General features: G+C 34.7%; 51 protein-coding genes and 1 pseudogene (2 of these 52 running past the window's edge). 39 read left to right on the top strand and 13 right to left on the bottom strand.

Translation table 11 applies throughout. The features are described 5' to 3' along the window. Together AC22L0_RS26095 and AC22L0_RS26090 are read left to right on the top strand one after the other, a co-directional pair. On the top strand, positions 1-1011 hold the 3' portion of the coding sequence (locus tag AC22L0_RS26095; protein WP_080024498.1) for an ATP-binding protein. It extends 597 nt beyond the left edge of the window; 1011 of the gene's 1608 nt are visible here — the last part of the coding sequence; its start codon lies beyond the left edge, outside the window; the stop codon is at positions 1009-1011. A gap of 2 nt (positions 1012-1013) precedes the next feature. Next, positions 1014-1706 (top strand): response regulator, encoded by a 693-nt coding sequence (locus tag AC22L0_RS26090; RefSeq protein WP_000503463.1) that lies wholly within the window; start codon positions 1014-1016, stop codon positions 1704-1706. Between the two features lie 44 nt (positions 1707-1750). On the opposite strand, the gene AC22L0_RS26085 is transcribed toward AC22L0_RS26090, so the two are convergent. After that, complete coding sequence (locus AC22L0_RS26085) at positions 1751-3055, bottom strand: CitMHS family transporter (protein WP_000880474.1); 1305 nt, start codon at positions 3053-3055, stop codon at positions 1751-1753. Between the two features lie 254 nt (positions 3056-3309). Here AC22L0_RS26085 and AC22L0_RS26080 point away from each other — a divergent pair, with 254 nt between their 5' ends. The 20 genes and pseudogenes from AC22L0_RS26080 to AC22L0_RS25985 all read left to right on the top strand — a co-directional run bounded on the left by AC22L0_RS26080 (position 3310) and on the right by AC22L0_RS25985 (position 23933). Next, positions 3310-3564, top strand: coding sequence for a hypothetical protein (locus AC22L0_RS26080; protein ID WP_000857377.1), 255 nt, complete (start codon positions 3310-3312; stop codon positions 3562-3564). A gap of 135 nt (positions 3565-3699) precedes the next feature. Next, complete coding sequence (locus tag AC22L0_RS26075) at positions 3700-4203, top strand: nitrous oxide reductase accessory protein NosL (RefSeq protein ID WP_000865666.1); 504 nt, start codon at positions 3700-3702, stop codon at positions 4201-4203. Between the two features lie 441 nt (positions 4204-4644). Further along, positions 4645-5514 (top strand): ankyrin repeat domain-containing protein, encoded by an 870-nt coding sequence (locus AC22L0_RS26070; protein ID WP_000287336.1) that lies wholly within the window; start codon positions 4645-4647, stop codon positions 5512-5514. A gap of 152 nt (positions 5515-5666) precedes the next feature. Beyond that, entirely contained in the window at positions 5667-6347 is a 681-nt protein-coding gene (locus AC22L0_RS26065) for a GNAT family N-acetyltransferase (RefSeq protein ID WP_001239778.1), read from the top strand. A gap of 308 nt (positions 6348-6655) precedes the next feature. Beyond that, positions 6656-7222 (top strand): glycerol-3-phosphate responsive antiterminator, encoded by a 567-nt coding sequence (locus tag AC22L0_RS26060; protein WP_000472001.1) that lies wholly within the window; start codon positions 6656-6658, stop codon positions 7220-7222. Further along, the gene (locus AC22L0_RS26055) at positions 7219-8316 is read left to right on the top strand and encodes an ABC transporter ATP-binding protein (protein WP_000571380.1); all 1098 of its coding nucleotides are present in this window, start codon (positions 7219-7221) and stop codon (positions 8314-8316) included. Before AC22L0_RS26060 ends, AC22L0_RS26055 begins: the two co-directional genes overlap by 4 nt. Then, positions 8316-9248, top strand: coding sequence for a carbohydrate ABC transporter permease (locus AC22L0_RS26050; RefSeq protein WP_000573803.1), 933 nt, complete (start codon positions 8316-8318; stop codon positions 9246-9248). Before AC22L0_RS26055 ends, AC22L0_RS26050 begins: the two co-directional genes overlap by 1 nt. Beyond that, on the top strand, positions 9245-10066 hold the full coding sequence (locus tag AC22L0_RS26045; protein ID WP_000635956.1) for a carbohydrate ABC transporter permease: 822 nt from the start codon (positions 9245-9247) through the stop codon (positions 10064-10066). The genes AC22L0_RS26050 and AC22L0_RS26045 overlap by 4 nt, the downstream gene beginning before the upstream one ends. A 21-nt stretch (positions 10067-10087) precedes the next feature. Then, entirely contained in the window at positions 10088-11464 is a 1377-nt protein-coding gene (locus tag AC22L0_RS26040; protein WP_087964824.1) for an ABC transporter substrate-binding protein, read from the top strand. 455 nt (positions 11465-11919) lie between these two features. After that, positions 11920-12624, top strand: a complete 705-nt coding sequence (locus tag AC22L0_RS26035; protein ID WP_048568054.1) for a metallophosphoesterase family protein — start codon at positions 11920-11922, stop codon at positions 12622-12624. A 195-nt stretch (positions 12625-12819) separates the two neighbouring features. Continuing rightward, positions 12820-13491: a response regulator transcription factor gene (locus tag AC22L0_RS26030; RefSeq protein ID WP_002102717.1), complete on the top strand. Its 672-nt coding sequence runs from the start codon at positions 12820-12822 to the stop codon at positions 13489-13491. Next, complete coding sequence (locus AC22L0_RS26025) at positions 13488-14738, top strand: sensor histidine kinase (protein ID WP_087964826.1); 1251 nt, start codon at positions 13488-13490, stop codon at positions 14736-14738. The genes AC22L0_RS26030 and AC22L0_RS26025 overlap by 4 nt, the downstream gene beginning before the upstream one ends. A 231-nt stretch (positions 14739-14969) precedes the next feature. Beyond that, positions 14970-15791, top strand: coding sequence for a hypothetical protein (locus AC22L0_RS26020; protein ID WP_000728596.1), 822 nt, complete (start codon positions 14970-14972; stop codon positions 15789-15791). A gap of 13 nt (positions 15792-15804) precedes the next feature. Next, positions 15805-16554, top strand: coding sequence for a C39 family peptidase (locus tag AC22L0_RS26015; protein WP_000621163.1), 750 nt, complete (start codon positions 15805-15807; stop codon positions 16552-16554). Between the two features lie 281 nt (positions 16555-16835). After that, positions 16836-17879 (top strand): annotated as a pseudogene (locus tag AC22L0_RS26010) (HAMP domain-containing protein); the annotation flags it as partial. Beyond that, positions 17871-18818, top strand: coding sequence for a methyl-accepting chemotaxis protein (locus AC22L0_RS26005; protein WP_434787947.1), 948 nt, complete (start codon positions 17871-17873; stop codon positions 18816-18818). The pseudogene AC22L0_RS26010 and the gene AC22L0_RS26005, both read left to right, overlap by 9 nt. 78 nt (positions 18819-18896) lie before the next feature. Then, positions 18897-20501 carry a sensor histidine kinase gene (locus AC22L0_RS26000; RefSeq protein ID WP_087964830.1) on the top strand — a complete coding sequence of 535 codons (1605 nt, stop codon included), beginning with the start codon at positions 18897-18899 and terminating at the stop codon, positions 20499-20501. Further along, a complete protein-coding gene (locus tag AC22L0_RS25995) occupies positions 20498-21205 on the top strand; it encodes a response regulator (RefSeq protein ID WP_000598668.1) in 708 nt (235 codons plus the stop codon). Before AC22L0_RS26000 ends, AC22L0_RS25995 begins: the two co-directional genes overlap by 4 nt. Positions 21206-21327: 122 nt before the next feature. Beyond that, entirely contained in the window at positions 21328-22674 is a 1347-nt protein-coding gene (locus AC22L0_RS25990; protein ID WP_087964831.1) for a 2-hydroxycarboxylate transporter family protein, read from the top strand. Between the two features lie 59 nt (positions 22675-22733). Beyond that, on the top strand, positions 22734-23933 hold the full coding sequence (locus tag AC22L0_RS25985; RefSeq protein WP_087964833.1) for an NAD(P)-dependent malic enzyme: 1200 nt from the start codon (positions 22734-22736) through the stop codon (positions 23931-23933). A gap of 292 nt (positions 23934-24225) precedes the next feature. Here AC22L0_RS25985 and AC22L0_RS25980 read toward each other — a convergent pair whose 3' ends face one another. Together AC22L0_RS25980 and AC22L0_RS25975 are read right to left on the bottom strand one after the other, a co-directional pair. Beyond that, a complete protein-coding gene (locus AC22L0_RS25980) occupies positions 24226-24750 on the bottom strand; it encodes a DUF4871 domain-containing protein (protein WP_000719695.1) in 525 nt (174 codons plus the stop codon). Positions 24751-24936: 186 nt separating this feature from the next. Further along, on the bottom strand, positions 24937-25863 hold the full coding sequence (locus AC22L0_RS25975; protein WP_001059059.1) for a DMT family transporter: 927 nt from the start codon (positions 25861-25863) through the stop codon (positions 24937-24939). 120 nt (positions 25864-25983) lie between these two features. On the opposite strand from AC22L0_RS25975, the gene pdxR reads away from it, so the two are divergent. After that, complete coding sequence (pdxR, locus tag AC22L0_RS25970; RefSeq protein WP_087964834.1) at positions 25984-27384, top strand: MocR-like pyridoxine biosynthesis transcription factor PdxR; 1401 nt, start codon at positions 25984-25986, stop codon at positions 27382-27384. A gap of 32 nt (positions 27385-27416) precedes the next feature. On the opposite strand, the gene AC22L0_RS25965 is transcribed toward pdxR, so the two are convergent. From AC22L0_RS25965 to AC22L0_RS25955, 3 genes are all read right to left on the bottom strand, one after another. Beyond that, positions 27417-27929: a GNAT family N-acetyltransferase gene (locus AC22L0_RS25965; protein ID WP_000351212.1), complete on the bottom strand. Its 513-nt coding sequence runs from the start codon at positions 27927-27929 to the stop codon at positions 27417-27419. A gap of 145 nt (positions 27930-28074) precedes the next feature. Continuing rightward, entirely contained in the window at positions 28075-29520 is a 1446-nt protein-coding gene (locus AC22L0_RS25960) for a HAMP domain-containing sensor histidine kinase (RefSeq protein ID WP_000041028.1), read from the bottom strand. 65 nt (positions 29521-29585) lie between these two features. Next, the gene (locus AC22L0_RS25955) at positions 29586-30257 is read right to left on the bottom strand and encodes a response regulator transcription factor (RefSeq protein ID WP_000238956.1); all 672 of its coding nucleotides are present in this window, start codon (positions 30255-30257) and stop codon (positions 29586-29588) included. Between the two features lie 330 nt (positions 30258-30587). Between AC22L0_RS25955 and AC22L0_RS25950 the strand changes: the two genes are divergently transcribed. Then, complete coding sequence (locus AC22L0_RS25950; RefSeq protein ID WP_001085006.1) at positions 30588-30710, top strand: hypothetical protein; 123 nt, start codon at positions 30588-30590, stop codon at positions 30708-30710. A 436-nt stretch (positions 30711-31146) separates the two neighbouring features. Here the strand turns inward: AC22L0_RS25950 and AC22L0_RS25945 are convergent, their stop codons facing one another. Further along, positions 31147-31653, bottom strand: a complete 507-nt coding sequence (locus tag AC22L0_RS25945) for a GNAT family N-acetyltransferase (protein WP_087964836.1) — start codon at positions 31651-31653, stop codon at positions 31147-31149. 227 nt (positions 31654-31880) lie between these two features. Further along, entirely contained in the window at positions 31881-32687 is an 807-nt protein-coding gene (gene fdhD / locus AC22L0_RS25940) for a formate dehydrogenase accessory sulfurtransferase FdhD (protein WP_087964838.1), read from the bottom strand. A 300-nt stretch (positions 32688-32987) separates the two neighbouring features. Here fdhD and fdhF point away from each other — a divergent pair, with 300 nt between their 5' ends. The 8 genes from fdhF (at position 32988) to AC22L0_RS25900 (ending at position 45127) form a co-directional block, all read left to right on the top strand. Then, entirely contained in the window at positions 32988-35924 is a 2937-nt protein-coding gene (gene fdhF / locus AC22L0_RS25935; RefSeq protein ID WP_000840676.1) for a formate dehydrogenase subunit alpha, read from the top strand. A 12-nt stretch (positions 35925-35936) separates the two neighbouring features. Continuing rightward, positions 35937-36419: a helical membrane plugin domain-containing protein gene (locus AC22L0_RS25930; RefSeq protein WP_001040507.1), complete on the top strand. Its 483-nt coding sequence runs from the start codon at positions 35937-35939 to the stop codon at positions 36417-36419. Between the two features lie 155 nt (positions 36420-36574). After that, complete coding sequence (locus AC22L0_RS25925) at positions 36575-38446, top strand: glycerophosphoryl diester phosphodiesterase membrane domain-containing protein (protein WP_098023259.1); 1872 nt, start codon at positions 36575-36577, stop codon at positions 38444-38446. Between the two features lie 369 nt (positions 38447-38815). Beyond that, entirely contained in the window at positions 38816-39949 is a 1134-nt protein-coding gene (gene ald, locus AC22L0_RS25920) for an alanine dehydrogenase (protein WP_001219744.1), read from the top strand. A 103-nt stretch (positions 39950-40052) separates the two neighbouring features. Continuing rightward, positions 40053-41468, top strand: a complete 1416-nt coding sequence (locus AC22L0_RS25915; RefSeq protein WP_001284887.1) for an amino acid permease — start codon at positions 40053-40055, stop codon at positions 41466-41468. A gap of 130 nt (positions 41469-41598) precedes the next feature. Then, positions 41599-42153 (top strand): class I SAM-dependent methyltransferase, encoded by a 555-nt coding sequence (locus AC22L0_RS25910; protein WP_000390572.1) that lies wholly within the window; start codon positions 41599-41601, stop codon positions 42151-42153. Positions 42154-42360: 207 nt separating this feature from the next. Then, on the top strand, positions 42361-42738 hold the full coding sequence (locus tag AC22L0_RS25905) for an ArsR/SmtB family transcription factor (RefSeq protein WP_000918378.1): 378 nt from the start codon (positions 42361-42363) through the stop codon (positions 42736-42738). Between the two features lie 22 nt (positions 42739-42760). Next, complete coding sequence (locus AC22L0_RS25900) at positions 42761-45127, top strand: heavy metal translocating P-type ATPase (protein ID WP_000796560.1); 2367 nt, start codon at positions 42761-42763, stop codon at positions 45125-45127. Between the two features lie 203 nt (positions 45128-45330). On the opposite strand, the gene AC22L0_RS25895 is transcribed toward AC22L0_RS25900, so the two are convergent. After that, positions 45331-46794, bottom strand: coding sequence for a nicotinate phosphoribosyltransferase (locus AC22L0_RS25895; RefSeq protein WP_000150184.1), 1464 nt, complete (start codon positions 46792-46794; stop codon positions 45331-45333). Positions 46795-46993: 199 nt separating this feature from the next. Between AC22L0_RS25895 and AC22L0_RS25890 the strand changes: the two genes are divergently transcribed. From AC22L0_RS25890 to AC22L0_RS25880, 3 genes are all read left to right on the top strand, one after another. Continuing rightward, complete coding sequence (locus tag AC22L0_RS25890; RefSeq protein ID WP_001187937.1) at positions 46994-48265, top strand: helix-turn-helix domain-containing protein; 1272 nt, start codon at positions 46994-46996, stop codon at positions 48263-48265. Between the two features lies 1 nt (position 48266). Then, the gene (locus tag AC22L0_RS25885; RefSeq protein WP_000720172.1) at positions 48267-48392 is read left to right on the top strand and encodes an NprX family peptide pheromone; all 126 of its coding nucleotides are present in this window, start codon (positions 48267-48269) and stop codon (positions 48390-48392) included. A gap of 167 nt (positions 48393-48559) precedes the next feature. Continuing rightward, positions 48560-50260, top strand: coding sequence for a M4 family metallopeptidase (locus tag AC22L0_RS25880; protein ID WP_000730369.1), 1701 nt, complete (start codon positions 48560-48562; stop codon positions 50258-50260). A gap of 63 nt (positions 50261-50323) precedes the next feature. On the opposite strand, the gene AC22L0_RS25875 is transcribed toward AC22L0_RS25880, so the two are convergent. Continuing rightward, on the bottom strand, positions 50324-50872 hold the full coding sequence (locus AC22L0_RS25875) for a TVP38/TMEM64 family protein (RefSeq protein WP_044584122.1): 549 nt from the start codon (positions 50870-50872) through the stop codon (positions 50324-50326). A gap of 398 nt (positions 50873-51270) precedes the next feature. On the opposite strand from AC22L0_RS25875, the gene AC22L0_RS25870 reads away from it, so the two are divergent. Both AC22L0_RS25870 and AC22L0_RS25865 read left to right on the top strand, forming a co-directional pair. Continuing rightward, a complete protein-coding gene (locus tag AC22L0_RS25870; protein WP_000822695.1) occupies positions 51271-51789 on the top strand; it encodes an RNase A-like domain-containing lipoprotein in 519 nt (172 codons plus the stop codon). Positions 51790-51805: 16 nt separating this feature from the next. Beyond that, positions 51806-52078 (top strand): hypothetical protein, encoded by a 273-nt coding sequence (locus AC22L0_RS25865; RefSeq protein ID WP_087964842.1) that lies wholly within the window; start codon positions 51806-51808, stop codon positions 52076-52078. A gap of 42 nt (positions 52079-52120) precedes the next feature. Here AC22L0_RS25865 and AC22L0_RS25860 read toward each other — a convergent pair whose 3' ends face one another. From AC22L0_RS25860 to AC22L0_RS25850, 3 genes are all read right to left on the bottom strand, one after another. Continuing rightward, a complete protein-coding gene (locus tag AC22L0_RS25860) occupies positions 52121-53383 on the bottom strand; it encodes a VanW family protein (protein WP_087964844.1) in 1263 nt (420 codons plus the stop codon). Positions 53384-53617: 234 nt separating this feature from the next. Continuing rightward, complete coding sequence (locus AC22L0_RS25855; protein ID WP_001986019.1) at positions 53618-54634, bottom strand: LCP family protein; 1017 nt, start codon at positions 54632-54634, stop codon at positions 53618-53620. A 334-nt stretch (positions 54635-54968) separates the two neighbouring features. After that, positions 54969-56147, bottom strand: coding sequence for a NupC/NupG family nucleoside CNT transporter (locus tag AC22L0_RS25850; RefSeq protein ID WP_000668870.1), 1179 nt, complete (start codon positions 56145-56147; stop codon positions 54969-54971). 91 nt (positions 56148-56238) lie between these two features. Between AC22L0_RS25850 and gloA2 the strand changes: the two genes are divergently transcribed. Then, positions 56239-56625 carry an SMU1112c/YaeR family gloxylase I-like metalloprotein gene (gloA2, locus tag AC22L0_RS25845; RefSeq protein WP_001017679.1) on the top strand — a complete coding sequence of 129 codons (387 nt, stop codon included), beginning with the start codon at positions 56239-56241 and terminating at the stop codon, positions 56623-56625. A 108-nt stretch (positions 56626-56733) separates the two neighbouring features. Beyond that, positions 56734-57671: the 5' portion of a hemolysin family protein gene (locus tag AC22L0_RS25840; protein ID WP_061655584.1), read on the top strand. The gene runs 361 nt beyond the window's last position; the window shows 938 of its 1299 coding nt (coding positions 1-938); it begins with the start codon at positions 56734-56736; its stop codon lies beyond the right edge, outside the window.

Raw genomic sequence — 57671 nt, 5'->3', positions numbered from 1 at the left:
AAAAGAATGATGTTCGGTATGGAACCAGAAGAAATTTCATCTTTATATGAAGAGCATAGTACAGTGATTCAATCTGTACGTGAAGGGATTATTGTAATCGATAAAAATGGCATGATTAGTTTAGTCAATCAAGCAGCTTATGATATTCTTTCGCTAGATAAACAACAAAATATTATTGGGGAATTTATTTTAAATGTAATTCCTAATTCAACGATACTAGATGTACTTCAAACTGGTGAAGAACAGTTTGATCGCCAATTAAATATAAAAGGACAGGCTGTTATTGCGAACCGTCTACCTATTAAAGTAAAGAATAAAGTAACTGGCGTTGTATCGAGCTTACGTTTGAAATCTGAAATGGATCAGTTAACAGCAGAATTATCTCAGACGAAGCAATATACAGAGGCATTACGAGCGCAAGCGCACGAATATAACAATTTATTGTATACGCTTTCAGGTCTTATCCAATTAGAATCATACGAAGATGCTTTAGAGCTTATTCATAAGGAAACAGCGGTATATCAAGATTTTGTTCAATTTATTATGAAGCGGATTCAAAATCCATGGCTAGGTGGAATTTTAATTGGATTTTATAATAGAGCACGAGAGTTGAAGATTGATTTTATGCTAGATAGAGAAAGTGGTTTACACAAATTAAGTCCACATATTGAGAGTAATTATGTCGTTTCTATTTTAGGAAATTTAATTACGAATGCATTTGAAGCAATTGAAAAAAATGAAGAGAATGATAAGAGAGTAAGGATGTTTGTAACTGATATTGGAGAAGAAATATTAATTGAAGTGGAAGATTCAGGGCAAGGGATTCATGATGAAATAATTACTAGCATATTCTATAAAGGCTTTTCGACGAAAGAAGGAGGAGAGCGAGGATATGGATTAGCAAAAGTGAAAGAGTTAGTAGAAGATTTAAATGGAAGTATTGCAATCGAAAAAGGGGATTTAGGTGGTGCGTTATTTATTATTGCACTACCGAAAGAGAGAGGCGAATAGTAATGGGTGAGGAGATTGAAGTATTAATTGTAGAAGATGATATTCGGATTGCTGACATTCATCGTCGTTTTACTGAAAAAATTGAGGGATTTAAAGTAATTGGAACGGCAACGACTGGAGAACAAGCGAAAGAATGGCTAGAGCTTGTGAAGCCACAGCTTGTGTTATTAGATGTGTACTTACCTGATATGCAAGGAACGGAACTTGTCACATATATTAGGCATCATTTGCACGATACAGATATTATTATGATTACAGCGGCATCGGAAACAGATGTAGTGAGGCACGCCCTGCGGGGCGGAGTAACAGATTATATTGTAAAGCCACTAATGTTTGATCGATTTAAGGCGAGTTTGGAAAGTTATCAAAAAAAGATTGTGCAGCTGAAGAAAAATAATCAATTATCTACAGAACAAATAGAACATTTATGGTCTCAAAGAGGCGTAAAGGGAAATGAAATGGAATATGCCCCGAAAGGGATAGACCCCTTAACTTTAGCAAAAATAAAAAAACATATGTTAACAGTTAATGAAGAAGGCATTACAGCAGAGGTACTAAGTTCAATGGTAGGCGTAAGTCGATCAACTGCAAGGCGCTATTTAGAGTATTTAATATCTGGGAAGAAAGTCCACGCAGAGCTAATATATGGGAGTGTGGGGAGACCGGAGAGACGGTATTTTCTTGTTTCTTCATAATAAAAAACAGTAGAGGATTTATTTCTTCTACTGTTTTTTGCGTCTTATATTGGAATAATCCCAATTACAATGCCAGTAATCAACATCACCATTGTCGTTCCAACTGCCCACAATAAAGTAAAACGTTGATGTTCACCAAAATCAACTTTTGCCATCCCAACTAATAAATAAGTGGATGCAACAAGAGGACTTAATAAGTGAACGGGTTGCCCAAGTAAGGAAGCACGTCCCATTTCAGCTGCACTAATTCCGTAAGTAGCAGCAGCCTTAGTTAAAATAGGTAATACCCCAAAGTAAAATGCATCATTGGACATGAAAAATGTGAATGGCATACTAAGAAGAGCTGTAATAATTGGCAATTGTGGTCCAAGTGCATCTGGTATAAGAGTTACTACACTGTTAGCCATGGCATCTACCATTTTTGTTCCAGATAAAATACCAGTGAAAATACCGGCAGCAAATACGAGAGAAACAACTGCTAATACATTCCCTGCATGAGAAGCAATACGTTCTTTCTGTTGCTCTAAGTTTGGATAGTTAATCATAACAGCGATAGCAAAAGCGACTGTAAATAAAACAGGTAACGGCATAACTTCTAGTATGAGACAGACAAGTAATGTAGCGGTTAATAAAAAGTTAATCCATAGAAGTTTAGGACGTTTATGCACTGCGGCTTCGACAGTTGCAGCTTGCTCATCCATTGTTTGCATTTGTTTTAAATACTGTACATCCATAATTCCTAAACGTTTTCTTTCTTTTTTTCCAAGATAGTAAGCAACGAAAACAACCCAAATTGCACCAGCAATCATTCCTGGAATAAGAGGTGTAAATAATTCAGAAGCCTCAAGTCCAAGTGCGCTCATAACACGAGCTGTGGGTCCACCCCAAGGTGTAAGATTTGTTACCCCCGCCCCTAACATAACAACTCCAGCTAATATGAGGGGGTTCATTCCAAGGCGCTTATATAGTGGATACATTGCGGAAACTGTAATCATGTATGTTGTTGTACCGTCACCATCTAGAGAAACGATAATAGTCAATATAGCCGTTCCGACAACGATTTTTAAAGGATCTCCTTTTACAAATTTTAAAATCTTACTAATGACAGGATCGAATAAACCGCTATCAATCATAATCCCAAAATATAAAATAGCGAACATAAGCATAATACCAGTAGGTGCTAATTTTTGAATTCCCTCTAACATCATAGGCCCCATATTGGCATAGAATCCGCCAATTAATGCAAAAACACTCGGAATTAATATTAATGCTACTAGCGCTGACATACGTTTCGTCATAATTAAAAACATAAAGACAAATACCATCGCAAATCCAAGTAGTGCTAACATGTAATTTCCCCCTCAAAAGAATGATTGCGCTTTCAAAATAGAATAAAAATTCAGAAAAAGGTTTTTTATTTATAATAAAAGCATCTATTCAAATGGTAAATAATTTGAAAAATAACATCATTAGAAGCATAATTTTTATTTTGTTCATTTTGTTCATGGTAGTTAATTTGAATTTTTAAAAAGTAAGCTGCTCCTCGTAAGAATGGTAGAATAAGATGAAAATAGTGAAGTGTGAAATAGGGAGTAGATGTTATATGAAAACGAGAATTGAAGAGATTTATAGCTCTTATGAAGGAAAAGTAGAGGAGATTTTTATTAATGAATCTTCTTACGTATATGAATGGGAGAAATTACTGATGATCCGAAAAAATGACGGTGAGCTTAAAAAAATTGCAGTCGGGATTAGTGGAAATATAAGATTGGTAAATGTAGAAGTTGGACAGGAAATTAGTGAGGATACATTATTAGTTAAATTAGAAGATGATTTATTAATTACAGGTTGTGAGTGATGAGAGATGTGTAGAAATAACTACACATCTTTTTTTGTTTCCTATATTACAAAAAGCACATTGTTTTTTCACAAATCTCACACAACCTTTTGGTATTCTTTTCGTGGAGTATACGGTTTCTAGGGAGGAATATTGATGAAAGTAAAATATGTCGTACTTGCTATATGTTTATGTTTCGTATTTACGGTAGTCGGGTGTGGGAAAAAGGAAACAGCAGCTGTTGCCATTGATGAGAAACATGATAAATGTGATATTTGTCAAATTGGGGTAACAGATAATCAATTTGCAACAGAAATTATTTTAGAAAATGGAAAAGCGTTAAAGTTTGATGATATCGGTTGTATGTATAAATGGATGGAGATCAACTCAGGTGAAAAGACGAAAGAGAAATTTGTTCGAGATTATGATTCGAAAGATTGGATTTCGTTAGAAGACGCTACTTACGTATATGATAAAACAATAACGACACCGATGGCTTATAATGTCATTTCATTTAAAAATAAAAAAGATGCAGAGAGCTTTGTATCTAACTATAAGGGGAAAGTTCTTTCATATAAAGAGCTAGCAGAGCATAAATGGGAAATGAATAAAGAGATGATGGGGAAACCGAAAGCAGGAAATCATGGTGGACATCATTAATGATAGAAAAAGACAACTATATAGTTGTCTTTTTCTATTATTACTCAGGTGCAAATATAGAAAAGGTGTAAAATTTTTAGAAGAACGGTTACAATGGAATATAGTAACCTAAAGCAATCATTTATCCCGCATTAACGGGCAATAAGATCCCCACCTCAAAATTTAGTGAAAGCAAAGAAGTTAGGTGGAGTCGGGCTGCCCGTAAAAGCCCGATTGGTGTGGGCTAATAATTAGTGGTGGATGAACAAAACCCCCACTAATTAAAGTTTCACTTTATGTACTTTTTAGAAATGTATACAAATGCGGTAAAAACGTGCTAAACTAATTGCTTCATAATGTTAATGATGGGGCCATCAGGCGTATCATTTCAATAGGTTGAGAAACATAGTATAAGCTTAAGATAATCCGATTAAAGAAGGAATATAAAGGGCTTATGGATAAATGTACTCAAGAAGAGTTATTGTATGTGATGGAGGAATGGTTAAGAAAACATTATCTTTCATAGGAGCTGTAGTTGTGAGAAAACAAAAAATTTTATTATGTATTTTATTAGGACTTTTAATGACGGTAGTGGCTTGCGATAAGCAAGAAGAACCAGAATCGAAACCGGTTCATGTGAAAAATGAAAAGAAAAAAGAGAAGCATAAAGAACAGGAAGAATCTAAAGAAGAGAAAAGTATAAATTTAATGGACAAACAGTTGTTACTTTCAGCTACCCTTGGAGACACAGAGACAGCTATGAAGTTGATTCAGGATGGAGCGAATATAAACGTAGAAGGTGACAACGGAGAAACGCCTGTCCTTGCAGCGACGTACCAAAATCATGTAGAGACAGTTAAAGCATTAATTGGTGCAGGTGCTAATATTGAAATTAAAGATGAGAAAAAAAGTAATCCACTTCTTTATGCAAGTAGAGAAGGATATACGGATATTGTAAAAGTATTAATTAATGCAGGAGTTAATACGAAAGAAACGACTAGGTCAGGTGGGACAGCACTTATTTCTGCATCTGAGCGTGGCCATGTAGAGGTTGTTAAAGAATTATTAGAGCATACAGATATTGATGTGAATTATAAAAATGAACGTGGTGGAACAGCGTTATTAGAAGCAATTGTATTAGGAAATGGTAGTGAAAACCATAAGAAAGTAATTCAATTGCTTATTGATCACGGTGCAGATGTAAACATGGCTAACAAGGAACATCTGACGCCACTGCAATACGCTGAAAAAAGAGGTTTTAAAGATATTGTAAATATGTTGAGGGTAGCTGGAGCGAATGAAGTAGTACAGCCACAACAACCAGTAGAGTAAAAAACGGAAAAATAATCCCATTTAGATAGACAGAATGAAGAAATCAGTTAGTATGATGGATTCAGTAATGTGTATTTGAATGGGATTTTTATTTTGAACATGAAAAATAGATTATGAATGGATGGTATATGGAGTAAATAAGGAGGATAAAAATGAGGCTCTCAAAACTTGATTTAATAGTAATTCAGGCAGAGGTTTTATTTGTTCATAATCAAGTAGGAAAAATGAAATATGTAAATGAACAAGGAAATCCGAAAGCACCACGTTTTTTTCTTGGCAGAACTCGTGAAGGGAGTATAACGAGATATCATTGTAATGTGGACGATGAAACGGTAAGTAAGATTGAGAAGTTAATTCGAGAACCTTCAAAGCATATAGAGATAGCAAAGATTATTAATATATTAAATGAAGAAAGAACAGTGGAAAATATTTGGATGGGTCCTGCTTTCATGTTTCATAGTAATTTACATAAGCCGACTAGAACAATACAAATAACTGAGAAGAATAGAGAGCTTTTGCGAGAAAATTTTCCTAATCTAATAGAACAGATGGAATGGAGGAAACCTTATTTTGCAATTGTAAAAAATGAAAAGGTAGTTTCCGTTTGTTGCAGTGCCAGAAGTACGCCCGTAGCTGCTGAGGCAAGTGTGGAAACTTTAGCGGAATTTCAAGGGAATGGATATGGTACTGATGTTGTTACAGCCTGGGCCTTATCAATACAAGAGGAAAAGCGCATTCCACTTTATAGTACTGCTTGGGATAACTTTGCTTCGCAAGCAGTGGCAAGCAAACTAAAACTTATTAACTATGGAATGAATTTACATATTGATTGAATTTTAAGTATTGTTTCGTTCTATTCGTTTGTATTCGAATATATGGATTAATGTAAATGATGATATGGTGAATATTAACATTCGGTTAACACCTAATTAACAATCTATCAAAACTGACTTAATAAATGCGTAATATAGTAAAGGTAACAAAATAAATAGGGTAGAGAACATTTGAGAACACCCACTTACATATAATGTGCCACTTTCTTAGGTGTGCTCTATTCCCTAGAGTTCAAATAAGGAGAAAGGCGTTCTATGTAAGTAGGTGTTTTTAGTTTGGATAAAAATAGAACAGTTAGGTGGAAAAAATGTTTAAAGAACCTTATATTGCGATGATAAAGGATTGGAAAGGATACAAAGCATACAAAAAATTGCCGAAAACAGTTTTTCTTATGACTGGTTCAATGCTGGAATTACCAGAGCGTGTATATGAATTGCAGAAACATGGACATGATGTATTTCTTCATTGTGATTTTATACAAGGCTTAAATACGAATACAGAGGAAGCGCTTTTGTATATTCAAGATGTTATCGGGGCACAAGGTATTATTTCAACAAAGGGTTCAACAATTCGAAATGCTAATAAAATTGGATTGAAAACAATTCAACGTATTTTTATTGTAGATACTTTATCCCTTACTAAATCAATTGAAAATTGTAAAACGACTAAACCAAATGCAGTAGAGATTATGCCGGGGATTATGCCTTCTATAATTAAACAGCTAGTAGAGGAAATAGAGTTTCCTATTATTGCAGGTGGGCTGATTCAAACGCGAGAAGATGCGGAAATTGCAATTCATGCAGGAGCAAGTGCGATTTCAACAAGTCATTATGAAGTATGGATACAAGAAGAAAAAAGGAGTGCAACCTTGTGATTGAATTGAAAAATGTTTCAAAGGTATATAAAAATGCAGAAGAGACAGCGGTTAAAGGCGTATCGGTTCATATTAAGAAGGGTGAATTTTTTGTTTTAGTTGGACCTTCGGGATGCGGGAAAAGCACATTATTACGAATGATCGCTGGCTTAGAAGAGATTTCTTCAGGAGATTTAATTATTAATGAACGTGTTGCAAATGATCTAGAGCCGAAAGACCGTAATCTATCAATGGTATTTCAAAATTATGCATTATATCCACACTTATCTGTAGAAGAAAATATTTTATTTGGACTTAAGGTAAGAAAAGTACAAAAAGAAGAGCGACAAAAGCGATTAATGGAAGCTATTGAAATGGTAGGACTGAAAGAGTATGTGAAAATGAAACCAGGCCAATTATCAGGCGGACAAAGACAGCGTGTTGCACTTGCCAGGGCAATTGTGAGTCAAGCGCCAATCTGTTTAATGGATGAACCACTTTCGAATTTGGATGCGAAATTACGTGCGCAAATGAGAATTGAAATTAGAGAAATTCAGCAGCGATTAGGAATTACGATGATTTACGTTACCCACGATCAAATAGAAGCGATGACTATGGGAGATCGTATCATGGTTTTAAATAAAGGAAGTATACAGCAAGTTGGAACACCACTTGACATATATAACGAACCAGCAAACGAATTTGTTGCAAACTTTATAGGTTCTCCTTCTATGAATATAAATGATGGGGAAGTAAATAAAGAAAAAGGTGTATTACATATAGGGCAATTGCAAATTCCATTATCTATTAGACAGTTAAAGCAATTACCAGAAGGAACAATTCGCATAGGCATGCGCCCTGAGCATATTGTACTGTCTGAGGAGGGACAAGAAGTGACGTTGCAATCTGTAGAAGTATTAGGGAATGAGTCTATATTGAACTTTGCGGTAAATGGAACAACTTGGAGTGCGAAAGTCATCGGACAGTTACTCTTGAACAAAGGTGACAAAGTAAAATTATTATTCTCGCAAGAAAAGTTATGCTTCTTTAATGAAAACACGAATGAACGCTTAAAAGTGGTAGCTGAAGAAGAGTTGAAAGTGGTGGCGAAATAATGATCGAAGTAAGTAAGTTACCAGTTCAAACAAAGGTGTCAAAAAAGAAAAAATTATGGGGGAGAACGAAAGATTTAAGAATAGGATTATTGTTTTTGGCGCCATCTATTTTGTTATTTTCGATTTTTTTGTTCTATCCATTGTTTAGGACAATTTACTATAGCTTTTATTTAACCGATATACATGGGGAAGCTAATCTTTTCGTTGGCTTAGAAAATTATCAATACTTATTCTCTGATCCAGCCTTCTACAAAAGTATAAAATCAACTTTATTATTTGTTTTATATACAGTGCCTACGAGTATTATATTTGCTTTGTTTCTTGCATTGATTGCAAATGGAAAAGTAAGAGGTATTGGGTTATTCCGAGTTCTGTTTTCTTCGACGATGGGAATATCAGTAGCTGCTAGTGCAGTGATTTGGCTATTTTTATTTCATCCAAGTGTAGGATTATTTAATAATATATTAGCTTCTATGAACCTTCCTGCAATCGCATGGTTAACGAGTCCGGACTGGGCACTATTCTCTGTATCAGTTACAACAGTTTGGGTGAATACAGGTTTTGCATTTTTAGTTATATTAGGTGGTTTACAAAATATCGATACGTCGTTATATGAGAGTGCATCTATAGATGGTGCTAGTTATTTATATAAACTTCGCCGTGTTACATTACCGATGCTATCACCAACTTTATTCTTTATTGTAACAGTAACATTAATTAGTGCGTTCCAAAGCTTTGGACAAATTGATATTTTAACGCACGGTGGACCAAATGATGCAACGAATTTGATTGTGTACTCGATTTACAAAGAGGCGTTTGTGAATCATCAATTTGGAACAGCAAGTGCACAAGCAATGGTATTATTTGTTTTCATTTTCCTTGCTACATTACTTCAATTTAAGTTTGCTGAGAGAAAGGTGCATTATAAATGATTGTTAAACAGTGGAAACAAAATTTCCTATTATACATGCTGCTCATTATTAGTGCAGTAATGGTATTTTTTCCTGTACTGTATGCATTTTTAATAAGTTTTATGACACCAGACGATGTTCAAATGAGAAGGTTATTTCCGACCCAGTTTACTTTTGATAATTTCATTAATATTTTTCAAAAAGTACCACTTTTTACATACTTATATAACAGTTTAATTGTATCGACAGTCGTTATGATTGGACAACTTATCGTATCAAGTTTAGCAGCTTATGCTTTTGTTTTTCTTCAGTTTAAAGGGAGAAACTTAATTTTCTTCCTGTTTATTTCAACGATGCTTATTCCGTGGGAAGCAACGATGGTGCCTAACTTTTTAACGATTCAAAACTTTGGTTGGATCAATAGTTTCGCCGGGATGACAGTGCCGTTTTTTGCAACAGCTTTCGGTATTTTCTTGTTACGTCAACATTTTATGACACTTCCGAATGAACTGAAAGAAGCTGCGTTTATTGAAGGGATTGGAAATATAAGATTTTTATTCAGCGTTGTAATTCCGTATTGTAAAACGAGTTTTATTACGCTTGGAGTATATAGCTTTTTAACAACATGGAATATGTATTTATGGCCACTTTTAGTGACCACTGATGAAAAAGTAAGAACAGTGCAAATCGGTGTGAAGCAGCTTCAGTCTCAAGAAGTTGCAACTGATTGGGGAAGCGTAATGGCCGGTGTTACGGTTATCGTTATTCCAACATTGATTTTACTATTTTTAGGGCAAAAGCAATTACAACAAGGATTAACAAAAGGTGCAATTAAATAATTAAGAGAAGGTGAGATTTAAATGAATCTAGTAAAAAAAGGTGCTGCTCTATTAATGGTAGCAACAATGGCATTATCTAGTGTCGCTTGTTCAAATAGTAAAACAGAGGGAAAACCTGAAGCACGGGCAAAAGTAGCACCAGTTGAAAAAAATGGTGATAAAACAGTAATTCGCTTCTGGCATGCGATGGGTGGAAAAACACAAGGAGTACTAGATGGTCTTGTTGCAGACTATAATAAGTCGCAAAATAAATATGAGATAAAGGCAGAGTTCCAAGGAACATATGAAGAGTCTTTAACGAAATTTAGAACGATGTCTGCAACGAAAGAAGCGCCAGCTCTTGTTCAATCGAGTGAAATTACAACGAAATATATGGTTGATAGTAAAAAAATCACACCAATTGATAGCTGGATAAAAAAAGATAAGTACGATACGTCAAAATTAGAAAAAGCAATTACAAATTATTATTCAGTTGATGGAAAAATGTATTCTATGCCATTTAATTCATCTACACCAGTATTAATTTATAATAAAGATGCTTTCGCAAAGGCGGGCTTAGATCCAGAGAAAGCTCCGAAAACATATGCGGAATTACAAGAAGCAGCGAAAAAGTTAACGATTAAAGAAGGCGGAAATGTAAAACAATATGGATTCTCCATGCTTAACTACGGTTGGTTCTTTGAAGAATTGTTAGCGACACAAGGTGCTTTATATGTAGATAACGAAAACGGTCGTAAGGATGCTGCAAAGAAGGCGGTATTTAACGGTAAAGAAGGACAGAAAGTATTTGGAATGTTAGATGATTTAAATAAAGCTGGCGCACTTGGAAAGTATGGAGCAAGTTGGGATGATATTCGTGCCGCGTTCCAGTCTGGACAAGTTGCTATGTATTTAGATTCTTCAGCAGGTGTTCGTGATTTAATTGATGCATCTAAGTTTAATGTAGGTGTTTCATATATTCCGTATCCAGAGGATTCGAAACAAAATGGTGTTGTTATTGGTGGAGCATCATTATGGATGACGAATATGGTTTCAGAAGAAACGCAACAAGGTGCTTGGGACTTTATGAAATATTTAACGAAGCCAGACGTACAAGCAAAATGGCATACTGCAACAGGTTATTTCTCAATTAATCCAGATGCATATAATGAGCCATTAGTAAAAGAGCAATATGAAAAATATCCACAGTTGAAAGTAACAGTAGATCAACTGCAAGCGACGAAGCAATCTCCAGCAACACAAGGGGCTTTAATTAGTGTATTCCCAGAATCACGAGATGCAGTTGTAAAAGCATTAGAAGCGATGTATGACGGGAAGAATAGTAAAGAAGCGTTAGATGAAGCTGCCAAAGCAACAGATAGAGCAATTAGCATTTCAGCTCGTACGAGTCAAAAATAAGAGAAAGCCGTATCCTTAAAAGGGATAAGGCTTTCTTTATAGGGAGATAAGGGATCAAAGAAATGATGAAGTCTTATCTCTTTTATATGAGTAAAGGGTCTAGAGTGAATGTTGTCCTTTTCATTATTTATTTAACTCCATTGCGACTTGTTTACCATTTACGAAAACCTCTACTACCGCTACTACAACTTCCATTACTTTTTTCATCTCTCATCTCTCCTTGTTTTTTGTTTCATTTCTTACTTTCAGTATAAGGAAATACAGTAATTACAACTATCGAATTGGATGACAAGAGACTTACATTGTTGTAAGGATAATAGTTTAGTTTGTAATAAAGTGAAACTGTAATCAGTTGGGGGGGGCGTACTGCCCGTTAATGCGGGATAAATTTGATTTAAGATTAAGATTCGGAAGTTTCTGTTGTTTTGAACTATAATTAGAAAGAGGGGGATAATATGAAAAGAATTCTTGTTATTAGTGATATTCATGGAGAGATAGAAAAGTTCGAACAGTTATTGGAAGAAGCACAATATGATGCGAAACAGGATCAATTAATCTTACTGGGAGATTATGTAGATCGTGGTCCAAATGCGCGTGCTGTAATTGAAAAGGTAAGAGAATTGAAAGAAGAGGGAGCACTCATTTTAAAGGGAAATCATGAAGATATGATGATTAAGGCGTTAACGACAAATGAGGAACGTTCATGGAACCATTGGGTAAAAAGAAATGGTGGAGATAAGACATTATATAGCTATGGATTTGTAGAAGAGGATATTGCGGTTAATGAGAAAGACTTCCAAAAACCGATTTTACACTCTCGTGTATTAGAGGAACATATAAAGTTTATTCAAGAATTAGATCATTACATTGAAACAGAAGAGTATATATTTGTACATGCTGGGGTTGAACCGATGAAACGAGTTTCTGAATCTGAACCATATACGTTAATGTGGATCCGTAATGAATTTCATAATGGATATAGCGGTGAAAAGGTTGTTGTATTTGGGCATACGGAAACAAAAACGCTTCATGGTAGTGAGGAGTGCGGAGTGTATTTTGGTAGTAATCGTATTATTGGAATTGATGGCGGGGCTGTGTACGGTGGTCAGCTAAATTGTTTGGAATTGCCGAGTAAAAAGGTATATGTAATAAAAAATTGAAAGAGATAAGAGGAATCTTATTTCTTTCAATTTTTTATTAAGCTAAATTTAAGACAAAGTTTTTATAATAAAACTTCAAAATTTTAGAAGGAAATAGTTAAAAATGAAAATACGTAATGTAACTACATTCTTTTGCTATGAAGAGAAGAAATGTAATAATAAATAGAATTGAACTATTTGATGGAAGGTGAGAGCATGCGCTTACTTGTAGTAGAAGATAATGCCTCGTTATTAGAGTCTATCGTACAAATTTTGCGTGATGAATTTGAAGTAGATACGGCAATAAATGGAGAAGATGGATTGTTTTTAGCGCTTCAAAATATATATGATGCAATTTTGCTGGATGTGATGATGCCAGGGATGGATGGATTTGAAGTAATTCAAAGAATACGTGATGAAAAGATTGAAACACCAGTCCTGTTTTTGACAGCGAGAGATTCTTTAGAAGATCGGGTGAAGGGATTGGATTTTGGTGGAGATGACTATATCGTTAAGCCATTCCAGGCCCCTGAATTAAAAGCGAGAATTCGCGCTTTACTACGCAGAAGTGGTAGTTTAACAACGCAGCAAACGATTCGTTATAAAGGGATTGAATTGTTCGGAAAAGATAAAGACGTTCAAGTAGATGGACAAAGTATTAAGTTGACATTGAAACAATATGAGCTACTAGAGTATCTCATTCAAAATAGCGGTAAGATTTTAATGCGTGAACAAATTTTTGATCGTGTTTGGGGATTTGATTCAGATACGACAGTAGCCATTGTGGAAGTGTATGTGCATCATTTGCGTAAAAAATTAGAACCATTCGGTTATCAGAAAGATATTCAAACTGTTCGAGGTATTGGATATATATTAAAAGAACAATGAAAAAAGGAAGTATGTTTCAAAAGACACGCATTCGTTTGACTATAGTGAATTCATTAGTATTTATCCTATTAATAGGTATATTAGGTAGTATTATTTATTCATACACATATAAGCGTATTTATAATGAAGTGGATCAATCTATAAAAATGATGGCTCAGTATAGAGAAAAATTAGATGTTAAAATACCACCAAGAAAACGTATGGAGAATATCCAAATTGGAGATCCGCGAGTAACTAGAATAACTTGGAATGGGAAAATAGTGAAAATAGAGGGCGATAATCGTAAATTCCGTTCAATTTTTGAAGAGAATTTGGAAAAGTTTTCTCCGGAAAAAATAGGGGAGTTACAAGATATCAAAGTACAAGGACGATATTTTAGAGTATTTTCGCTTCAAAAAGATGGAGAAATAGTTCAAATCGTGCGAGATATAACAGCGGAAGAAGGAATGTTAAATACTTTATTTTTAATCCTCGTTATAGGTTGTAGCATAGGAAGTTTATGTGCGATAGGTATCGGCTTTTTCCTAGCTGGCAGAGCACTCGTACCTATTCAAAATTCATGGGAGAAACAGCAGCAATTCGTTTCTGATGCATCACATGAATTAAGGACACCGCTTGCAGTTATTCAATCAAAAACGGATGTGTTATTTCAGTCACCATCCGCTACGATAGAAGAAAAAGCGATGGATATTTCTACAATTTCAAAAGAATGTAGGCGGTTATCAAAACTCGTTAGTAATTTATTATTACTAGCACGTTCTGATTCTAATCAAATTGAGATGGATAAAAAAACATTTGAACTTGATAAATTGTTAGAAGAAATAGTAGCTCCATATAAAGAGATTGCTTCTTATCAAGAAAAAGAAATGATACTAAAAGTAGAACGTGACGTATCTTTTATGGCTGATAGAGAGCGGATTCATCAAATGATGGTCATACTGTTAGATAATGCGATGAAGTATACAAACGAAGGCGGGCATATTCAAATTGATTGCACGCAAACGAGTAGTTCGATTCGCATACAGGTGAAAGATGACGGGATAGGAGTGAAAGAAGAAGATATTCCGAAATTATTTGATCGTTTTTATCAAGGGGATAGAGCAAGAAGTACGTCAGAAGGAGCTGGATTAGGTCTTTCAATCGCAAATTGGATTGTAGAAAAGCATTACGGAAAAATATCAGTAGAGAGCAAATGGGGAGATGGCACTTGTTTTGAAGTGATTTTCCCTAAAAACCAAAAAATATAAGTAAGAAGACGATCTTGTTTTTACAAGGTCGTCTTTTTTTAAGACAAAGTTAAGAAACTATTTATATTATATATGGCATGAAGAAAGTTCGTTACATGAAGAAGAGACTAGGTGTATGTGAGTGGGGTTTATCAATCATAATGTTATCTCAAGCAGCGATGAGATGTATGTATAGTATTAAAAAAACTAGGGGAATGATGGGAAAGAAAGTATAAGAGGGAGGAATTAATTTTGAAAAAGAAAATGATGACGGTATTCACTATTGGAGTAATGAGCTTAAGTATATTAGGGGGTGCCTCTCCTTCTGAAACATCAAAAGGAAAGACAGATTACACACAACGTAGTAAAGAACAATTAAATAATGGAAAGATACATGCTGTGCATACAGAAGAAAAGGCAGAGAATCTAGGTATTGAAACGGAAGGGAAAGAACAAATTACGTTAGAAAAAGAAATTCATGAGACAGAAGTAGGAAGAGAAGCGAAGCAGCTAGGAATTTCGATTGAAGGAAAAGATGTTGGGACGCTGTCAGAAGAAATCTATGAAACAAAAGTAAAGCAAGAAGCGTTAAAACTAGGCATATCTATAGAAAATACATCAATTGTAAATTTAATTAATCAAATTAATACGATTAAAATTAATGATGAAGCGGATAAATTAGGTATTTCGACAAATGGAAAAGAAATAGAGGACATTGCAGAAGAAATCTATGGAACGAAAGTAAGAGAGGAAGCAGGGAAGTTAGGTATTTCACCAAAAGGAAAAGAGATAGAAGTGTTAGCACAAGAGGTGTACGAACAAAAAGTGCAGGAAGAAGCAAAAAAATATCATATTGATTTATATGGGAAAGATATATATCAAGTATTAAGAGAAATTAATGAACAAAAGGTGCTACAATTGGCAGATGAGCTTAATATGGACAAAGCGAACATGAATATTCAAGAGCTAACAGAAAAAATAAAAAAAGATCAACCTGAGAGAGAAAAAGAACTAAATTTTGTACCAGTGATTCGAACGGATGCTGACGCATTTTATTCTTATTTAACGAACTAAAAAGGGCGTGAGAGTGATACGGAGGTTTAAGTGGTATATATGTATAGCATTACTAGCTATAGCGGTATGGAGTGTATATACAAATGGAATTACAAAGTATGGGGAGAAGTGGACATTCTTCAATATACAAAACGGGAAAGAACCGGAATTTAGTAATAATGATGAAAAGGTCATTTTATCAAGTGTACCATTAATTCAGCAACTACCAGAGCTAGATAGAGGCTGTGAAGTGACAAGCTTAGCGATGATGTTACAATACGCTGGTGTTTCAGTGGATAAGATGACATTAGCAAATGAAATAAAAAAAGTTGATTTTATAGACGATGGTGTGCGCGGGAATCCAAATGAAGGATTTGTAGGTAATATTTATACATTTTCTGAATCGGGATATGGTGTATATCATGGGCCACTTTTTCAGTTAGCGGAAAAATATTTACCTAATAAAGCTGTAGACTTAACAGGGAAGAATATAGAAGAAATTTATAAGAGGATAAAAGCAGGGCAACCTGTAGTCATGATCACAAATGCAACATTTGCACCATTAGATGCAGCTGAATTTACTACATGGGAAACAAATAGTGGAGATGTTTCTATTACGTATAATGAACATTGTGTTGTACTTATTGGATATGATCAGGAATTTGTATATATTCGAGATCCACTTGAGGATAGCTTAGATGTAAAAGTACCGAGAGAAACCTTTGAACAGGCATGGGTACAAATGGGAAGTCAGGCAATTAGTTATGTAAAGAGCGTCAAATAAATTAGGACGAAGAGTTTTAGTAATATGACTATAAGGCGAAGGGTAAAGATTTAAGGATTATAAGAGAAGTTTTATAGAGTAGAAGCTGTTAAGAAATAAGAGAACTTTAGCATATATAATGCTAAAGTTCTCTTATTTTTATGATTAAAATACGTATAAGGAGTGGATATGCAAAGATGCATAATTGACGAAAAATTTACATGTTATCATTATATATTGTTTTATGCATGTTAATTGTATAAAATGACACAAGTATCCACATTACATAAAGGAGGCTTATTATGCAAAAAATATTTAACTGGGTTAAATGTATGAGTATCAATAAAAAATTAATCATTTCATTCTTTATTATTTTAACTATACCAGGAATTATTATTGGTGGTGTTTCATATCAAACTGCCAAAACAAATTTTGAACATCAAATGACAGCTAAAGCAAAGGAGAATATTTCGATTTTAAATACTGTTATTTCTCAAAATATAGAAGAGAAATTTGTTGATGCGACGTACTTTGCAGACATCTTAACAGAAGATACATATCTAAATGGACAGGAAGAAATAGTAAGAACGAAGCTAGCGCAATATATAAAACTTCATCCAGAAGTAGAAGGTATTTATATTGGAACAGAGACAGGAAAGTTTATAAGAGAACCATTTATCCAAATGGCTGATGGATACAATCCAAGAGATAGATCTTGGTATAAAGAAGCACATGAAAATAAAGGGAAAGTAATTGTTACTTCACCATATCAATCAGCATCTACCAAAAATATGGTAGTGACAATTGCTAAAGAAGTAAAAGATGGTAAAGGTGTTATAGGAATTAACTTAAATTTAGATAACATCTTAAAAATTTCCAAAATGATTAATATTGGTGAAAAAGGTTATGCAGTTATTTTAGATCAAAATAAGCAAATTGTTAGTCATCCATCTAGAAAACCAGGTGCAAAAGTTACTGATCCTTGGATTAAACCAATTTATGAAGAAAAACAAGGAAATGTGTCTTATACAGAACAAGATGATAAAAAGAATTTAATCTTTGCAACAAATGAGAAAACAGGCTGGAAAGTAGTTGGTGTTATGTTCGATGAAGAAATTAACCAAGCTGCCAGTCCAGTGTTTTATAAGACTTTGATTGTCATTGCTATTGCTATTGCATTTGGTAGTATATTAATTTATTTCATTACAAAGTCTATTACAGGGCCATTACGAAAAATAGCTGAATCGGCATATAAAATTAGTAAGGGAGATTTAACAGAGAAAATTACAATCCATTCCAAGGATGACATAGGGAAATTAGGGAATTCATTTAATGAAATGTCTATGTCTTTACAGGATGTTATTACCCAAATTAGCTTTTCAGCAGAACATGTTGCAGCATCGGCTGAAGAGTTAACAGCGAGCGTACAGCAAGCAAATGATGCGACAGATCAAATTACAATTGCGATGGAACAAGTATCAGGTGGGGCTGAGTCACAAAGTCAAGGTGTTGAAGAAGGTGCGGCTACATTACAACAAGTAAATACAGCAATTCAAGATGTAACTGGAAGCGCAGAGTCAATTTCTATTTCCTCATTACATGCCCGTGAAAGAGCTGAAGAGGGAGAAGATTTAGTTGAACAAACCGCAAAACAAATGCAGTCTATTTCTAGGTCGGTATCCGAGTCAGATGCTATTATTAAACTTCTTGATGAGAAATCAAAGCAAGTAGGAGCTATTTCTGAAGCAATTCAAAACATTGCAACTCAAACAAACTTATTAGCTTTAAATGCGGCTATTGAAGCAGCAAGAGCAGGTGAACAGGGACGAGGATTTGCTATTGTAGCAGATGAGGTTAGAAAATTAGCAGAGCAATCAGGAGAGTCATCTGGAGAGATTGCAAATTTAATTGCAGAAATTAAGGCGGATATTGAACATACTGTTAAGGCGATGGATAATGTGAATGGAGAAGTTCAACAAGGCCTTGATGTTGTAACAAAAACGAAAGTAAGTTTTACGGAAATTTTAAGTTCTACTACACATATTGTTTCTCAAGTTAATCAAATGGTAGAAACAACGAAGAGAATTGCTGGAGATGCAAATGAAGTGACAAATGCTATTGATGAAATTGCAGCTGCTGCAGAAGAAAATACAGCTAGTATGCAAAGTGTTGCAGCTTCAACAGAAGAACAGGTTAATTCCATGGAGGAAATTAGTTCAGCTTCGCAAAACTTAGCTGAGATGGCAGAAGAACTACAAGCGATGACTAGTAAATTTAAAGTATAATAACAGCAGATAAGTAAGGTGAAAATAATATCACCTTACTTATTTTTCTATTCAGCAATTAGGGGAGTCATTAACAGGATGAAAAAAAGAAAAAGACTATGGAATTTATGGAAAACGATTACATTGTTAGTTTGTACAGTTGTAATTTTTTCTTTACTTGTGACAGATATATTAATTAGTCATAATGTAGAACGGACGACGGAGGATAGCCAAGCAGAGAAAGCAAAAACAATTGCACACATTGTGGCGAATGATTCGATTGTAATCGATGGTTTGGTTGGGAAAGCAGATACCTCTGCAATCCAAACGTATACAAATAGAATATTACAAAACACAGGTGTTCAATTTATTGTAGTTATGGACATGAATGGAATAAGAAAGTCACATCCAAATCCTCAAAAAATAGGGCATCATTTTATTGGGGGAGATGAAGGGCCTGCATTGAAAGGAAAAGAACATGTATCGTTAGCAGAAGGAACTTTAGGTATTTCCATGCGAGTGTTTGTACCAATATTTTCTGAAACAGGTGAACAACTTGGAGCAGTGGCTGTTGGTATTTCAGCAGATAATGTAAAAGAGAGAGTTAAGGAAAGTAGACATATTATTTATATTGGTGTCGGAGTGGGTGTATTAGTCGGAATTATAGGAGCAATATTGCTAGCTAGACATATAAAGAAAAGTTTATTCGGTCTTGAGCCGCACAGGATAGCCAAAATTCTTGAAGAAAGAAATACGATGCTACAATCTGTAAAGGAAGGTATTATTGCTGTAGATAAAGAGGCTAGAGTAACGTTAATTAATAATGAAGCGAAACGTCTATTTAAAAAAAGCGGACTTGAAGAAGATTTTATCGGTAAAGATGTTGAGTTGTATATGCCAAATTCACGTATAAAAGAAGTATTGCAAACGGGAGAAGTACAATTAAACGAAGAACAAAATATTTATGGAATTACGATTGTGACGAATCGAGTTCCTTTATATGTAAAAGGAGAAATAGTTGGTGCAATTGCAACATTTCGTGATAAAACAGAGATTAGAAAACTAGCAGAGGAACTAACTGGTATTAGACTATATGCAGAAGCATTACGGGCACAATCTCATGAGTTTATGAATAAGATGCATGTCGTATTAGGGCTTACACATATGAAACAGTATGAAGAATTACAGAAGTATATAAGCGGCATGGTATCAGAGCATCAATATGAAATTGGTGGAGTTATGAAAAGAATAAAAAGTCCAGTATTTGCTGGTTTTTTACTAGGTAAGCTCAGCTATGCTAGAGAGAAAAATATAAAATTAATTATAAGTGAAGATTCTTACATGCCGGAAATAGATGTTGAAAGTATTACTCATGAACTTATTACGATTGTCGGAAATTTAATTGATAATGCATTAGAGGCAGTTACGAATTGTGAAAAGAAGCGAGTTGAAGTTAAGATACAACATGGGGATATACTAACTATTACAGTACAAGATACGGGAAAAGGTATACAAGAAAAAGAAATAGAGGAAGTATTTACGAAAGGTTATTCCACAAAGGGAGATAACCGTGGTTATGGTTTGTATCTTGTAAGAGAAAGTATACAGCGAATAAATGGGGAAATTCATATGCATTCATTAGTAGGAAAGGGAACAACGATAACAATTGAAATACCTAAAGGTAGGGATGAGAGGCAAATATGATTAAAGTTTTAATTGTAGAAGATGACCCGATGGTAGCAATGTTAAATACGCATTATTTAGAGCAAGTAGGAGGGTTTGAACTTGTTCAAGCAGTTAACTCAGTAAAGTCAGCGATAGAAATATTAGAGAAATCACGAGTAGATTTAGTATTACTTGATATTTTTATGCCTGAAGAGACTGGTTTTGAGCTTTTAATGTATATCCGGAACCAAGAAAAAGAAAGCGATATTATAATGATTTCAGCTGTACATGATATGGGAAGTATAAAAAAAGCATTACAATATGGCGTAGTAGATTATTTAATTAAACCATTTACATTTGAACGATTTAAAGAGGCATTAACTATATATCGAGAAAAACTTACTTTCATGAAAGAACAACAAAAAATTAGTCAATCGGAATTAGATTCATTAATTTTACAAAAAGAAAAAAGAGAGCCTACTGTGACGAAAGAGCTTCCAAAAGGGTTAACGAAGCAAACGTTGCAATTAATTTGGCAGAAGATCGAGTCTCTGAATGGAAGAGTATTTACAACAGATGAAATGGCACAATTAGTTGGAATTTCAAGAGTTTCTATTCGAAAATATGTAATGTTTCTGACTGACATTGGGGTGTTAGAAAACGAAATGATGTACCAACATGTGGGAAGACCTGTAAGTAAATTAAGATGTGTTGATCAAAAGAAAATAGAGTTTTACGTATAAGCGACTTAACATAAGTCGCTTATACTTTTTTTAATTACAAAATCAATTACAAAACTTACAAAAACTATTTTTACTATTGAAAGCGTTTTAATATTGTTATTAAGAAAACGAGGGGGTGCCATATGGGAATTCAAAAGAATGTGGAAGCGGTATCATTTTCTGAAGGAAATGAAGTACAAAGAGAATCTTTCGCTTCTAAAATTATGAATGTAAAAATCGGTGTTATACCTTTACCGTTATATGTAGTATTGGCTGCTATTATTTATGGGGCATCTGTATATAATAAATTGCCAGCAGATATGATTGGTGGATTTGCAGTTATTATGATCATGGGGATTTTCTTAGGCGATATTGGGATGAGAATTCCAATTTTAAAAAATATCGGTGGTCCAGCAATACTTTCGTTATTTATTCCATCATTACTTGTATTTTTTAACTGGATGAATCCAGCTTCAATGGAAGCTGCGACTATGTTAATGAAAAAATCAAACTTTTTATATTTATATATTTCTTGTTTAGTAGTCGGAAGTATTTTAGGAATGAACCGTAAAGTGTTAGTACAAGGTTTCGTTCGTATGTTTATTCCTTTAGTAGTAGGGACGTTAGCTTCTGTAGCAGTAGGATTATTGGTCGGTTCATTATTTGGATTTGAAATGAAGCACACATTCTTCTTTATCATCGTACCAATTGTGAGTGGTGGTATCGGGGAAGGGATTTTACCATTGTCGCTAGCTTATAGTGATATTTTAAATGAATCATCAGCAACGTTTGTATCACAGCTTATTCCAGCAGCTATTATTGGAAATATGTTCGCAATTGTAAGTGCAGGGTATATGAAGCGTTTAGGTGAGAAGAAACCGGAGCTTAGTGGTAACGGTGTATTAGTGAAAACAGACAATCAAGCAGAATTATTAAAAGAACAAAATACAGAGAGGCCAATTGACTTCTCATTAATGGGAGCAGGTTTATTAATTGCGTGTACGTTCTTCATCTTCGGAGGATTTGCTTCTAAGTTCATCGGTATTCCTGGGGCAATCATTATGATTTTCTCAGCAGCGCTTGTGAAATACTTTAAATTAATGCCAGCAAAAATGGAGCAAGGAGCATTCCATTTATATAAATTTATTTCGAAGAATTTAACTTGGCCTTTAATGGTTGGATTAGGATTGCTATATATTCCGTTAAAAGACGTAGCAGCAGTTCTTTCAGTAGGATATGTTGTTGTGTGCGCATCGGTTGTTCTTACAATGGTAGCATCAGGTTTTCTTGTAGGGAAAGTGATGAAAATGTATCCAGTTGAATCAGCGATTGTAACTGGATGTCATAGCGGTTTAGGTGGAACTGGAGATGTTGCTATTTTATCAGCTTCAAATCGTATGGAATTAATGCCGTTCGCGCAAATTTCGACTCGTTTAGGCGGAGCGGCAATGGTTGTAACAGCGACAATATTATTAAAGATGTTTTCATGATCAAACAAGCTAGCTATATTCATATAGCTAGCTTGTCAAATTAAGGGGAGATTATAAGTATGTTAGAGAATCAAATTAATGAAAGATCATTGTTATTGCATAAAGAATTAGTAGGGAAAATTGAAATTACAAGTAAAGTAGAAGTAAATTCAGCGGATGATTTAAGCCTGACGTATACACCAGGTGTAGCGGAGTCTTGTAAAGCAATTGCGGCAGATGAAGAAACGGTGTATGACTATACAGCACGTGGTAATATGGTGGCAGTTGTCTCAGATGGAACAGCGGTACTCGGTTTAGGAAACATTGGACCGAAAGCGGCTATGCCTGTTATGGAAGGAAAAAGTATTTTGTTTAAGAAGTTTGCGAATGTAGATGCTTTCCCATTATGTTTAGGCACAACGGATGTAGATGAAATCGTTACCCTTGTGAAAAATTTAGAGCCTACATTTGCAGGGATTAATTTAGAAGATATTGCAGCACCGCGTTGTTTTGAAATTGAAAAACGATTAAAAGAAGAAACGAATATTCCTGTATTCCATGATGATCAACATGGAACAGCTATTGTCGTTTTAGCAGCTGTTATTAATGCATTAAAAGTTGTTAGCAAACAAATGGATAATGTGAAAATCGTTATTAACGGTGCGGGTTCGGCAGGAATTGCAATTGGAAAATTATTATTAAAGGCTGGTGCAAAGCACATTACGCTAGTTAGCCTAGAAGGTATTGTTTGTGAAGGTGAAACATGGATGAACGAAGCGCAAATTGAAGTTTCAAAAAAGACAAATCGTGAACATGTGCGTGGAACGTTAAAAGAAGCGATTAACCAAGCTGATATTTTTATTGGCGTATCTGCTCCTAACGTATTAACGAAAGAACTTGTACAGACGATGAATGAGAAAGCAATTGTGTTTGCAATGGCGAATCCAATTCCAGAAATCTTCCCTGAGGATGCATTAGAGGCTGGGGCAGCTGTAGTAGGAACTGGGCGCTCGGATTATGCGAATCAAGTAAATAATGTATTGGCGTTTCCCGGAATATTCCGCGGTGCGTTAGATGTGCGCGCAACTGATATTACAGAAGAGATGAAATTAGCGGCAGCATATGGGATCGCTAACATCATTACTGATGAAGAACGTAATGCGAATTATGTAATCCCGAATCCATTAGATAAAAGAGTTGTTCCAAGTGTTGCGGAAGCAGTAGCGAAAGCAGCTATTGATTCAGGCGTGGCACAAATTACGAAAATACCACGTTATTAATAGCTAAAAGCAGTGCCTAAAAGGCACTGCTTTTTTGAGATAAGAAATCAAAATAATGAAGAAGTGTAGAATTATTTATGTTTCTTCACTATTTATTTAATTCCATTGCAACTTGTTTACCATTCACTAAAACCTCAGTTACTGCTACGATTACTTCTATCATTTTTTTCATCTCTCATCTCTCCTCGCTTCATTTCTTACTTTAAGTATAAGAGAAGAGAGATAATTCAACTATCGAAGTACATGACGTAGAAATTACATTGTTGTAAGAAAGTGGTTTATTTTTGTCACTTTACTTAGCGGTGATTACAAACTGATCATAATATTTTTCATTCACATAGATATTTAATAACCATAATCCAGATGAAGGTAGTGACATAGCGAGAGGGAGTTCGCTTGTAGTAGAATTGATTGTATTTGAAGTAGTCCAAGTTTGTTTGGAAATTTCTTTTTGAAAGAGTACTGGTGTTGGAGTTACAGATCCTTGTTTTAGCGCAATAATAGACAATTTTCCAGTAGGTATTTCAGAATCTAGAAAGTACCACATTATTTCATTTTGTTCATTTGCGATAATAGGACTATCAGCCATTGCGATTTTTCCTTCGATGCCTTTTAAAGGTATTTTTCCGTCTATGAATGAGGGGGCTTCTTCCCAATTTACATCTTTTAAAACACTAAGGTGAAAGAAGGAAGGTGCGTTCACTTGAGTGGATGAAGTTGCTATTACGTCTTTTTTTTGTTCTTTTGAATCCGGTTGAGTTTGTGTGCATCCAGTGATGAGGAGGGAGAGAAGTAGCATAGTTCCGATTTTTTTCATGGTGCCACACTCCTAGTTTTTATTGTTAGTGTAATTGTATTTGCTAGAAGGCGGGACAATTCCTTTAAAGTATAAAAAGAGGTCGTAAGTTTTGTACGACCTCTTTTGACATTTTTTATCCCGTAAAGCCCGATTGGTGTAGGTTAATAATCAGTGGGAGATAGCCCCACTAATTAAAGTTTCATTTTATATTTGTTCCGTTGTATAGGTTGGTTCGGTTTCTTTTTGAGGCATCGTCAAAAAAATAACGGACAGAACGATACATACGCCGCCTAATAATTGGTATGCTCCAAAAGCTTCATTTAGCCAAGTGATTGAAACGATGGCAGCTACAAGGGGTTCAATGCTAGATAAAATGCTTGTTTCTGTTGCTGCTAAATATTTAAGACTACCGATATATAGAAGGAAAGAAAGGGTACCACTAACAATGATAAGAATAAGCATAGAAAAAGTTTTCAGTGTAAGGGTTTGTGAAAATTGATTCCACCCGAATGAACGATTATAAATAAGTAGTGCAATTCCTCCGATTAACATCCCCCAACCAATTACTACAGTTGTCCCGCATTCTTTAATGAGAGAAGCCGGATGAAGGGTATAAAATGCAAATCCGATTGCTGTTAATAGTCCAAAAATAATAGCTTCTTTAGATAAAACAATATTTTCAATTGAGCCATTTGTAATAATAAAGTATGTTCCTATTAGCGCGGCTATAATTGCGAATAGTTGCATGGAAGCAGGGAATTTTCTTTGTTCAAATGCAACATACACGGTAATAAGAACAGGACCTAGAAATTGAAATAGCGTTGCAGTGACCGCGTTACTAATATGAACCGTTTCGATAAAGGCGTATTGTGCACCGAGCATGCCGAGAATAGAGAAAATAATAAGTTGTATAGAATATCTAGGATGTTTCCAAATTTGAAATATGTTTTGTTTCTTTATAAGTAAGAAAGACAAAATAAATATTCCTGCAAGTAACAATCGAATTGTTAAAAAATCAATTGAGGATACATTAGTATGCTGAAATAGCCACTGAATCATTGGACCAGATAATCCCCATAATGTAGCCCCTGTAATAATCATAATGAGTCCGATACGTCTACCATTGTTCATTATCATGTTTCTCCTCTCCGGTATTTGATTTTTGATGTGTGACATGATAAAAGGAATTATATATAAAATCTGGTACTGTAAAAAGTATCAGATTTTAATTTTATTAAGGGGTCAGATATTATGTTAGAATTAACGCCTAATTTAAATGTGAATAGTAAAAAGGCATTGTATGTGCAATTGTATGAGTATATAAAAAAAGAGATTAAAGATGGATCGATTGTCCCTTTTACGAAATTACCGGCTAAGCGAAAGTTAGCGATACATTTACAAGTAAGTAAAAATACAGTAGAGGCAGCCTACGAACAATTACTTGCAGAAGGTTATATTGAATCGATATCGAGAAAAGGTTATTTTGTATGCAAGATTGAGCAAATGGTTCATGTAGAGGATAGCGAAGAGAGGATAGAAGAAGTCCCGTTTCAGGAGAAGTGTTATAAATTTGACTTTACACAAACAGGAATTGATACAAATGCTTTTCCATTTAATATGTATCGGAAAATTGTAAATGAAGTATGGCAGCCGCATAATAACGAACTTCTCTTTCTAGGACACCCTCAAGGGGAAGCAAGCTTAAGAGAAGAGATTACGAATTATTTGTATGAATCTAGAGGTGTGCGTTGTTCAGCTAGTCAAATTGTATTAGGAGCGGGAATACAAATATTAGTGAAACTATTGTTTCAATTGTTAAAGGGAAGCCATTATGCAGTTGAAAACCCAGGGTATCATAGGAAGATGGTTGTTTTTGAACAGGGAGAAGCAAGAGTCAAAATGTTATCTTTAGATAGAGATGGAATTTGTATTGCAGATTTAGAAAATAGCAATGCGAATGTTGTATTTGTTACACCTTCCCATCAGTTTCCATATGGAATGATTATGCCTATTACGAGAAGGATGCAGCTTTTACAATGGGCAAAGAAAGAAGAGAGCAGGTATATTATTGAAGATGATTACGATAGTGAATTTCGTTATTCTGGAAAGCCTATACCGGCGCTGCAAGGGTTAGATACAGAGGGGAAAGTTATTTATATGGGGACGCTATCTAAAGCATTATTGCCATCGCTACGGATGAGCTATATGGTGTTGCCGAAGAAATTAATTAAAAAGTATCAACAGCAATATTTATTTTATACACAAAGTGTTTCAAGAATAGATCAAGAAGTGATTAGAAGATTTTTAAATGAAGGATATTGGGAAAAACATATTCATAAAATGCGTGTTGTCTACCGAAAGAAGAGAGATAGACTTGTTTTTGAAATAGAGAAGTATTTCTCTAATCGTGTTGAAGTGATAGGAGAAGATTCGGGATTACACATTTTATTAAAAGTGCATAATGGAATGCGGGAAGAAGAATTAATTCAAGAAGCTGCGAAATATAGTATTAAAATATATCCTGTGTCTACGTACTATAAAGACGGTATGGCGCCTGAGAGTGTAGTTTTACTTGGGTTTGCGATATTATCAGAGGAAGAGATTGCGAAAGCGATTCAATTATTACACACGGCATGGTTTACAAGAAAGTAAAAAACATCCTCCAAACATGAGGATGTTTTTTATTATTTATTTTCATCTAAGAATAAGACCATATGCTCTTCGTCCCAATATTGTCCGTTATATTTTAATGAACGTTCTTGTACACCGAATGTTTTAAAACCTAATGATTCATAAAGTTTTTTCGCTCCATCGTTGCCAACGACAACATCAAGCATAACTTGTTCTACTTCTAAAGATTTAGCAAGCTCAAGACATTCTTTAATAAGTGCTTTTCCTGCTCCAAGTCCGCGTGCTTTTGGAGATACATATACAGAACCGATTTTAGCTTTATGTTCTTGTTTTACATATGGTTTCGTTTCCAGTGTTGCAACCCCGATTAATTTTCCATCTTTAAATGCACCTAGCGTATAGTTTTCATCTTGTGCTAATTTTTGTGCTTTATATTCAATCGCACACTCTTTATTAATAATATCTTCATAAGAAGAGCTGAATGCTTCAGGGTTTTGCTTTAATCCTTCTACGCGAAGTTCTAAGTAAATTTCTGCTTCGTCTTTTGTTAATACATGGATATCCAATTATATCACCCTCCAAATCTTTGCAAATGTACCTTTATTTTATATTGAAATAAGAATAATTTCAAAAGCTTAGCTTATATGAGCTGTTTTTATGAACAAAATAACACCAGTAGTGTTTACTACTACTGGTGTTTTCACACGCATATTATTCAAAAGGTAGCTCGATTATAAAGTTTGTTCCCGCTTCTAATTGGCTTGTTACTAGAATAGAACCGTTATGCAATTCTACAATTTCCTTTGCAACAGCTAGCCCGATGCCTTTTCCGCCTGTAGCTCGTGTTCTGGATTTATCAACACGATAAAAACGGTCAAAAATATGCGGGATATCTTCTTCAGGAATACCTTCACCTTCATCTTGTACACTTATTGTAAAAGAATATGTTTCCATGAGTACACGTATCGTAATGGATGTGTTTTCTGGCGAATGTTGATAAGCGTTGTGTAATAAATTTAACATAACTTGTTCCATACGTCTTTCGTCTATACAAACTTCTAAATCATCTTTGCAATATACATGAAGTTGCATTTGCTTATTCGTTAATGTTGTTTTTGTTTTTTCAACCATTCGTTCTAAAAATGGCTGAAGAAGCACTTTTTGTTTTTTTATAACAAATTGGTGTTGTTCTAATTGTACAAGCATAAATAAATCTTGGACGAGATCGGTTACACTATCCGTTTCATCCTCAATGATTTGTAAGTATTCTTCTCGCTCCTCTTTTGTTAAAGAGTCTCTCTTTGCTACCTTTGCATAACCTTTCATATAGGTCAATGGAGTTAATAGTTCATGAGCGACACTAGCGAGAAATTCATTGCGCTCTTTTTTCATATACGTAAGCTCACTCGATAAATCTTCAATTGTTTTTGCTAAACTTCCGAGTTCATCATTTCGTTTAATACCTAATTGAATTGGCTTGTTTAATTTTGACATTTTTTCTGTCGCTCTCTTCATTTTTATAAGAGGATCTGTAATAAATTTAGAAAAAACAAAGACAGAAATAGTTGTTAAAATAATCGTCAAAATACTAATGATAAGAAATTGATGCAGGAGTTTAAGTAACATCTTTTCTAAGAAAGATGTTTTTAATAACATATGTAAATTACCTTGAAATCCTTGAATTTCAAGTGGACTTACTGTTGAGATGAATTTTGATTTTTTCCAGTTTCTTTCTACAATTAACCCGCTTTTTGGAATAGATTTTGTTTTACAAATAAGTTGTTTTTGCATTTCTTTCGTTATGGGTTCTGAGTTAGAAATAATTTTGCCGTTATTGTCAGTTATAATGATTGTGATATCAGTATTAGCAATTAATTCGGAACCGATTAAATCTTCAGCCGCATGCTCGATAGTGAAATCCTGATACCGAGGGTGTTTAGGACGTTCTGTGTATTGCTGTTGTTTAGAATGATCATTCCATCTTGCACGGTTTACAATCTTATCACGATACCGATTACCTTTCTCTAATAGAGCATCGGTTTCTTCTTTCACACGCATTGTTGAAAGGCTTTTATAAAAAGATACGAAAGCAATTGTTTCAATACATAAAGCTAATATTAAAAAGTATGTCCCAATTTTAAGGGAAAGTTTACTCATTTTCTCACCATACCTTATTCATAATAAAGAGTCAGTGGTATACGATTTCCCACTGACCGAAGTAATTATTCACTTTTCCATTTATATCCGACTTTATAGACCGTTTCTAGGTAATCTTCAATCGGAAATCCTTTTTTGCGTAGTTTATCACGGATATTACGAATGTGTGAATCAATTGTTCTATATTCGATATCTGTTTCATAGCCCCAAATTTTTTCGATTAAATCATCTCGGCTATAAGCACGGTTTGTATTTTGCAAAAATAGTCCGAGTAACGAAAATTCGATAGGAGTTAGCGAGATTTTTTCATCGTACACTGTGACGGTATGTTTCGTTTTATCCCACTCAATACCATTGAAACTAACAAAGCCATCTTTTTTTGTACGGCGTAATATAGCCTCGATTCGTGCGACTAATACATGCTCATCAAATGGTTTTGTAATATAATCATCTGCGCCCATCGTGAGGCCTTTCACCATATCGTAGTTTTGGTTGCGAGCTGTTAACATAATGATAGGAACGTTAGAAATTTGACGAATTTGATAGCAAGTATCCCATCCATCCATATTCGGCATCATAACATCTAATAAAATAATATCGAATTCTTTTTGTTCGATTAATTTTAGTGCTTCAAGGCCAGAGGTAGCTTTCATACAAAAATAGCCGCGAGGGCTTAAGAATAGATCTAATAATCGTAACATACGTTCTTCATCGTCTACTAATAAAATTTTTACCATAATCTTGTGCACCCCAAACTGTTCATTCTACTTGTATAGTTTACATGAAAATAATAAAAAACTCTTTTTATGTGATTGAATGGAGGGATGATTTTTTCGCTCGGAGTAATTGACATAAAAAATGCACTAGTTTTGCACAACTATTTTTTATAATAAAAAACGTAGCGACACAAAATACCCTATGTTGCGACATAACGTCATGTCATTTTATTTATAAAATGACAATTCCATTCTATTGTGTATGTGAGATAGAGAGGGTTTTCGTATTCACCTCGCATCGGATAAGAAAAATTTCCTATCTCACACTTTTTTTAAAAGGAGATCATACACATGAATTCAAAAGAAGAAATTTCAAAAAAAGAAAAGCAAGATCGTAATACGGTTGTCATGTGCGTTGCCGTATCTATGGTTATTATTATAAGTTGCGTAAATAAAATTTTGGGGATTTTATAATATAAAAAAAGCTGATTGCTTCTTAAGAAGCAATCAGCTTTTTTCATTGTTAGGGGAGTATTCCTATATGATAAACCAAGGTAAAATTGCTAACCCAGAAGTTACAATTGCTGTAGTAAATATTAAAAGCATAGCTCGTTTGTTTTGTTTCATGTCACATTCTCCTCTACATATCAAGTACATGCGATCAGCGTGGGATGTAGTTCCCCACTGAGTAAAGTTTCACTTTATATTTTTAGTATAATGAATGGTAAGGATTGGTACGATCGATAAAGGTGACATGAAGATTACATTGTTGTAATGCAAAAAAACATCTTTCTTATTAAGAAAGATGTTTTTGGAAAACTACCCCGCAAAAGCCCGATTGGTTCAGCTAATACTCAGTAGGGGATGGAAAAATCACCCACTGAGTAAAGTTTCACTTTATATTGAAGTATTAATCATTTAAGAACAGAACCATATGTTCCTCGTCCCAATATTGACCGTTATGTTTTAATGAACGCTCTTGTACGCCGTAAGTTTGGAAACCTAATGACTCATATAATTTTTTTGCACCATCGTTACCAACTACAACATCGAGCATAAGTTGTTCTACATGTAATTTATCGGCATTTTCAATAATTGCTTTAATTAGAGCTCGTCCTGCTCCGAGACCACGTGCTTTTGGAGAAACAAAAACGGAGCCAATTTTTGCTTTATGTTCTTGTTTAATAAATGGTTTTGTTTCTAAAGTAGCGATACCAATTAAATCATTATCTTTGAAGACACCTAGAGTATACTTATCCGGATTGCTTAATCGTTTAGCCATAGCAGCCACAGGATTTTCATGTTTAAGAACATCTTCATAAGAAGAGCTAAAAGCTTCCGGATTCTTCGTTAAACCTTCCATACAAACTTTTAAATATATTTCTGCGTCCTCTGTTGTTAATAAGCGAATTTCCATAGTTGTAACCTCCTTGGTGGATTTCAAATAAATCCATTACTTTTATAAGATTGAGTATATGTTTTGTTAGTATTCTCTTTTAATTTGTAAAAGAATGAAAAGATATATGCTACAATGTTTTGTTTTAATTATGTAATGAAATTATATATTAACTTTGTTAACTATTCAAGTGTTTAATATGTTGCATTTTTATAACTAAAATAACTCCTCGATTGAGGAGTTATTTTTTAAATATTGGATTGATAGCCATCAATTCGTTTTGGATGTGTGTAAATATTACAAGATTCATTTCTAATAAACCCTACGACTGTAATGCCTAAATCATGGGCAAGTTGCAATGCCAGTTTTGTTGGAGCGGATTTAGATAGAACAATTTCACATCCGATTTTTGAAACTTTGAGTAAAATTTCGGATGAAATACGTCCGCTAAATGCGATGATTTTTCCTTTAATGGATATATCGTTACGCAAACAATGACCATATATTTTATCTAATGCATTATGTCTTCCAATATCCATTCTTGATAGGAGGATATTGTTTCGATCACATAGCGCGGTATTGTGAACACCGCCAGTTTGGCGAAATGTAGTAGAAGATTGTTGCAAGGTATTCATTAAATGAAAGCATTCTTCAGGAGTAATTTTTACATGTATATCATGTAAGTCTTTTGCTTTTGCTGCGTCGTTTACGAAAATAAAACCTTGTCTACCTTTTCCGCAGCAAGAAGTGATGTATCGTTTATTATATAAAGTTTGATAGAGCGGATTCACTTTTGATGATTTTACATGGACAATTCCGTTATCTTTTTGAACCCATAGTTCTTCAACATCTTTATAGGAAGAAATAATCCCCTCAGAAATTAAAAAACCAATTACCATATCTTCAATATAATTTGGTGTGCATACGACTGTTACATATTCTTCACCATTCAATTTAATAGTAATAGGAGATTCTGTAACAATCTCATCAAGTTGTTTTGAAAATGTACCAGATTGATAACGTACAATTGTATAAGTCTCTTGCGTAGGCCCCATATTTAATTCCCCTTTTATATGTATTTCTCTCCCACATTTATCATAAAACAATGGAAAAAATAAAAACACCTATTAAAAAGAAGATCACAGATTATTTTGGTTATTATTGTATATGTACGATATAATAGAACTGTAGAATAGTGATATTTTCAAGCTTTCGTAGTTATACCTTATAACATCTAGAATCGACTTCATAAGAAAGTATTTGGGTAGAGCGTTTCAAAAATATGTACAGTAATGCGATTTTGAAAACGGATTCATAATTGTGTTGTACAGTTGGTTGTAAGGAGAGGGGAAACTATGGCAGAACAGACAGTCCGTGTAACCGTCGATGGTAAAGAATTTTCTGCATCAGGTGAAAAGACGATACTACAATTATTTAACGAGAGTAATTTGGAACATCCTCAAATTTGTCATGTACCAGAAGTAGATCCAATTCAAACTTGTGATACGTGTATTGTAGAAGTAAATGGAAAGTTATTGCGTGCTTGTTCAACGAAATTAGAGAACGGTATGCATATCGAAAGACAGTCCCAGCGTGCAAAAGAGGCACAGACTGAGGCAATGGATCGAATATTAGAAAATCATCTATTGTATTGTACCGTTTGTGATAACAATAATGGTAACTGTAAAGTCCATAATACAGTACATATGATGGGAATTGAGGAACAGAAATATCCGTATGAGCCAAAAGTAAGTGCGTGTGAAGTGGATATGTCACATCCATTTTATCGATATGATCCAAATCAATGTATTGCTTGTGGGCAGTGTGTAGAAGTATGTCAAAACTTACAAGTGAATGAAACTATATCGATTGATTGGAGCTTAGACCGTCCACGTGTTATATGGGACAATGGTGTAAGTATAAATGACTCATCTTGTGTAAGTTGTGGGCAGTGTGTAACAGTATGTCCATGTAATGCGTTAATGGAAAAAACAATGCTGGGTGAAGCTGGATTCATGACAGGATTGAAACCGGATGTGTTAGATCCGATGATTGATTTTGTAAAGGATGTAGAGCCGGGATATAGTAGTATTTTAGCAGTTTCAGAAGTAGAGGCTGCGATGCGTAAGACGAAAGTGAATAAAACAAAAACAGTTTGTACATTTTGTGGTGTAGGTTGTTCATTTGAAGTATGGACGAAAGACCGCCACATTTTGAAAGTGCAGCCTGTTTCAGATGCGCCGGTTAACGGTATTTCCACATGTGTAAAAGGCAAATTTGGATGGGATTTTGTAAACAGTGAAGATCGTATTACAAAGCCATTAATTCGCCAAGGAGATACGTTTGTTGAAGCTTCATGGGAAGAGGCTCTGGAAGTTGTTGCATCCAATATGCAGCATATTAAATCAGAATATGGAAGTGATGCATTTGGATTTATTTCTTCTTCGAAAGTAACGAATGAAGAAAATTATCTTATGCAAAAACTAGCCCGTCAAATATATGGAACGAATAATGTAGACAATTGTTCCCGTTATTGTCAATCTCCAGCAACAGACGGTTTATTTAAAACTGTCGGTATGGGCGGGGACGCTGGAACAGTGAAAGATATTGCGGAAGCAGGCCTTGTCATTATCGTTGGAGCAAATCCAACAGAAGGACATCCTGTACTTGCAACGCGTGTAAAACGTGCTCATAAATTACATGACCAAAAATTAATTGTGGCAGACCTTCGTAAACATGAAATGGCAGAGCGTGCGGATTTATTCATTCATCCGCGCCAAGGAACTGATTACGTATGGCTCGCTGGTATTACGAAATATATTATTGATCAAGATTGGCACGATAAAAAGTTCATAGCTGAAAATGTGAAGAATTTTGATGAATATAGCAAAATGGTAGAAAAGTATACGCTTGATTATACAGAAGAAATTACGGGGATTTCGAAAGAAAATCTGAAAGAAATGGCTCGTATGGTATATGAAGCAGATGGTACTTGTGTACTTTGGGGAATGGGTGTAACTCAAAATACTGGAGGAAGTACAACTTCAGCAGCAATTTCAAATCTATTGCTTGTTACGGGTAACTATCGTCGTCCTGGTGCAGGAGCATATCCATTACGCGGACATAATAACGTACAAGGCGCTTGTGATATGGCAACATTACCAAACTGGCTTCCAGGTTACCAAGCGGTTTCAGATGATGCGCTCCGTGCGAAATTTGAAAAAGCATACGGTACTACAATTCCGAAAGCACCAGGTTTAAATAATATTGCAATGTTACTTGCGGCAGATGAAGGAAAACTGCGTGGTATGTATGTTATGGGTGAAGAAATGGCTTTAGTAGATTCGAATGCCAACCATGTACAACATATTTTAGCGAATTTAGATTTCCTTGTTGTTCAAGATATGTTCTTATCGAAAACAGCTCGTTTTGCTGATGTTATTTTACCGGCAGCACCAAGCTTAGAAAAAGAGGGAACATTTACGAATACAGAGCGCCGTATTCAAAGATTATATGAAGTATTGAAGCCGCTTGGTGATTCAAAGCCAGACTGGTGGATTTTACAAAAAGTAGCTCGTGCACTTGGCGGGGACTGGAATTATGAAAGTCCAAGTGAAATCATGGATGAAATTGCATCGCTTGCACCTTTATATTCTCAGGCAACATACGATCGTTTAGAAGGATGGAATAGTTTATGTTGGGGTAGCCATGATGGTAGCGATACACCGCTATTATATGTGCATGGATTTAACTTCCCGGATAAACTAGCTCGTCTATCATTAGATGAATGGGTACCACCAGTTGTAGCGCCAGATGAGTATGATTTACTTTTAAATAATGGACGTATGTTAGAACATTTCCACGAAGGGAATATGACGAATAAATCGGCTGGTATTTTATCTAAAGTATCTGAAGTGTTCGTTGAAATCTCGCCTGAACTTGCCCTAGAGCGCAATGTGAAAGATGGTGGCCTTGTAGAATTAGCATCACCATTTGGGAAAATTAAAGTACAGGCACTTGTTACAGATCGTGTAACGGGGAAAGAGCTATATTTACCGATGCATGCAACGGTAAATGAAGAGGCAATCAATATTTTAACTGGAACGGCGACAGATCTTTATACGTGTACACCAGCGTATAAACAAACGATGGTAAAGATGCGTGTATTACGTGAAAAAGGGAATCGTCCGTTACCATCTTCAAACCCGAGAGATAAAAAGCGTAATCCGCAAAACGGTGTTGAAATCGAGCAAAAATGGCAAAGAAAACAATACGTATCACTTGTGGACTAGGGGGCGGAGATAGTGGCGAAAGAAATTACTATAATTAAAAAGAAAGTTGTAACAGAGGAAGAACAGAAACAGCAATTAGCAGATGAACTTCTAAATGAGCTATCTAATAATCGTGAAGCAGTAGAAGAAACGATGCAGCTTTTAGCACAGTTGCAGAAGGCTGGTATATTAGATGCAGCGATTAGTTTACTTGCTGCGAAGGAAGATGTTTCAAAAATCGCTGTGGAGCAATTAAATCGTGAACCAGTTAAAAATGCACTCAACAATATGATGGGGGCAGGAGAAGCGTTATCTTCAGTTGACCCAGAAATAACGAAGCAAATTACGTCCAGTTTAGTTACAGGATTGCAATTTGCAACAGATGAATTAAATAGTGGTAAAAAAACAAAAGTGATGGATTTCTTTAAAGTATTAAAAGATCCAGATATCAATAGAGCTATTACATTCGGTTTTAGCTTCTTGAAAGCATTTGGACAAGGGCTAGAGAAAAAATAGAATAAATGAAAAAGTGATGGGAAGTAGCCATCACTTTTTTCATTATATGTATAAGAGTGTTCATGTTAAGCGGAATATATTATTATTAAAAAGATGGATTAGAACTGGAAATATGGAATCCATCTCAAATATCGTTTTAGAATGTGGAGGAATATATGCAACACCGTAAAAAACTATCTATACCAGGAGTAATAGGACATTCCTTTCAAACAGTTAAATTTGCTTTTTGGAATGTATTAACTTTTCAACTTGCTTATAAATTATTAGCAGCGATTGTGTTTGTTCCACTATTTGGAATCATTTTTAATAAGTTATTGTATTTTGGTGGTTATGCAAATGCGACAAATGATGAATTATTAGCGTTTTTAAAGACGCCTTATGGGATCTTAGCAATCGTAATTTTATCATTGTTAGCACTGTTTCTTATCTTTACAGAATTTGCGGTGCTTATTATTATTTCGTATTTCGCTCATAAAAGACAGAAGGTGAAATTACGTCCGATTTTATATAAAACGGTAACGTATTTACCTACTCTTTTTACATATTGCTTACCAGGATTTATTTTATATGCTGTCGTATTGTTGCCTCTTTTAAATATGGGATATGAAACGGCATTAATCCCGCAAATTCAAATTCCTAACTTTATTACAGGAGAACTGTTTAAGACAACGATGGGACAAGTTGGTTATTACACGTTCTTTGCTGTAGTCGCGTATTTGAATCTTCGATGGATTTTCGTTCTACCTATTGTTGTTTTAGAGCAAAAACCATTTCGCGTGGCAGCACGTAAAAGTGCAACTTTAGTAAATGAAAGCTTTTTTAAAGTACTATTCTTTTTAGTAGGGTTTTTTATTTCAATTGGAATTGTATATGTCGTGTTTTTGGGAATATATTTATTGTGCCTATGGGGTGTTTATGAATTTACAAACCCGAAAGGAACATTTGCATTATTAGCTGAATCAACGATTTCTGTATTTTTAACGAGCACATTGTATTTATTCAGCTTTATCGTGACGCCATTTTATATTATGGCGATTACGCGATTATACTTACAAAAGGTACCGGTTGAGGATGTTTTATTAGAAGAAGGATTAGATTATTCGAAAACGAAAGCAGATAAATGTTTTTTCCAAAAACATCGTTGGAAATTCATTGGCGTATACATTGTAGGAATTATTACTGCCGGAATGGTCGTTGCCTTCATTGTAACGTTTATTTCAAATTCGTATAAAGAACCGATTATTATGGCGCACCGCGGGTATATATCAAAAGGCGTAGAAAATACGAAAGAAGCTGTGCAAGGTGCTATTGATGCAAAAGCAGACTACGCTGAAATAGATGTATTACAAACGAAAGACGGTGAACTAGCGGTTATACATGATTTGAAGCTGAAACGTCTCGCAAATGCCAATGTGCATGTGTCAGATTTAACGATGGCGGAGTTAAGGCAACTTACCCTTAGTCAAGATGGACTTTCAGGACAAATAAGTACACTTGATGAAATCATTAAGCTAGCAAATGGCAAAATCAAACTTAATATAGAAGTGAAGCTTCATGGGGGCGAAAAAGATTTTGTAAACAAAGTCTTAAAAACGATTAAAGATAATGAATTTGAGAAGCAATGTGTAATTCAAACGTTACACTATCCACTTATTAAAGAGTTTAAGCGTGCAAATCCAGATATAAAAGTAGGGTATATATTGTATGCAAGTAGAGCTAACTTAAAGAATGTGAAGGCTGACTTTTACGTAGCAGAAGAATATATGTTAAATAAGAAATTAGTAAAAGAAGCAAGGAAGTTAAACAAACCAATTTACGTATGGACAGTAAATGATATGGAAAATTTAAAGGCATATTATAAGTTGAACGTAGATGGTATCATAACCGATTACCCTGAAGATGCACGTGAAACAATTAAGATGTTAAAAGAGCAAGAAGCGGAAGAAAGTGATCTGTTTGATAAAATTACTGAAACGACAGATGATTTATTTTCTAAGTTATTTATAAGTTACCCAGCTGCTGGCTAAATGCTAGCAGCTGTTTTTTTGTGAAAAGAATATATCTCTAAAGTATTGAGTAAAGTAATAACTGTATATGTATACGTTATCGCTTAGGTTTCTTACATTGTTACATTATTGTCAAATAATAAATGATTGCTGTTTATTTTAAAGCAGTATAATAAAAATAGAGTGAAAGATAATGAAATGACACGAAACCCCTAATAGAATCAATGTTTTTTATATTTACACTATTCTAAATATAAAAACTTTAGGAAAATGGTATGTTAGCGTTTTCATAACTTTTAAGTTATGCTAGAATAAGGACATAAGTTATTAATTATTACAAAAAGAAAAAAGAATCTCTTTTTTCTGTTAATTATAAGGGGGCATTTCATTATGCGTATTGGGGTACCAGCAGAAATTAAAAACAACGAAAACCGTGTGGCAATGACACCAGCAGGTGTTGTACATTTAATTCGTAACAATCACGAAGTATTCATTCAAAAGGGTGCAGGTTTAGGGTCTGGTTTCACAGACGCTCAGTATGTGGAAGCGGGAGCAAAAATTGTTGATACAGCTGAAGAAGCTTGGAACATGGAAATGGTTATGAAAGTTAAGGAACCAATTGAAAGCGAATACAAACACTTCAGTGAAGGCTTAATCTTATTCACATACTTACACTTAGCTCCAGAGCCAGAATTAACAAAAGCTTTAATCGAGAAAAAAGTTGTTTCTATCGCATATGAAACAGTACAATTAGAAAACCGTTCATTACCATTACTTGCACCTATGAGTGAAGTAGCTGGTCGTATGGCTGCACAAATTGGTGCACAATTCCTTGAGAAAAACAAAGGCGGTAAAGGTATCTTACTTGCAGGTGTTCCAGGGGTTAAACGTGGTAAAGTAACAATCATCGGTGGTGGACAAGCTGGTACAAATGCTGCTAAAATTGCAGTTGGACTAGGTGCGGATGTAACAATCATCGACTTAAGTGCAGAACGTCTTCGTCAATTAGATGACATTTTCGGAAACCAAGTAAAAACTTTAATGTCTAATCCTTACAATATTGCAGAAGCTGTTAAAGAGTCTGATCTTGTAATCGGTGCAGTATTAATCCCAGGTGCAAAAGCTCCAAAACTTGTAACAGAAGAAATGATTAAATCAATGGAACCAGGTTCTGTTGTTGTAGATATCGCGATTGACCAAGGTGGTATTTTCGAAACAACTGATCGTATTACAACTCATGATAACCCAACTTATGAAAAACACGGCGTTGTTCATTATGCAGTTGCAAACATGCCAGGTGCGGTTCCACGTACATCAACTCTTGCATTAACAAACGTAACAGTACCATATGCAGTACAAATTGCTAACAAAGGCTACAAAGAAGCTTGCCTAGGTAACACTGCATTACTAAAAGGTATTAACACATTAGATGGCTATGTAACATTCGAAGCAGTTGCAGAAGCTCACGGTGTAGAGTACAAAGGTGCTAAAGAATTATTAGAAGCAGAAACAGTATCTTGCTAATAGAAGCATTATACAAAACAAAATCGAACAATATATAAAACAACATGATAAGAGCTAAGAGTGAAGATCTCTTAGCTCTTCTTGGCAAAAGGGGGCATACATCGTGGCCAACCTATTTAAAAAGAAATCCGTTACGCAATTGTTAGGGGAAAGTAAAAGTAAAACTTTGACGAAAACGCTAGGGGCATTTGACCTAACAATGCTAGGGATTGGTGCGATAATTGGTACAGGAGTTCTAGTATTAACTGGATTAGTAGCAGCAAGAGATGCTGGTCCAGCAGTTATTTTTTCATTCATGATTGCAGCCATCGTTTGTGGATTTGCAGCATTATGTTACGCAGAGGTTGCTTCTACACTTCCTGTTTCAGGTAGTGTGTACACATACTCATATGCAACAATTGGTGAGTTTGTAGCTCATTTAATGGGATGGACATTACTATCCGTATATGTTGTAACGACTGCCGCAGTAGCTGGCGGATGGACTGGTTACTTCCATAACTTAGTGAGTGGATTAGGGCTTGAAATTCCAAAAGCACTGTTAACGATTCCGTCTCAAGGTGGTATAGTGAATTTACCAGCAGTTATCGTTACATTAGTTATAACTTGGTTATTATCAAGAGGTACGAAAGAAAGTAAACGAGTGAATAACATAATGGTATTAATTAAAATTGGTATCGTTGTTTTATTCATTGCAGTTGGTGTATTCTACGTGAAACCAGAAAACTGGATACCATTTGCACCGTATGGTTTAAGTGGAGTTTTCGCGGGGGGAGCAGCAGTATTCTTTGCTTTCTTAGGATTTGATGCATTAGCAACTTCTGCTGAAGAAGTAAAAAATCCGCAACGTGATCTACCGATTGGTATTATCGCTTCGTTAGTCATTTGTACAATCATTTATGTTGTAGTTTGTCTCGTTATGACGGGTATGGTTTCATATAAAGAGCTAGATGTACCGGAAGCGATGGCGTATGTGTTAGAAGTTGTAGGACAAGATAAAGTAGCTGGTATAATCGCAATTGGAGCTGTAATTGGTATTATGGCAGTAATTTTTGCTTACATTTATGCAACGACACGTGTATTCTTCGCTATGAGCCGTGACGGTTTATTGCCAGAATCTTTCGCGAAAATTAATAAAAAGACAGAAGCACCAACATTTACAGTTTGGTTAACAGGAATTGGTAGTGCTTTAATTGCTGGATTTATCGATTTGAAAGAATTGTCGAATTTAGCGAATATTGGAGCGTTGTTAACATTTGCGATGGTTGGTGTGTCAGTTATTATTCTTCGTAAAACACATCCAAAATTACAACGTGGATTTATGGTACCACTTGTACCGATCTTGCCGATTATTTCAATTGCATGTTGTCTATTCTTAATGGTAAACCTACCATTAAAAACATGGATGTACTTCGGTGCTTGGTTAGCAATCGGAGTAGTTGTATACTTTGTTTATTCGAAAAAACATAGTCATTTAAAAGACGATGGAAGTTCGCAGGATAATTTAGAACAAGCTAATTAAAGGGATATAAACACAGTAAGCCTTGTGCGTCTAGGGAGCGCGCAAGGCTTTTTCTTTTGTTGAAATAAAGGGAATGTATATTATTTTGTCGAATTTTTCTGTCGGAATATGAAAAAAGGGTGGGATCGAAATGGAAGAAGCAAAAGTTGTTGTTGGAGCAGAGGGTTATAATAATAACCCTGGTTGGTTACATACGAATGAAGAAGAATTAAATTTATTACGGAGAGAAACTTGGCTTGATAAATTTCAACCTAATTCTTTATCAGTAATTTTGGCAGAACATGTATGGGAGCATTTATCATATGAAGAAGGAATTGAAGCTGCAAAAATTTGTTATGAGTTTTTAATGGAGAATGGATATATTCGTTGTGCAGTACCAGATGCATTTTTTCCAGATGAAGAATATCAGCAAGGGGTACAAGTAGGTGGACCTGGTCCATTAGATCATCCTGCAGCAAGTCATAAAATTGTTCATAGCTATAAAACAATCACGTCCATGTTTGAATCAGCAGGTTTTCAAGTAAGGCTCTTAGAATACTGTGATGAGAATGGTAAGTTTCACTATAATGATTGGAATGAGAAAGATGGATTTATTTATCGTTCGAAACGTTTTGACCATAGAAATCGGGATAATCATTTAGGATTTGTTTCTTTAATTGTGGATGCGGTGAAAAATGAAAAGTAAGTAAAAAGGGGTGTGCGAATTGTGCATCCTTTTTTGTATGAGAATATAGAGAGTGCGGAAAATATGTATACGACTTATTAAAATGTGAACGGAATGTTCATAAAAAAAATTCAGATTTCATTGACACATATGAGTGGGCGCTCATATAATAAGAGTATAAAATATATGAATGATTGTTCATATGTTCAATTAAAGAGGTGAGCTATAATGGCTGGAAATAAAGTAGAAACACCACAAGAGACATGTTCTCAAACGATAATTCATGAAGAAGTTGTAGAGCAAGTAAAACAAACAATTCCAACTGATGAAAGTTTAAGTAAAGTAGCAGAACTATTTAAAGTATTAGGTGACCGTACACGTACGAGAATATTACATGCGCTATTTGAAGCTGAAATGTGCGTTTGTGATTTAGCTTATTTATTAGGAATGACACAATCATCTATTTCGCATCAGCTTCGTGTGTTAAAGCAAGCGAAACTTGTGAAGAATCGTAAAGAAGGAAAGGTTGTTTATTATTCGTTAGCTGACCAGCACGTAATTCATATCTTCGAGCAAGCGTTTGAACACGTAAACGAAGAAGAATAAAAGAACGCGAGGAGGGAGAACGATGGCTGAAGCATTGGTGAAAAAGAAACTGATGTTAGAAGGTTTAGATTGTGCGAACTGTGCAATGAAAATTGAAAAAGGTGTTGGGAATATAGAAGGAGTAAATTCTTGTTCTGTAAACTTCGCAACAAAGACAATGATCTTAGAAACAGCACAAAATAAAGAAAACGAAGTTGTTACGGAAGCAAAACAACTCGTTACAAAATTAGAACCGCATATTAAAGTTCAAGAAGAACAAAAAAATAAAATTGCTAAAGAAGTATTTATATTAGAAGGTTTAGATTGCGCGAACTGTGCAATGAAAATTGAAAATAAAGTGAAGGAAATGCCAGCTGTCTCAGAAGCAACTGTTGATTTCGTATCGAAGAAATTACGAGTAGAAGTTGCGAATAAAAGAGAACTAGAAGCGACTGTAGCAAATATAACAAATGTCGTTCAAAAGTTAGAACCAGATGTGAAAGTTGTTCGTGAAGAGAAGAACGGTCATGACCACGGACATAGTCACGATCATGGTGAAGCAAATGTGAAAAAGATGGTAGGGAGATTAGTGGTCGGCGGAATTTTGACAGCAATTGCTGCATTAGCGGGCTTACCACAAATGGTAACAATTCCGTTATTCGTCCTTGCTTATTTATTAATAGGTGGAGATATCGTTTGGAGAGCGATAAGAAACATAACTCGTGGCCAAGTATTTGATGAAAACTTCTTAATGGCAATTGCAACTGTAGGAGCTTTTGCAATTCAACAATATTCTGAAGCTGTAGCAGTAATGCTATTTTATCAAGTAGGAGAACTATTCCAAAGTATTGCGGTAAACCGCTCCCGAAAATCAATTACTTCATTAATGGATATTCGTCCTGATTATGCGAATGTAAAGGTTGGAAATGAAACGAAGCAAGTATCACCAGAAGATGTACAAATTGGCGATTATATTATCGTTAAGCCAGGTGAGAAAGTGCCGTTAGACGGAAAAGTAATTGAAGGAACATCAATGGTAGATACTTCAGCATTAACAGGTGAATCTGTACCACGTGAAGTAGAAGTTGGAAATGATGTATTAAGTGGCTTTGTGAACCAAAATGGTGTGTTGACAATTGAAGTTACAAAAGAATTCGGTGAATCCACTGTATCGAAAATTTTAGATTTAGTTCAAAATGCAAGCAGTAAAAAAGCACCAACGGAAAACTTTATTACGAAGTTTGCACGTTACTACACTCCAGTTGTAGTTATTACAGCGGCGATCATGGCGTTTATTCCACCACTTATTTTAGAAGGAGCTACATTCTCTGAGTGGATTTATAGAGCTTTAGTGTTCTTAGTAATCTCTTGTCCATGTGCGTTAGTTGTATCCATTCCTCTTGGATTCTTTGGAGGTATTGGCGGTGCATCTAAAAGTGGTGTGTTAGTAAAAGGTAGTAACTATTTAGAAGCTTTAAATGATGTAAAATATATTGTTTTTGACAAAACAGGAACATTAACAAAAGGTGTTTTCAAAGTTACAAAAATGGAACCGAGCGAAGGTACTACAAGTGAAGAGTTATTAGAGTATGCGGCATTTGCTGAAGTATATTCTAACCATCCAATTGCCCAATCTATTCGAAAGGCATATGGAAAATCAATTGATGAAAAAATAATCGATGATTATAACGAAATTTCTGGTCACGGTACAGTCGTAAAAGTACAAGGAAAAGAAATTTTTGCAGGTAATGCAAAATTAATGAGAAAAGAAAATATTGAATTTAAGCAACCAGAAACAGTAGGTACATTAGTTCACGTTGCTGTAGATGGAAGATATGCAGGTTATATTGTTATCTCTGATGAGGTAAAAGAGGATTCGAAACAAGCGATTCAAAAGTTAAAAGAACTAGGTATTAAAAAGACAGTAATGTTAACTGGTGATGCAAAACCAGTTGGTGAAGCTGTCGGTAAAGAATTAGGCTTAGATGAAGTTCATGCGGAATTACTACCACAACAAAAAGTAGAAGAGATTGAAAAAATTGATGCAGCGAAGCACGGAAAAGAAAAAATTGCCTTCGTTGGTGACGGTATTAACGATACACCAGTATTAGCCCGTGCAGACGTTGGTATTGCGATGGGTGGTTTAGGATCAGATGCAGCAATTGAAGCGGCAGACATCGTTATTATGACTGATGAGCCTTCAAAAATTGCGACAGCTGTAAAAATTGCAAAACGTACAAGAAGTATAGTGTGGCAAAATATCATCTTTGCTCTAGGTGTAAAAGGGATCGTTTTATTACTTGGTGCTTTTGGTATTGCAACAATGTGGGAAGCTGTTTTCTCAGATGTTGGTGTGACACTACTTGCAGTGTTAAATGCAATGCGTGTATTAAGAGTGAAAGATTTATAAAAAAGAGGACGCGACCCGCGTCCTCTTTTTTATTGGTGATTTTGTTGAAATTGACTCAATAAAATAATACCAAATATTATTTTACTTTTAAATATCTTTATATTAAAATTTACAAATAAAATACATTCGTCTTATTCTTTTAATATATTTTTTACAAATATCCATATAGTATTGAAAAAACAGAGAAGGGGAAACTTCTCTGTTTACTTTTGTATGTTTTTTTCGACTTGTTCTCGAACTGTTTGAATGTAATTCATTTTATGATCCCAGCACTCTTGGCTTAAATCGACAGGGTATTCTTCAGGATTTAAAGTTCGCATATATTCTTCCCAAAATAGAGAGAGACTCTGTTCATTATATTTTTGAATATCTAATATACTTGGTAGTTCATATGTTCTTTCACCGTTAACGAAAATATCTTTATGCAGTTCACGGGCTTCAAAGTTTGTTACGAATTTACTTATATATGTGTGAACTGGATGGAACATTTTTAAGCGCTCTTCTTTTCCAGGTTCTTCAGAATCTAATGCAATATAATCGCCTTCTGCATGATCGTTTACCCGATTGATAATACGATAAATTCGTTTCAGTCCTGGAGTGGTAATTTTTTCAGGGTTAGATGAAATTTTAATCGTATCATTTAATTTTCCGTCAGTATCTTCAATCGCAACTAGTTTGTAAACAGCCCCCAATGCAGGTTGCTCAAAGGACGTAATTAATTTTGTCCCAACGCCCCATACGTCAATTTTTGCTCCTTGAGATTTAAGGTGCATAATTGTATATTCATCTAAATCGCTAGAAGCGATAATTTTTGTATTTGTAAACCCTGCTTCATCTAATAGTTTTCGTGCCTTTTTCGATAAATAAGCCATATCACCACTATCAAGACGTATGCCATAGAAATCAATACGATCCCCAAATTCTTTTGCAACACGAATCGCATTTGGAACACCAGATTTCAATGTGTCATATGTATCAACGAGAAAGACGCACTTTTTATGAGTTTCAGCGTATTTTTTAAACGCGACGTATTCATCGCGATATGCTTGAACGAAAGAGTGAGCGTGTGTGCCAGCTACAGGAATCCCAAAGCGTTTCCCAGCACGAACGTTGCTTGTAGAGGAGAAACCACCAATAAAGGCAGCACGCGTCCCCCAAAGGGCAGCATCGAACTCATGGGCACGTCTTGTGCCGAACTCTAAAAGCTCATCATTACTTGCAGCATGTTTCATACGTGCTGCTTTTGTGGCAATTAATGTTTGGTAATTCACAATATTTAAGAGGGCAGTCTCAATAATTTGTGCTTCACCAAGTGGTGCATCAACACGTAATAAAGGTTCGTTATTAAATACAACTTCGCCTTCTTGCATACTGCGAATCGTCCCAGTGAATTTCATATTTTGTAAATAATGAAGGAATTCTTCTTCAAATTGTAATTCTGCTAAATAAGCGATATCGCTTTCAGTAAAACTGAAATTTTCTATGTACTCTACAATTTTCTCAAGGCCAGCAAAAACAGCGTAGCCGTTCTCAAATGGAAGCTTTCGAAAATATAAATCAAAAACAGAACGGCGATTATGAATACCATCTTTCCAATATGTATAAGCCATGTTGATTTGATATAGGTCTGTATGTAAGGCATAACTATCGTCTTTATAATGAGTCATCGCGAGAACACCTCCATAATTTGGTTATAGTATACCAATTTTTCACCATTCGTAGCAAAGAAGAGATATTGATGTGAAGTCAAGAGAGAAAAAAATGAAATTATGCATATTTTTTAGAAAATTTATATTTATCAATTTATATTTCTCCAGATTTTATGTATTATTAGAGTAATGGGGGTAATGAGAATGGAGGAGGACAATGCAACAAACATTAGAAAAAATAGGCAAACAAGTCTTTTATAAACGGCTACAGCAAAAAATGACACAAGAAGAATTATGTCAGGGCATTTGTTCTGTCTCATACTTAAGTAAGATTGAAAATGGAAAGATTGAAGCATCAGAAGAAATTCTACAATTGCTCTGCGCAAGATTAGAAATTGCCGTGACGGATTTGAGGGATGTAGAAGAAGATGTGAAGGGGAAGCTGGATGAATGGTTGAATGCACTAGTTCATTTAGACAAGCAACAAGTAGAACGTATATATGAAGAGTTGCAAGGTGAAATGAAGCATGTGTTGGATTTTGAAATTATAAATTATTATAAACTGCTGTATACACGTTATTTAATTATGAAAAGGGATTTTCCTGCTGTCGAAAAAGAGTTAGAGAGCTTAAAGAAGATGTACAAAAAGTATTCACCATTCCAAAAATTATTATATACGTATAGCAAAGGGTTATATTATTTTTTACAACATAGATATAAGAAGGCATTGGAGTATTTGACTCGAACAGAAGTAATGGCAAAGGAACAAGGTTATCATGAGAATGGAATATATTTCAATTTGGCTCTTGTTTATAATGAATTAGAAGTTGAACATATGACTTTACATTTTGCTAATGTAGCAATGGAAGGATTTAAGAATGAATATAAATTCCGTTATGTGATAAATTGCCAGTTACTTATTGCGTTGAGTTATATACAAAAAAAGCAATATAATGAAGCACTATCTATTTATAATAATATTTTGAGGGAAGCAAATTCTTTTGCTGATAAAGAAAGTATAACAGCTATTGCTTTAAATAATTTAGGCTTCTTGTACTATAACTTAAAAGATTATGCAAAAGCAAAAGATTATTATTTACAATGCCTAAAGTACAAAAAGGAAGAGGATTTAAATTATATTGATGCAGTGTATGAGATCGCTTTGCAGTGTATTGAATTAAAAGAATTTGAAGAAGCGAAAGATTGGATTAATAAAGGGATAGATGTTGCCAAGAGGGATGAAAAGTATAAAAGTATGCTATATATACTTTCAATGCTTAAGAATAAATACTTTGAAACGAAAGATGTTTATAAAAGATTTTTAGAAGTTGAGGCAATCCCATTTTTTAGAGGCGAAGAAAATAAAAAGGAATTAAAAATGGTGTATTTAGAACTAGCAGGATATCACGAGGAATTACTAGAATTTAAGGAAAGTAATAACTACTATAAATTAGCAATTAATTTATTAGAAGAAAAGGGAGGAAAATAATATGAAAAAAATAATTATTGGTGCTTTGGCTTTGGTAGCTGTATTAGTGGTATTGGAACCGCAATATGCTTGGACATCGGATATTTATGGTCAAGGAGAAAAAGTAGTAGAATTAATAAATTCTTAACAGAAACCCCTTTCCAACAGGAAAGGGGTTTTTCAATATTTGTTCCTCAAAATTCTACAAAACTTGAGAAAAAAATTATTTGAATTTTTAGTATATTAATAGTGGAAACATAATGCTAATATGAAACTACTCTTTTTCAAAAAAAATTTTTATTAGGGGGAAGGTTCATGAAAAAGAAAAGTTTAGCGTTAGTGTTAGCGACAGGAATGGCAGTTACAACGTTTGGAGGGACAGGCTCTGCATTTGCGGATTCTAAAAATGTGCTCTCTACGAAGAAGTACAATGAGACGGTGCAGTCACCTGAGTTTATTTCTGGTGATCTAACTGAAGCAACTGGCAAGAAAGCAGAATCTGTTGTGTTTGATTACTTAAACGCAGCAAAAGGTGATTACAAGCTAGGGGAAAAGAGTGCACAAGATTCTTTCAAAGTGAAACAAGTGAAGAAAGATGCTGTAACTGATTCAACAGTAGTACGTATGCAACAAGTTTACGAAGGAGTGCCTGTATGGGGTTCTACTCAAGTAGCTCACGTAAGTAAAGACGGTTCTTTAAAAGTATTGTCTGGAACAGTTGCACCTGATTTAGACAAAAAGGAAAAGTTGAAAAATAAAAATAAGATTGAAGGCGCAAAAGCAATTGAAATCGCGCAGCAAGATTTAGGGGTAACACCGAAATATGAAGTAGAACCAAAAGCGGACTTATATGTATATCAAAACGGTGAGGAAACAACATATGCATATGTTGTAAATCTAAACTTCTTAGATCCAAGCCCAGGAAACTACTACTATTTCATTGAGGCAGACAGCGGTAAAGTATTAAATAAGTTTAATACAATTGATCATGTGACGAATGATGATAAGTCACCAGTTAAGCAAGAGGCTCCTAAACAGGATGCGAAAGCTGTTGTAAAGCCTGTAACAGGAACGAATAAAGTAGGAACTGGTAAAGGTGTATTAGGAGATACGAAGTCGCTTAATACAACGTTATCTGGATCATCTTACTACTTACAAGATAATACACGCGGGGCAACGATTTTCACATATGATGCGAAAAACCGTTCAACATTACCAGGAACATTATGGGCAGATGCAGATAATGTTTTCAATGCAGCGTATGATGCAGCAGCAGTAGATGCTCATTACTATGCAGGTAAAACATATGATTACTATAAAGCTACGTTTAATAGAAATTCTATTAATGATGCAGGAGCACCGTTAAAATCGACAGTTCATTACGGAAGTAATTATAACAATGCATTCTGGAACGGATCACAGATGGTATACGGAGATGGTGATGGTGTAACGTTTACTTCATTATCTGGTGGAATTGATGTAATTGGTCACGAGTTAACGCATGCTGTTACGGAAAATAGTTCAAATCTAATTTATCAAAATGAATCTGGGGCTTTAAATGAAGCGATTTCTGATATCTTTGGTACTTTAGTAGAATTCTATGATAACCGTAACCCGGATTGGGAGATTGGTGAAGATATTTACACACCTGGTAAAGCAGGAGACGCACTTCGCTCTATGAGTGATCCTACGAAGTATGGTGATCCAGACCATTATTCTAAGCGTTACACTGGTTCAAGTGATAACGGTGGTGTTCATACAAACAGCGGCATTATTAATAAACAAGCTTATTTATTAGCAAATGGTGGTACGCATTATGGTGTAACTGTAACTGGTATCGGTAAAGATAAATTAGGTGCGATTTACTACCGTGCAAATACACAGTATTTCACGCAATCTACTACATTTAGTCAAGCTCGTGCTGGTGCAGTACAAGCTGCTGCAGACTTATATGGTGCAAATTCTGCTGAAGTAGCAGCAGTTAAGCAATCATTTAGTGCTGTTGGTGTAAACTAAGGCTTTAAGGAAGAGCTAGTAATAAAATACCTCAAAAATAAAGAAGGAGCATAGGCTCCTTCTTTATTTTTTTCTCCATTTTTTCCACAAATAAAACAATCCAATAACGCCTGCGATTGTTACAACCCACTTCGCTTCATTTGTTCCGTTCATGACTTGGTATGCCGAATATACTTCAATCAATAAGGCCGGTATTTTACCTATTGTACTGGCAATACTGAAGGAGAGTAATGACATTTTCCCTAGAGCTGCAAATAAAGTCACGATACTTGATGGGATGAAAGGTATCAATCGAAACGATAGAACGAGTAGAAAGGCCTCTCTACCTTCTACATAAAGAAGACGCTCTACCTTTGGGTACTTATTTACTTTATCGTGAGTGAACTTTTGAAGGCCCAGGCGGTAAATATAAAACGAGATAATAGCCCCTAAGGCCTCACCTGTGATCGAAATGATTGTGCCATTTGTTACACCGAAGAGCTGTATATTAATGGCGGTTAAAAAGATGCTAGGAATAACACCTAAAAGACTAATGATGATGTTAATTAAGATACTAAGTGGAATTGCGATTGAATAGTATTCTGTTAAGAAATTTTGAATCGTTTCAGCCATTGTTTAAAATCCTTTATCTTTTTTTGCATTACACCATATTTCGATTGTATAGGCAAGGGAAAATTTACATAATGTAGAAAAACGTTGATAAGAAGGGGTCTTGATACCTTATATAGGTATTAGGTATATAAAAATAGGGGTATTTTAAATCGTTTTGAAAAACAGTATAAAACCCTTTTTATAAAAGGGTTTTATAATTATATTATTGGTGATTTTATTCGGGAAATAATTATAAAATATAGGGGGTATATATTATAAAAGGCGAAAAATAGAGGGTTGATGAAATTGCGCGGGTAAATATGGAAAAATAGATGAAAAAAATGAAAACTGATAGATTTTTTCGTTGTGAAATTGACTTTTAGTGAAGTTGCGATAATAATCATGGAAGAGGTGATATGATGAAACGAATAAGTAGTCTTTTCTTCAGTAGTTTATTGGCATTAATGCTGATCTTAAGTGGATGTGCAGGAAAAGAACAAAAAACAGAGAAACAGACAGGTAATCAAGCTACATCGGTAGAAAAAATTAGTGATAATATTTTAGATGAAATGGAAGGACCACCTAAAAATGGTCATACGATTGAAAGACATGTAGGCAAGTCAGAAGAGGATTTGAAGAATCGCTTGAAGACAGATAAAGTGTCAGCCGCAAGTACATACTATGATAAAGAAACAGCGACGAAAGCTGTAAAAGATAGCTTGAAGCAACATGACAAGGAAATTCAAGATTGGTTAAAAAATTCTAAAGAGGCTCGTCTCGTAGTAAATACAACTCATTCATTCCCTGTTGGAAAAACGGTAATAAAGAAAAATATGAGTGTAAAAGACAAGTTGGTAAAAACTGTTACTGTTTTAGCAAGAGATAAGTCAGGGGAATTAGGGTTTAAGATTATTACTTCTTATCCATCTGATAAATAAGAAGGGGGAGTACATTATGTATATGACATTACAATACTTTCTTAAATCGTACTGTACGTTAAGTATTTATGAGGATGAAATAGTAAGCGTGATGGAAGAGTTTATTGAACAAGAAGACGAAGAAATTGTTTTGAAATTACGTGATGAATTAATAAATATGAAGAAAAAGAACGCGTGGGAAGAGGCGTGTGTATTAGCTGCGAAGCAAGGAAATCGTATGTGGTCTTTAGAAGAAACGAAAGACCATCTTGAAACTTTTTTACTATTACTGCAAAAGAAAAAGGCGTGATTTAATCACGCCTTTTTCTTTATACTATTCGGTTGATAGTATCTATTCCTTTGGAGCGCTTTTATATACGCTTTTTGAAATTTGTCCATTTGATATTACTTCCCCGTTTTGTGTTACTTTTTTATACGTAACCGCTGTGATTTTATCACTAGTTCTACTAATTACTTGAGAAGAAACTTCAACATTTTTACCAGTATTTGTACCGAAAATGCGTGTAGTAATACTACCTCCATTTGAAAATGCTTGAATATAAATATGATTGCCTGTATTATTTTTAAATTTTAAATCTGGACCATAATCTGCTACTGCTGCATCTTGCCCAAGTGGTAAATAATTTACTGGCATAGAATGATTGCTTCGAGAAACAATTCCTAAATCAGCCCTTAAAGCTGCGCTGTATAAAGTACTACTGACTTGGCAAACTCCTCCGCCTGCACTTTGTATTACTTTACCTTGTGAATATACTGCTGCAGATTTGTAACCATGTGCAGCATCAGTTACGCCAACGCGGCCGTTAAAACTAAATGTTTCATCAGGTGCCACAATAACCCCACTTAAAGTATTAGCTGACTTATTTACGTTAAATGATTGATTTCCGTTACGGCCAGCCATTGGAGTAGAATATTCAGCAATGACTTCTTTAATACCCATTTTCTGTATATCTTCTGTAGAACGTTCTGGTTTTATGAATGTAACTGGTAATGTAACATCTGATTTACCAGTAGTAATAGCTTCGTTTGTTAAACTGTTTAGTTTTCCTTTATCAATTTTTTCTCCGTTTTGGCTTTGACTAACATTTACTGTTGAGCCTTCAATGCTTAATTCTGCATTAACAGGATTTTTTAATGTTGCATTATATTTATCTTTTATAAAGGTTTCATAAGCTGTTGCATTTAATTGTGGTGTTAATTTATAGTCACGTTTTAATTCACCGTTTTCAGCTTGCTTGCGCATTTTGTAACGATTCATTACGTTTCCTTTTTGTTCTTTGAAGATTTTGTCAATAATATCTTTCTCTTTATAATTTACCCCTAAATCTTTCCATGTGTAAGTTTGTTTATCGTTTTGGAATATGTAGGTAAGGGATTTTTGATCTAATTCAGTTACCCTTTGATTAATAATTGCTTGAATATCTTTCTTATTTTTTCCATCGAGAGAAATACCTTCAAATGTAGTATTTGGTAATGCAGTAGTATCTAATTGATTATTTAATTTGGATACATATTGATATCCTCCAACACCGCCTACACAAAGTAATATGCCCCCAGCAATTGCAGAACCAATCAGTATTTTACTTAGCTTCATTTATTTCCCCCCAGAAATTTATGTATAAATATATGTATTACATTTTTTGTATAAAAATGATGAAAATAACATTATGTACGTACTAGTATACTATTATTTTCACTGTGTGTGTAATGTTTTCATAAAAAATGTTACATAGCTGTAATAATTGTCACTTCTTGTCACAATGTGTATGAAAAATATGTTGAAAAATATAATAAAAAGGCTGTCTAGAATGATCTAGCAGCCTTTTTATTATAATTTTTTATGTTCATTTTTATTCGTAACACCGAGATGTTTTTGAAGGGTAGTTGAAATAGTATCGACGCTTTTTTCATTTGGCACGTAATAATAAATACCACCTATATATTTATCTGTACCTTCTACTTGCATTTTTTCCATCTTTAAATTTGAATCCATTGAATTTTTTGTAATTGTCATCATATCATCAAAAGTTAAATTGGTTTTTAAGTCTTTATCGACAGCGTCTAGTAGGCCACCGATTTTATTAATGGAATTAAGAGATAGTGCCTTTTCAGCAATGGCCTCTAATACAAGCTGTTGTCGTTGGCCACGCATATAATCACTATCGATGTGACGAGTTCTAGCTAGTGCCAGTGCCTCTTCTCCATTTAAATGTTGACGTCCTTTTTTTAGATGAATTGCATCTGCTTCATCTTTACTATTTTGCTCTGTGAATTCAACTGGAACGTCCACAGTAATGCCACCAAGAGAATCAACAATTTTAATAAAGGATTTAAAATTGAATTTTACATAATAATCAACTGGAACATCTAAAAAGTTCTCTACCGTATCAATTGTGCTGTCTACACCACCGAATACGTGCGCATGTGTGATTTTATCGTATTTATCACGTGATTTAATGTAGACGCGTGAGTCACGTGGAATGCTTACAAGTTTAACGGATTTATCGTTTTTATTAATTGTTGCAAGTAATAACGCATCTGTTCGAGTTGCTTTTCCATAATCTTTTTCCCTAATATCACTTTCATCAACACCCATAATTAGTACGGAAATGTTGTCGGTCATAGGTTTAACAGCTTTTTCACGTTTACTGGACTTTTCTCCTCGACCTAGTTCAGCATAAGCATTATTTAAGACGGACTTTGCTTTACTGTATATATGGAAGGAGTAGCCTCCTGCTCCAAGTGCTACAATTAGTAATGGAATAAGAAGGAACCAAAGTAGGCGTTTTTTCTTTGAGCGTCCTTTTTTGGCTCGCGTATCGTTGTTCGTGTCGGATTTCATCATTTTTTCTCCTTTAAAACTATCAAAGTGTATACATTTAGAAGTGTATTCAAACACATAAAAAATATTTTACGCTAAATAAAAGCGATTGTACATGTATAAAAAATAGATGTCTTGATTATTTATCCCGTATTAACGAGCAGTAAAACGCCCACCTCAAAGTCCAGTGAATACAATGAAGTTAGGTGGGAGATAACTGCCCGTAAATACCCGATTGATGAAGGCTAATAATCAGAGTGGGGATAGCCCCACTCTGATTAAAGTTTCACTTTATAAGACACCTATTCGTTATTGTATACAAAAGATAGGGATAAGAAAATGATAAAATTTTACCTAATTACAACATAATGCTTACGATAATTGCAGATAAAATACTAACGAGAGTAGCTCCATATAGTAATTTAAGGCCAAACCTCGCAACAACGTTTCCTTGTTCTTCGTTTAGTCCTTTTACCGCACCTGAAATAATACCAATGGAAGAAAAATTGGCAAAAGATACAAGGAAAACAGAAATAATACCAACTGTACGGGGAGAAAGGCTATTAGAAATTTTACTAAGGTCCATCATTGCGACAAATTCATTCGTTACAAGCTTCGTTGCCATAATGCTACCAGCTGCTACAATTTCAGAGCTTGGTACACCGATAAGGAATGCGATAGGTGCAAATACGTAGCCAATTAATTGTTGGAACGTAATACCGAATATAATGAGGAACAAGTCATTAATACAACTAATTAATGCGACAAATCCGATGAGCATAGCGCCGACAACAATGGCTACACGAAAACCATCAAGAATATATTCTCCAAGCATTTCAAAAAAGCTTTGTTTTTCACCTTTGATTTCTAAAATATCTTCGTCATCTTTAACGTCGTAAGGGTTAATGATGAGTACGATAATAAAACCGCTAAATAAATTGAGAACGAGTGCAGTTACTACATACTTAGGTTCAATCATTGTCATATAGGCACCTACGATAGACATAGATACGGTTGACATAGCGGAGGCACAAAGTGTATAAAGACGGTGTTTTGGAATTTGAGCTAATTGCTTTTTCACTGTAATAAAAACTTCTGATTGGCCGACAATGGCAGAAGCGATAGCGTTGTAAGATTCTAATTTCCCAAGACCATTTATTTTACTAAGAAAGTACCCGATCCAACGAATGAAAAATGGTAGTATTTTGAAATGTTGTAATATACCAATTAAAACAGAAATAAAGACGATTGGTAATAATACAGTAAGGAAAAATGGCATTTCACCTTTATTTGCAAGACCACCAAATACGAAATTTATTCCATTAGCAGCATACTCGAGTAGCTTTGTAAACAAACTGGAAATGATTCTAATAAGTATGAGGCCGATTTCTGTATTTAATAGTAAATAGGTTAAAATTAACTGTATAATAAGCATGATAAAAATTGGTTTAAATTTAATATGCTTCTTATTATTGCTAGCAATATAAGCGAGCAAGAAAACAACAATTAATCCGACGAAAAAAGTAATGAATTTCATGGTAAGCCCCCTAAAAGAGATATTCTGCTATATATGTTTTTCATTTCAAGGGAGAATATGCATCTTTGGTAAAGAAAGGAATAGAGAGAGTATGAATATATGTAGAGTGCATCACGTTGCAATTATTTGTTCGAATTATGAGACGTCAAAGGATTTTTATACTAGAATATTAGGGTTTAAAGAAATGAATGAAGTATATAGAAAGGAACGAGATTCTTATAAATTAGATTTATGTGTAGGAGAAGAGTATCAAATCGAATTATTTTCATTTCCAAATCCGCCTGAGCGCAAAAGTTTTCCAGAAGCAGCCGGTCTTAGACATTTAGCATTTGCTGTTACAAATATAGAAGAAGCTGTGAAGCATTTAAATCAATGTGGTGTTGAGACCGAACCGATCCGTATTGATGAAATAACGGGGAAGAAATTCGTCTTTTTCCAAGACCCTGATGGTTTACCTTTAGAATTGTATGAGGTTTGAAAATTGGTGGATTTTATATAGAGTTGCTTTCCAATAATTGAAGAAACTAAAGTGAAACTTCTTTTTAAAAGGAGGTGTAACTTTAGCTAAGAAAGCTAAAGAGCATATGTGGATATTTTAAAATTATTGATGGTAGTCATTCTTATTGGGTTAACAGCATTTTTTGTGGCTGTTGAATTTGCAATTATTAAGGTACGTAGCAGTCGTATTGATCAACTCGTTAGCGAAAAAAGACGAGGTGCACTGGCCGCTAAAAAGGTAACTACAAATTTAGATGAATATTTATCGGCCTGTCAGCTAGGTATTACAATTACTGCTTTAGGGCTCGGGTGGTTAGGGGAACCAACCATTAAACATTTACTCGAGCCGTTGTTTTTAAAATTGCAATTCTCACCTACAATTTCCAGTACAGTTTCATTTATTATTGCCTTTGCAGTAATTACATTTTTACATGTTGTCATTGGGGAACTTGCTCCAAAGACATTTGCTATACAAAAAGCAGAACAAGTTAGCTTATTGTTATCGAAACCACTTATTTATTTTTACCGAGTTATGTATCCGTTTATTTGGGCTTTGAATGGTTCAGCGAGGGTTGTAACTGGTTTATTCGGATTACATCCAGCTTCTGAACATGAAGTAGCTCATTCAGAAGAAGAATTAAGGTTAATCTTATCTGAGAGCTATGAGAGCGGAGAGATTAACCAAAGGGAATTTAAATATGTAAATAATATTTTTGAATTTGATAATAGAGTAGCAAAAGAAATTATGGTACCTCGTACGGAAGTTGTAGGCTTATATGAGGACGAACCATTTGAAACACATATTAAAGTAATCGCGCAAGAAAAGTACACGAGATATCCTGTATTTGGTGAAGATAAAGATGAAATTATTGGGATGGTTAATGTAAAAGATTTATTTATTCGTTATATGGATGGTAATCGGGACGAGGAGTGCTCGATTATGCCATATACAAGGCCAGTTATTGAAGTGCTAGAAAATATTCCAATTCATGATTTACTATTACAAATGCAAAGAAAACACATTCC

It is taken from the genome of Bacillus sp. LQ01, from assembly GCF_057624735.1.
The sequence above is the reverse complement of the archived record's forward strand: the minus strand, read 5'-3'. Positions and strand labels throughout refer to the sequence as shown.

What these genes read in the sequence shown, in the direction of transcription:
- AC22L0_RS25850 (WP_000668870.1), bottom strand. Translation starts at nt 56,147, where the DNA reads ATGAAATTCATTACTTTTTTCGTCGGATTAATTGTTGTTTTCTTGCTC.
- AC22L0_RS25950 (WP_001085006.1), top strand. Translation starts at nt 30,588, where the DNA reads ATGAATTCAAAAGAAGAAATTTCAAAAAAAGAAAAGCAAGATCGTAAT.
- AC22L0_RS25985 (WP_087964833.1), top strand. Translation starts at nt 22,734, where the DNA reads ATGTTAGAGAATCAAATTAATGAAAGATCATTGTTATTGCATAAAGAA.
- AC22L0_RS26035 (WP_048568054.1), top strand. Translation starts at nt 11,920, where the DNA reads ATGAAAAGAATTCTTGTTATTAGTGATATTCATGGAGAGATAGAAAAG.
- AC22L0_RS26080 (WP_000857377.1), top strand. Translation starts at nt 3,310, where the DNA reads ATGAAAACGAGAATTGAAGAGATTTATAGCTCTTATGAAGGAAAAGTA.
- AC22L0_RS25855 (WP_001986019.1), bottom strand. Translation starts at nt 54,634, where the DNA reads ATGATGAAATCCGACACGAACAACGATACGCGAGCCAAAAAAGGACGC.
- AC22L0_RS26005 (WP_434787947.1), top strand. Translation starts at nt 17,871, where the DNA reads ATGTCTATGTCTTTACAGGATGTTATTACCCAAATTAGCTTTTCAGCA.
- AC22L0_RS25945 (WP_087964836.1), bottom strand. Translation starts at nt 31,653, where the DNA reads ATGGAAATTCGCTTATTAACAACAGAGGACGCAGAAATATATTTAAAA.
- AC22L0_RS26075 (WP_000865666.1), top strand. Translation starts at nt 3,700, where the DNA reads ATGAAAGTAAAATATGTCGTACTTGCTATATGTTTATGTTTCGTATTT.
- AC22L0_RS26090 (WP_000503463.1), top strand. Translation starts at nt 1,014, where the DNA reads ATGGGTGAGGAGATTGAAGTATTAATTGTAGAAGATGATATTCGGATT.
- AC22L0_RS25875 (WP_044584122.1), bottom strand. Translation starts at nt 50,872, where the DNA reads ATGGCTGAAACGATTCAAAATTTCTTAACAGAATACTATTCAATCGCA.
- AC22L0_RS26000 (WP_087964830.1), top strand. Translation starts at nt 18,897, where the DNA reads ATGAAAAAAAGAAAAAGACTATGGAATTTATGGAAAACGATTACATTG.
- AC22L0_RS25880 (WP_000730369.1), top strand. Translation starts at nt 48,560, where the DNA reads ATGAAAAAGAAAAGTTTAGCGTTAGTGTTAGCGACAGGAATGGCAGTT.
- gloA2 (WP_001017679.1), top strand. Translation starts at nt 56,239, where the DNA reads ATGAATATATGTAGAGTGCATCACGTTGCAATTATTTGTTCGAATTAT.
- AC22L0_RS25900 (WP_000796560.1), top strand. Translation starts at nt 42,761, where the DNA reads ATGGCTGAAGCATTGGTGAAAAAGAAACTGATGTTAGAAGGTTTAGAT.
- AC22L0_RS26050 (WP_000573803.1), top strand. Translation starts at nt 8,316, where the DNA reads ATGATCGAAGTAAGTAAGTTACCAGTTCAAACAAAGGTGTCAAAAAAG.
- AC22L0_RS26030 (WP_002102717.1), top strand. Translation starts at nt 12,820, where the DNA reads ATGCGCTTACTTGTAGTAGAAGATAATGCCTCGTTATTAGAGTCTATC.
- AC22L0_RS25975 (WP_001059059.1), bottom strand. Translation starts at nt 25,863, where the DNA reads ATGAACAATGGTAGACGTATCGGACTCATTATGATTATTACAGGGGCT.
- ald (WP_001219744.1), top strand. Translation starts at nt 38,816, where the DNA reads ATGCGTATTGGGGTACCAGCAGAAATTAAAAACAACGAAAACCGTGTG.
- AC22L0_RS25895 (WP_000150184.1), bottom strand. Translation starts at nt 46,794, where the DNA reads ATGACTCATTATAAAGACGATAGTTATGCCTTACATACAGACCTATAT.
- AC22L0_RS25955 (WP_000238956.1), bottom strand. Translation starts at nt 30,257, where the DNA reads ATGGTAAAAATTTTATTAGTAGACGATGAAGAACGTATGTTACGATTA.
- AC22L0_RS26085 (WP_000880474.1), bottom strand. Translation starts at nt 3,055, where the DNA reads ATGTTAGCACTACTTGGATTTGCGATGGTATTTGTCTTTATGTTTTTA.
- fdhD (WP_087964838.1), bottom strand. Translation starts at nt 32,687, where the DNA reads ATGGGGCCTACGCAAGAGACTTATACAATTGTACGTTATCAATCTGGT.
- AC22L0_RS26070 (WP_000287336.1), top strand. Translation starts at nt 4,645, where the DNA reads ATGTACTCAAGAAGAGTTATTGTATGTGATGGAGGAATGGTTAAGAAA.
- AC22L0_RS26025 (WP_087964826.1), top strand. Translation starts at nt 13,488, where the DNA reads ATGAAAAAAGGAAGTATGTTTCAAAAGACACGCATTCGTTTGACTATA.
- AC22L0_RS26045 (WP_000635956.1), top strand. Translation starts at nt 9,245, where the DNA reads ATGATTGTTAAACAGTGGAAACAAAATTTCCTATTATACATGCTGCTC.
- AC22L0_RS26060 (WP_000472001.1), top strand. Translation starts at nt 6,656, where the DNA reads ATGTTTAAAGAACCTTATATTGCGATGATAAAGGATTGGAAAGGATAC.
- AC22L0_RS25910 (WP_000390572.1), top strand. Translation starts at nt 41,599, where the DNA reads ATGGAAGAAGCAAAAGTTGTTGTTGGAGCAGAGGGTTATAATAATAAC.
- AC22L0_RS25890 (WP_001187937.1), top strand. Translation starts at nt 46,994, where the DNA reads ATGCAACAAACATTAGAAAAAATAGGCAAACAAGTCTTTTATAAACGG.
- AC22L0_RS25960 (WP_000041028.1), bottom strand. Translation starts at nt 29,520, where the DNA reads ATGAGTAAACTTTCCCTTAAAATTGGGACATACTTTTTAATATTAGCT.
- AC22L0_RS25925 (WP_098023259.1), top strand. Translation starts at nt 36,575, where the DNA reads ATGCAACACCGTAAAAAACTATCTATACCAGGAGTAATAGGACATTCC.
- fdhF (WP_000840676.1), top strand. Translation starts at nt 32,988, where the DNA reads ATGGCAGAACAGACAGTCCGTGTAACCGTCGATGGTAAAGAATTTTCT.
- AC22L0_RS25995 (WP_000598668.1), top strand. Translation starts at nt 20,498, where the DNA reads ATGATTAAAGTTTTAATTGTAGAAGATGACCCGATGGTAGCAATGTTA.
- AC22L0_RS25990 (WP_087964831.1), top strand. Translation starts at nt 21,328, where the DNA reads ATGGGAATTCAAAAGAATGTGGAAGCGGTATCATTTTCTGAAGGAAAT.
- AC22L0_RS25980 (WP_000719695.1), bottom strand. Translation starts at nt 24,750, where the DNA reads ATGAAAAAAATCGGAACTATGCTACTTCTCTCCCTCCTCATCACTGGA.
- AC22L0_RS26040 (WP_087964824.1), top strand. Translation starts at nt 10,088, where the DNA reads ATGAATCTAGTAAAAAAAGGTGCTGCTCTATTAATGGTAGCAACAATG.
- AC22L0_RS25885 (WP_000720172.1), top strand. Translation starts at nt 48,267, where the DNA reads ATGAAAAAAATAATTATTGGTGCTTTGGCTTTGGTAGCTGTATTAGTG.
- AC22L0_RS25860 (WP_087964844.1), bottom strand. Translation starts at nt 53,383, where the DNA reads ATGAAGCTAAGTAAAATACTGATTGGTTCTGCAATTGCTGGGGGCATA.
- AC22L0_RS26065 (WP_001239778.1), top strand. Translation starts at nt 5,667, where the DNA reads ATGAGGCTCTCAAAACTTGATTTAATAGTAATTCAGGCAGAGGTTTTA.
- AC22L0_RS25905 (WP_000918378.1), top strand. Translation starts at nt 42,361, where the DNA reads ATGGCTGGAAATAAAGTAGAAACACCACAAGAGACATGTTCTCAAACG.
- AC22L0_RS25865 (WP_087964842.1), top strand. Translation starts at nt 51,806, where the DNA reads ATGTATATGACATTACAATACTTTCTTAAATCGTACTGTACGTTAAGT.
- pdxR (WP_087964834.1), top strand. Translation starts at nt 25,984, where the DNA reads ATGTTAGAATTAACGCCTAATTTAAATGTGAATAGTAAAAAGGCATTG.
- AC22L0_RS25870 (WP_000822695.1), top strand. Translation starts at nt 51,271, where the DNA reads ATGAAACGAATAAGTAGTCTTTTCTTCAGTAGTTTATTGGCATTAATG.